Source organism: Nocardioides hungaricus, assembly GCF_054782915.1.
In genome coordinates, this window is the sequence record NZ_BAAGRO010000045.1 from 1 (window position 1) to 55934 (window position 55934).

At 72.4% G+C, this 55934-nt stretch carries 52 protein-coding genes (1 of these 52 running past the window's edge); 20 read left to right on the forward strand and 32 right to left on the reverse strand.

What is annotated here, in order from left to right:
- Positions 1 to 472 precede the first annotated feature (472 nt).
- Together ACYVKX_RS16785 and ACYVKX_RS16790 are read left to right on the forward strand one after the other, a co-directional pair.
- Positions 473 to 754 (forward strand): type II toxin-antitoxin system RelE/ParE family toxin, encoded by a 282-nt coding sequence (locus tag ACYVKX_RS16785; protein WP_460834766.1) that lies wholly within the window; start codon positions 473 to 475, stop codon positions 752 to 754.
- A 20-nt stretch (positions 755 to 774) separates the two neighbouring features.
- Positions 775 to 1080 carry a HigA family addiction module antitoxin gene (locus tag ACYVKX_RS16790; RefSeq protein ID WP_460834768.1) on the forward strand — a complete coding sequence of 102 codons (306 nt, stop codon included), beginning with the start codon at positions 775 to 777 and terminating at the stop codon, positions 1078 to 1080.
- Positions 1081 to 1320: 240 nt separating this feature from the next.
- Here ACYVKX_RS16790 and ACYVKX_RS16795 read toward each other — a convergent pair whose 3' ends face one another.
- The gene (locus tag ACYVKX_RS16795; protein WP_460834771.1) at positions 1321 to 1761 is read right to left on the reverse strand and encodes a PIN domain-containing protein; all 441 of its coding nucleotides are present in this window, start codon (positions 1759 to 1761) and stop codon (positions 1321 to 1323) included.
- The gene (locus tag ACYVKX_RS16800; protein WP_460834773.1) at positions 1758 to 2174 is read right to left on the reverse strand and encodes an AbrB/MazE/SpoVT family DNA-binding domain-containing protein; all 417 of its coding nucleotides are present in this window, start codon (positions 2172 to 2174) and stop codon (positions 1758 to 1760) included. Before ACYVKX_RS16800 ends, ACYVKX_RS16795 begins: the two co-directional genes overlap by 4 nt.
- A gap of 203 nt (positions 2175 to 2377) precedes the next feature.
- On the opposite strand from ACYVKX_RS16800, the gene ACYVKX_RS16805 reads away from it, so the two are divergent.
- On the forward strand, positions 2378 to 2974 hold the full coding sequence (locus ACYVKX_RS16805; protein WP_460834775.1) for a helicase-related protein: 597 nt from the start codon (positions 2378 to 2380) through the stop codon (positions 2972 to 2974).
- Between the two features lie 183 nt (positions 2975 to 3157).
- Positions 3158 to 3340 (forward strand): hypothetical protein, encoded by a 183-nt coding sequence (locus ACYVKX_RS16810; protein WP_460834777.1) that lies wholly within the window; start codon positions 3158 to 3160, stop codon positions 3338 to 3340.
- On the opposite strand, the gene ACYVKX_RS16815 is transcribed toward ACYVKX_RS16810, so the two are convergent.
- Positions 3307 to 4590 (reverse strand): Fic family protein, encoded by a 1284-nt coding sequence (locus ACYVKX_RS16815; protein ID WP_460834780.1) that lies wholly within the window; start codon positions 4588 to 4590, stop codon positions 3307 to 3309. The genes ACYVKX_RS16810 and ACYVKX_RS16815 overlap by 34 nt on opposite strands.
- A gap of 1372 nt (positions 4591 to 5962) precedes the next feature.
- Here ACYVKX_RS16815 and ACYVKX_RS16820 point away from each other — a divergent pair.
- Complete coding sequence (locus ACYVKX_RS16820; RefSeq protein WP_460834782.1) at positions 5963 to 6592, forward strand: class I SAM-dependent methyltransferase; 630 nt, start codon at positions 5963 to 5965, stop codon at positions 6590 to 6592.
- 11 nt (positions 6593 to 6603) lie between these two features.
- Here ACYVKX_RS16820 and ald read toward each other — a convergent pair whose 3' ends face one another.
- Positions 6604 to 7731, reverse strand: coding sequence for an alanine dehydrogenase (gene ald, locus ACYVKX_RS16825; protein WP_460834784.1), 1128 nt, complete (start codon positions 7729 to 7731; stop codon positions 6604 to 6606).
- Positions 7732 to 7822: 91 nt separating this feature from the next.
- Between ald and ACYVKX_RS16830 the strand changes: the two genes are divergently transcribed.
- Entirely contained in the window at positions 7823 to 8329 is a 507-nt protein-coding gene (locus tag ACYVKX_RS16830; RefSeq protein ID WP_460834786.1) for an Lrp/AsnC family transcriptional regulator, read from the forward strand.
- Positions 8330 to 8531: 202 nt separating this feature from the next.
- Here the strand turns inward: ACYVKX_RS16830 and ACYVKX_RS16835 are convergent, their stop codons facing one another.
- The 5 genes from ACYVKX_RS16835 to ACYVKX_RS16855 all read right to left on the reverse strand — a co-directional run bounded on the left by ACYVKX_RS16835 (position 8532) and on the right by ACYVKX_RS16855 (position 14762).
- On the reverse strand, positions 8532 to 9812 hold the full coding sequence (locus ACYVKX_RS16835) for a sugar ABC transporter permease (protein WP_460834788.1): 1281 nt from the start codon (positions 9810 to 9812) through the stop codon (positions 8532 to 8534).
- The gene (locus ACYVKX_RS16840; RefSeq protein ID WP_460834790.1) at positions 9809 to 10600 is read right to left on the reverse strand and encodes an ATP-binding cassette domain-containing protein; all 792 of its coding nucleotides are present in this window, start codon (positions 10598 to 10600) and stop codon (positions 9809 to 9811) included. Before ACYVKX_RS16840 ends, ACYVKX_RS16835 begins: the two co-directional genes overlap by 4 nt.
- A 74-nt stretch (positions 10601 to 10674) precedes the next feature.
- Complete coding sequence (locus tag ACYVKX_RS16845) at positions 10675 to 11898, reverse strand: sugar ABC transporter substrate-binding protein (RefSeq protein WP_460834792.1); 1224 nt, start codon at positions 11896 to 11898, stop codon at positions 10675 to 10677.
- Positions 11899 to 11957: 59 nt separating this feature from the next.
- Positions 11958 to 14570 (reverse strand): HAD-IC family P-type ATPase, encoded by a 2613-nt coding sequence (locus ACYVKX_RS16850; RefSeq protein WP_460834794.1) that lies wholly within the window; start codon positions 14568 to 14570, stop codon positions 11958 to 11960.
- 9 nt (positions 14571 to 14579) lie between these two features.
- On the reverse strand, positions 14580 to 14762 hold the full coding sequence (locus ACYVKX_RS16855) for a hypothetical protein (protein ID WP_460834796.1): 183 nt from the start codon (positions 14760 to 14762) through the stop codon (positions 14580 to 14582).
- A gap of 189 nt (positions 14763 to 14951) precedes the next feature.
- On the opposite strand from ACYVKX_RS16855, the gene ACYVKX_RS16860 reads away from it, so the two are divergent.
- The 8 genes from ACYVKX_RS16860 (at position 14952) to ACYVKX_RS16895 (ending at position 24177) form a co-directional block, all read left to right on the forward strand.
- Positions 14952 to 15227 (forward strand): DUF1876 domain-containing protein, encoded by a 276-nt coding sequence (locus ACYVKX_RS16860; protein WP_460834799.1) that lies wholly within the window; start codon positions 14952 to 14954, stop codon positions 15225 to 15227.
- A 10-nt stretch (positions 15228 to 15237) separates the two neighbouring features.
- Positions 15238 to 17616: a phosphoenolpyruvate synthase gene (gene ppsA, locus ACYVKX_RS16865; RefSeq protein WP_460834801.1), complete on the forward strand. Its 2379-nt coding sequence runs from the start codon at positions 15238 to 15240 to the stop codon at positions 17614 to 17616.
- Positions 17613 to 18635, forward strand: coding sequence for an alcohol dehydrogenase catalytic domain-containing protein (locus ACYVKX_RS16870; RefSeq protein WP_460834803.1), 1023 nt, complete (start codon positions 17613 to 17615; stop codon positions 18633 to 18635). Before ppsA ends, ACYVKX_RS16870 begins: the two co-directional genes overlap by 4 nt.
- 160 nt (positions 18636 to 18795) lie before the next feature.
- Positions 18796 to 19800, forward strand: a complete 1005-nt coding sequence (gap, locus tag ACYVKX_RS16875; protein ID WP_460834807.1) for a type I glyceraldehyde-3-phosphate dehydrogenase — start codon at positions 18796 to 18798, stop codon at positions 19798 to 19800.
- Positions 19801 to 19804: 4 nt separating this feature from the next.
- Positions 19805 to 20350 (forward strand): 2-oxoacid:acceptor oxidoreductase family protein, encoded by a 546-nt coding sequence (locus tag ACYVKX_RS16880; RefSeq protein ID WP_460834809.1) that lies wholly within the window; start codon positions 19805 to 19807, stop codon positions 20348 to 20350.
- Entirely contained in the window at positions 20343 to 21533 is a 1191-nt protein-coding gene (locus tag ACYVKX_RS16885) for a transketolase C-terminal domain-containing protein (protein WP_460834811.1), read from the forward strand. The genes ACYVKX_RS16880 and ACYVKX_RS16885 overlap by 8 nt, the downstream gene beginning before the upstream one ends.
- Before the next feature lie 10 nt (positions 21534 to 21543).
- The gene (locus tag ACYVKX_RS16890; protein ID WP_460834813.1) at positions 21544 to 22533 is read left to right on the forward strand and encodes a thiamine pyrophosphate-dependent enzyme; all 990 of its coding nucleotides are present in this window, start codon (positions 21544 to 21546) and stop codon (positions 22531 to 22533) included.
- A gap of 9 nt (positions 22534 to 22542) precedes the next feature.
- Positions 22543 to 24177 (forward strand): NAD(P)-binding protein, encoded by a 1635-nt coding sequence (locus ACYVKX_RS16895; RefSeq protein WP_460834815.1) that lies wholly within the window; start codon positions 22543 to 22545, stop codon positions 24175 to 24177.
- Positions 24178 to 24193: 16 nt separating this feature from the next.
- On the opposite strand, the gene ACYVKX_RS16900 is transcribed toward ACYVKX_RS16895, so the two are convergent.
- Both ACYVKX_RS16900 and ACYVKX_RS16905 read right to left on the reverse strand, forming a co-directional pair.
- Entirely contained in the window at positions 24194 to 24406 is a 213-nt protein-coding gene (locus ACYVKX_RS16900; RefSeq protein WP_460834818.1) for a DUF1918 domain-containing protein, read from the reverse strand.
- A 40-nt stretch (positions 24407 to 24446) separates the two neighbouring features.
- Positions 24447 to 25004: a hypothetical protein gene (locus tag ACYVKX_RS16905; RefSeq protein WP_460834821.1), complete on the reverse strand. Its 558-nt coding sequence runs from the start codon at positions 25002 to 25004 to the stop codon at positions 24447 to 24449.
- Between the two features lie 109 nt (positions 25005 to 25113).
- Here ACYVKX_RS16905 and ACYVKX_RS16910 point away from each other — a divergent pair, with 109 nt between their 5' ends.
- Entirely contained in the window at positions 25114 to 27765 is a 2652-nt protein-coding gene (locus tag ACYVKX_RS16910; protein ID WP_460834823.1) for a cation-translocating P-type ATPase, read from the forward strand.
- Between the two features lie 9 nt (positions 27766 to 27774).
- Here ACYVKX_RS16910 and ACYVKX_RS16915 read toward each other — a convergent pair whose 3' ends face one another.
- The 3 genes from ACYVKX_RS16915 to ACYVKX_RS16925 all read right to left on the reverse strand — a co-directional run bounded on the left by ACYVKX_RS16915 (position 27775) and on the right by ACYVKX_RS16925 (position 29662).
- A complete protein-coding gene (locus ACYVKX_RS16915) occupies positions 27775 to 27981 on the reverse strand; it encodes a DUF1918 domain-containing protein (protein ID WP_460834825.1) in 207 nt (68 codons plus the stop codon).
- An 88-nt stretch (positions 27982 to 28069) separates the two neighbouring features.
- Complete coding sequence (locus ACYVKX_RS16920; RefSeq protein WP_460834827.1) at positions 28070 to 28477, reverse strand: Hsp20/alpha crystallin family protein; 408 nt, start codon at positions 28475 to 28477, stop codon at positions 28070 to 28072.
- Between the two features lie 168 nt (positions 28478 to 28645).
- Positions 28646 to 29662, reverse strand: a complete 1017-nt coding sequence (locus tag ACYVKX_RS16925) for a zinc-dependent alcohol dehydrogenase family protein (RefSeq protein WP_460834829.1) — start codon at positions 29660 to 29662, stop codon at positions 28646 to 28648.
- Between the two features lie 164 nt (positions 29663 to 29826).
- Between ACYVKX_RS16925 and ACYVKX_RS16930 the strand changes: the two genes are divergently transcribed.
- Positions 29827 to 31203, forward strand: a complete 1377-nt coding sequence (locus ACYVKX_RS16930) for an MBL fold metallo-hydrolase RNA specificity domain-containing protein (RefSeq protein WP_460834831.1) — start codon at positions 29827 to 29829, stop codon at positions 31201 to 31203.
- A 103-nt stretch (positions 31204 to 31306) separates the two neighbouring features.
- Here ACYVKX_RS16930 and ACYVKX_RS16935 read toward each other — a convergent pair whose 3' ends face one another.
- The 3 genes from ACYVKX_RS16935 to ACYVKX_RS16945 are packed head-to-tail and all read right to left on the reverse strand — an operon-like array spanning position 31307 to position 34169.
- Positions 31307 to 32335, reverse strand: coding sequence for a class I fructose-bisphosphate aldolase (locus ACYVKX_RS16935; RefSeq protein ID WP_460834834.1), 1029 nt, complete (start codon positions 32333 to 32335; stop codon positions 31307 to 31309).
- Positions 32336 to 32344: 9 nt separating this feature from the next.
- Positions 32345 to 33214 (reverse strand): universal stress protein, encoded by an 870-nt coding sequence (locus ACYVKX_RS16940; protein ID WP_460834836.1) that lies wholly within the window; start codon positions 33212 to 33214, stop codon positions 32345 to 32347.
- Between the two features lie 16 nt (positions 33215 to 33230).
- Positions 33231 to 34169: a universal stress protein gene (locus tag ACYVKX_RS16945; protein ID WP_460834838.1), complete on the reverse strand. Its 939-nt coding sequence runs from the start codon at positions 34167 to 34169 to the stop codon at positions 33231 to 33233.
- Positions 34170 to 34399: 230 nt separating this feature from the next.
- Here ACYVKX_RS16945 and ACYVKX_RS16950 point away from each other — a divergent pair, with 230 nt between their 5' ends.
- Positions 34400 to 35122: a hypothetical protein gene (locus ACYVKX_RS16950; protein WP_460834841.1), complete on the forward strand. Its 723-nt coding sequence runs from the start codon at positions 34400 to 34402 to the stop codon at positions 35120 to 35122.
- 8 nt (positions 35123 to 35130) lie between these two features.
- Here ACYVKX_RS16950 and ACYVKX_RS16955 read toward each other — a convergent pair whose 3' ends face one another.
- The 8 genes from ACYVKX_RS16955 to ACYVKX_RS16990 form a co-directional block, all read right to left on the reverse strand.
- Complete coding sequence (locus tag ACYVKX_RS16955; protein WP_460834844.1) at positions 35131 to 36384, reverse strand: M24 family metallopeptidase; 1254 nt, start codon at positions 36382 to 36384, stop codon at positions 35131 to 35133.
- A 41-nt stretch (positions 36385 to 36425) separates the two neighbouring features.
- Positions 36426 to 37817 (reverse strand): NAD(P)/FAD-dependent oxidoreductase, encoded by a 1392-nt coding sequence (locus tag ACYVKX_RS16960; protein WP_460834847.1) that lies wholly within the window; start codon positions 37815 to 37817, stop codon positions 36426 to 36428.
- The gene (locus ACYVKX_RS16965) at positions 37814 to 39496 is read right to left on the reverse strand and encodes an amidohydrolase (RefSeq protein WP_460834961.1); all 1683 of its coding nucleotides are present in this window, start codon (positions 39494 to 39496) and stop codon (positions 37814 to 37816) included. The genes ACYVKX_RS16960 and ACYVKX_RS16965 overlap by 4 nt, the downstream gene beginning before the upstream one ends.
- Positions 39497 to 39498: 2 nt before the next feature.
- A complete protein-coding gene (locus ACYVKX_RS16970) occupies positions 39499 to 40647 on the reverse strand; it encodes an ABC transporter ATP-binding protein (RefSeq protein ID WP_460834850.1) in 1149 nt (382 codons plus the stop codon).
- A 2-nt stretch (positions 40648 to 40649) separates the two neighbouring features.
- On the reverse strand, positions 40650 to 41453 hold the full coding sequence (locus ACYVKX_RS16975) for an ABC transporter permease (protein ID WP_460834852.1): 804 nt from the start codon (positions 41451 to 41453) through the stop codon (positions 40650 to 40652).
- A complete protein-coding gene (locus ACYVKX_RS16980) occupies positions 41450 to 42355 on the reverse strand; it encodes an ABC transporter permease (RefSeq protein WP_460834854.1) in 906 nt (301 codons plus the stop codon). Before ACYVKX_RS16980 ends, ACYVKX_RS16975 begins: the two co-directional genes overlap by 4 nt.
- 9 nt (positions 42356 to 42364) lie before the next feature.
- Positions 42365 to 43447, reverse strand: a complete 1083-nt coding sequence (locus ACYVKX_RS16985) for an extracellular solute-binding protein (protein ID WP_460834857.1) — start codon at positions 43445 to 43447, stop codon at positions 42365 to 42367.
- A 76-nt stretch (positions 43448 to 43523) separates the two neighbouring features.
- A complete protein-coding gene (locus ACYVKX_RS16990; RefSeq protein ID WP_460834859.1) occupies positions 43524 to 44789 on the reverse strand; it encodes a M24 family metallopeptidase in 1266 nt (421 codons plus the stop codon).
- A 133-nt stretch (positions 44790 to 44922) separates the two neighbouring features.
- On the opposite strand from ACYVKX_RS16990, the gene ACYVKX_RS16995 reads away from it, so the two are divergent.
- Positions 44923 to 45471, forward strand: a complete 549-nt coding sequence (locus ACYVKX_RS16995) for an Lrp/AsnC family transcriptional regulator (protein WP_460834860.1) — start codon at positions 44923 to 44925, stop codon at positions 45469 to 45471.
- A 34-nt stretch (positions 45472 to 45505) separates the two neighbouring features.
- Here ACYVKX_RS16995 and ACYVKX_RS17000 read toward each other — a convergent pair whose 3' ends face one another.
- From ACYVKX_RS17000 to speB, 4 genes are all read right to left on the reverse strand, one after another.
- A complete protein-coding gene (locus ACYVKX_RS17000; protein WP_460834861.1) occupies positions 45506 to 46717 on the reverse strand; it encodes a saccharopine dehydrogenase family protein in 1212 nt (403 codons plus the stop codon).
- 1 nt (position 46718) lies between these two features.
- A complete protein-coding gene (locus tag ACYVKX_RS17005) occupies positions 46719 to 48152 on the reverse strand; it encodes a gamma-aminobutyraldehyde dehydrogenase (RefSeq protein WP_460834862.1) in 1434 nt (477 codons plus the stop codon).
- 71 nt (positions 48153 to 48223) lie between these two features.
- Positions 48224 to 49816 (reverse strand): amidohydrolase, encoded by a 1593-nt coding sequence (locus tag ACYVKX_RS17010; protein WP_460834863.1) that lies wholly within the window; start codon positions 49814 to 49816, stop codon positions 48224 to 48226.
- Positions 49813 to 50814, reverse strand: a complete 1002-nt coding sequence (speB, locus tag ACYVKX_RS17015) for an agmatinase (protein ID WP_460834864.1) — start codon at positions 50812 to 50814, stop codon at positions 49813 to 49815. Before speB ends, ACYVKX_RS17010 begins: the two co-directional genes overlap by 4 nt.
- A 104-nt stretch (positions 50815 to 50918) precedes the next feature.
- On the opposite strand from speB, the gene ACYVKX_RS17020 reads away from it, so the two are divergent.
- Both ACYVKX_RS17020 and ACYVKX_RS17025 read left to right on the forward strand, forming a co-directional pair.
- Positions 50919 to 52292: an aspartate aminotransferase family protein gene (locus ACYVKX_RS17020; RefSeq protein ID WP_460834865.1), complete on the forward strand. Its 1374-nt coding sequence runs from the start codon at positions 50919 to 50921 to the stop codon at positions 52290 to 52292.
- A 55-nt stretch (positions 52293 to 52347) separates the two neighbouring features.
- Entirely contained in the window at positions 52348 to 53361 is a 1014-nt protein-coding gene (locus tag ACYVKX_RS17025) for a type IV toxin-antitoxin system AbiEi family antitoxin domain-containing protein (protein WP_460834866.1), read from the forward strand.
- A 20-nt stretch (positions 53362 to 53381) separates the two neighbouring features.
- On the opposite strand, the gene ACYVKX_RS17030 is transcribed toward ACYVKX_RS17025, so the two are convergent.
- The 3 genes in view from ACYVKX_RS17030 to ACYVKX_RS17040 are tightly spaced (each overlapping or abutting the next) and all read right to left on the reverse strand, a layout consistent with a single transcriptional unit that may run on beyond the window.
- Positions 53382 to 54185 carry an ABC transporter permease gene (locus tag ACYVKX_RS17030; protein WP_460834867.1) on the reverse strand — a complete coding sequence of 268 codons (804 nt, stop codon included), beginning with the start codon at positions 54183 to 54185 and terminating at the stop codon, positions 53382 to 53384.
- Positions 54185 to 55090 (reverse strand): ABC transporter permease, encoded by a 906-nt coding sequence (locus ACYVKX_RS17035; protein ID WP_460834868.1) that lies wholly within the window; start codon positions 55088 to 55090, stop codon positions 54185 to 54187. The genes ACYVKX_RS17030 and ACYVKX_RS17035 overlap by 1 nt, the downstream gene beginning before the upstream one ends.
- Positions 55090 to 55934, reverse strand: partial view of an ABC transporter ATP-binding protein gene (locus ACYVKX_RS17040; protein ID WP_460834869.1) — the 3' portion only. It continues 319 nt past the right edge of the window; only the last 845 of its 1164 coding nucleotides appear in the window; its start codon lies beyond the right edge, outside the window; its stop codon occupies positions 55090 to 55092. Before ACYVKX_RS17040 ends, ACYVKX_RS17035 begins: the two co-directional genes overlap by 1 nt.

Below are 55934 nucleotides of genomic sequence, written 5' to 3' on the forward strand. Positions count from 1 at the left end.
CTCTAACTGGCCACCAGCGGGGACCTCGACCTGGCCACCAGTGGGGACTTTTTCATGGCCACGGACACCATGGCCGGAGTCTACGGAAGGAGGAGTCGGGCACCGTGTCTGCGACGCGGGCACATGGCCTGCGAGAGTCCAACACAGCTACACGATCGTGCGGAGACGGCAGCACCGCTTGGCTATGCCCCTACGACCGAGACGTGCGCCCCGACGGTGCCCGCGGCATCGACAAGAAATGGCAATAGGGTCTCCCCCGCGGCCCAGCCCGGCACCCGGTCCACATCGAGCCCTGGCTGGACAACCTGGATGCTGAACTCGGTATGGGGCGGATTGGCCCCGAGGTGTCGCACTGAGCCGAGCGCAAGCGTCATGACAGTCGATCGCACGCTCGGAGCACCGATCAGTCGGAGCAGCCCCACTCTCGCTACTACCGTCTGCCGATAGTATCGTCGCGCGTTAGGATAGTGCCGTGATCCGGTCCTTCAAGAACACCGACACAGAGAAGGTCTGGAACCGCGAACACGTCCGAGCCCTCGGACCCGAACTGCAACGGGCCGCCCAGAAGAAGCTCCGCCTCCTCAACGCGGCCTCTGAACTGAACAGCCTGCGGGTGCCACCCGGCAACCGTCTGGAGAAGCTGGTCGGCGACCGTGCCGGCCAACACTCCATCCGCATCAACGATCAATACCGGATCTGCTTCGTCTGGACCGACAACGGCGCCGATGACGTCGAGATCACCGACTACCACTGACCAAGGAGAGGAGACCGATCATGACTGCGACGTCGAAGGCACACGACCCGATCACTCCGGGCGAGATCCTGCTGACCGAGTTCCTGGAGCCGCTGGGCATCACGCAGTACCGTCTCGCCCAGGCCACCGGACTCCCCCAGACCCGGATCAGCGAGATCGTCCGCGGCAAGCGCGCCATCACCACCGACACCGCCCTGCGCCTGTCCAAGGCGCTGGGGGTCGACGACCGGTTCTGGATCAACATCCAGACCGACTACGACCTCGAGGTCGAGCGGGACCTGCACGGTGCCGAACTGGCCAAGGTGACCGCCCTGGTGGCGAGCTGAAAGTCGGCCACCGGAGGCCTCACCGCGGCCCCGGCGCCAGCGGATACCGCGTTTGCGCAGGTCAGCGCCGGTGCCGTAGTCACTATTACGACATCTAGGAGTCACTGACTTCCAGAAAAGGCCTCTGATCTGCGACGAAGGGGCGGGGGCCTTTCGTTGCTCTGAAATCGGCTCGATTCCGCAGGAGTCGGCGTGAGCGGCTAGCGATGGGTGCGACGAGGCGTCGCTGGAAGCTGTTGGCTATGGCCGAGCCAGGCGGGCGCTTCGCCCTCGTCGCCCAGCTGAGGCGGGTAGTTCTCGATGAAGCCGCGAGCGGTCAGGATGCTCGGCGTCTCGATGTCGAGCGCGTGGAAGCGCTTGTCGCCCGTGACCGATGACGTCGACGGCGGCCGCAATGGCCGCGTCCAGGATGGCCTGATCGTTCGGGTCGGAGATGACGACGGCTGCCGCGGCGTTTGCCGGCTCAACGAGCTCGTAGTCCAGCCCGGACAGCAGCTCGTCCAGTGCTGGCAAGAGGTCGGGACGCTTCTCCCCCACCACTCGGTGCAACTCGTCAAGGACCCACTGTGTGAAAACGAGCTCATGCTCGTCGATGACGAGTGACAGCGCCTGCGCAGGAATGGACGCCGGGAAAAGTAGTGCGGAGATGACGACGTTCGTATCGACGAGGATACGGGTCACGCGGAGCGCTCCCGCACATCATCGACCAGTGCCTGCGCGTCGTCCTCGTCGGTGACGCCGAAGTCTGCGGCAGCCCCCGCGAAGGCGTCCTGGGCCTGCGCGAGTGCTGCCATTTCGGCCTTGGCCACGACAACCTCGCCATTCGCCCTTTCGACGAACAGCACCTTGTCGCCCGGGACCAGGTGCAGGCGTCGGCGCACATCGGCCGGGACGGTGATCTGACCGTTGGCGGAGAGCTTGGCGAGGTTTATAGCTGACTCGATTCTTGAGAAATCAAGGATTCTTGAGATCAGTCTATTACCCCGGCTGTCGCCCGGCCACGGGCACGAACGCAGAGCTCCTCGCCGCCTGGAGGCCGCAATCGACGACCTCGCGGCGCAAGGGGCCGACGGCCTGACAATGGAGTTGCTCATAGAAGCGCTGATCAATGCGGGTGGATGCCAGCGTCGTCCAGGTGGTGGGCTGGCTAGGCGCCGGTCCGATGGCAGACCGGGCGTCTTTCGAGGGCCGGCAACGCCGCCTGGGCGGCGTCTGGCGCCGCCCAGGATTGATCAGTGCTTCCCGAGGCTCGGCGCTACACGGCCCACTCGCCTTGCGCCGTGAGCGACAGGTCGACGTGGCGATCCGCAACTTGCGCACGCCCGCCCTGCTCGTGCGTTACACCGACATCCGTCCCGATATGAGCGCCGACGACCTGTGGCGAGGGATCCAGGGGTCTAACCCGTCCAAGCGACGAACCCAGCGGGCGCAGACCTCCTCGGCCAGTGGGTCCAGTTCGCCAAGCGCCTCGCGGGGGCGACGCCCAATGATCGCCAGAACACCCTCGATGCGCTTCTGGGCGACCACGACCATGACGGCGCGAGCGGCTCGAGGCGCGGCGCTCGGCTCTCGCCCGTACGGGCAGACTCGCCGCGAGGACAGGGAGCGCCTCATCGCCGTGTTCAATACGCCGTTCGCGCCCGACATCCTCGTAGCCAGCTCGGTGATGGGCGAGGGCATCGACCTCCACCACGAGTGCCGACACGTCATCCACCACAACCCCGACTGGAACCCGAGCCGCCTCGAACAACGCACCGGGCGACTTGACCGCATCGGCGCGCTCGCGGAACGGGTCGGCAAGGACATCGAGGTCTACGAGCCCTTCCTTGCCGGCACACACACGAGAAGATGTTCCGCGTCGTCAAGGATCGCGCAGGTTGGTTTGACGTCGTGATGGGTCGCGCAGTTGGCACCGACGAGCAGGAGACGGACGCTGAAGAGGTGCGAGTGCCTCTGCGTCCGCGCATACGTGACGCGCTCTCGATGGACCTCCGTAGCCCCGAGTAGGGCCAACCTGCAACGACGACGGGCAGACACCTGAGTTGGCGAAGTACCTGACCAGCTCGCCCGCAATGGGTTGGACGCCGAGCGCCTCCTCGACCTCGCCGCCGCCCGCAAACCCCTGCCCGTCGACCCGACGTCCGCACTCGCCTACCGGGTCAAGGATCTCGCCACCCCGAAGAAGCGCCGCACCCCGCAGAGCATCGACCCGTTCCCCCGGTCCCCTCAGCGCGACAACGGACCGTCGTTGGGGCTGTGAGTGCCGTAGCCGCGACGACCAACCCGTTCGGCGAAGGCATCGAGTGCGTCGATGACATCCTGGGCGATCCAGACACGGTTGCGCTGGTTGCCGCTGGTGCGCTTGAGGATCTCGGCGTCCTCCAACTGCTCGACAGCTCGCTGTGCCGCAGACAGGGCGACTCCAGTGGCGGCCTCGACGTACGCGACGTTGACGGCGGGCTGGTTGAGCAGGTGCGGGAGTAGACGTCGTGCTGCCGACCCGCGTCGTGCGGGAAGGGTCTCGCTCCAGTTCTCGTAGACCTTCTCCAGGTCATCCACGAGCACGCGCCCGTTGCCGATCGCGCGGAATGAGGCGTTGACGAACTGGTGAATGATCGTCTCGACGTAACCCTCCCGGTAGTCGGTCAGCGCCTGGAAGTAGCCCGACGTATCAGTCAGCAAGCCTGCCGAAACCGGCACTGTCAGGGTGCGCGTGACCCCGGAGTGGCGCAGCATCGCGTGGACGAGGGTGCGCCCCGTTCGGCCATTGCCGTCGTTGAACGGGTGGATCGTCTCGAACTGCGCGTGAGCGATGGCGACCTGCACCAGCACGGGCAGATTGACGCGATGCACGAACGCGATGAGATCGTCGAGCGCCGCAGGGACTCGCGACTGGTGCGGCGGAACGAACGATGCTGTGTGCGGACTGAGCGCGTTGCTGCCGATCCAGACCTGCTGATCCCGCAGCTGCCCGGGTGCTGCATACGCATGGCGGTCCAGCAGAGCCTGGTGGGCGACGAGGATCGTGTCGACGCCGATGTCGTCAGCCAGTTCGACGGCCCGCTGCATCGCAGTGACGTTGGCTGTCACCAGTTGTGCGTTCGGGCCGGCCTTCGCGTCGATGGCAGCCATCGCCAACGCCCGGGCGCCAGCGGTCACGCCTTCGATCTCGGACGACGAGGCTGACTCGGTGCGCAGCAGCACCGACGCCAGCGGAGCGAGTTCCGTCGCGGCATCGTCACCCTCACGTACAGCACGGCGTTCGGCGATTGCGGTGACCTCAGCGTCGAAGCGGGTGATCTCGCGGACGGCGTCTTCGGCCTCGGCCTGGAGCCCCGCGTTGACCTGTAGCGTGGACTCAGCGATGGCGACCGGAACGGCTGCCTCGTAGGGTCCACGGGCCGAAAGCTGCTGGCGACGCGAGGCACCATGACCCGGTTCGCGGCGCCAGGGATGGGTTTCCCAGCCGACCACGAACTCCGGATGCAGACCGCCCCGGTCCTGGTTCACACCCTCACGTTACACCATTTTATTGAGATAAGGTGGTGTAACTGCGGCGAACACGAAGGAGACGTCAGCGAGCAACCTCGCGGATTGCCTTGACCGCTTGTGAGACGTGACTGTCGGCGGATCGAGCGCGACGACGTTCCAAGGGCCTCCTCAACCAGCTGTGTCACCGAGGGCGTCGTCGTGGATTGGTCAGGTCGCATGTCTGACGTTGCTAGTCGCGATGATTCTTGATCTTGCGAAATGATGAGGAAATGGTTCGTTTCCCCCGCCACACACTAGCCTTGGTCTCGATGGTTCTCTTCGGCGTCACGGCATGCTCGACCACGGCACCGCGAGATGAGCCGGATGCCGAGCCTTTTTCTTCCTCCCCACCTGCCGCTCCCAAGGTGTCGCTACCGCCGACGCCGGGCGCTGACTGTGACTCCGCACAAACCGCGGACGAGGAATCTCCTCCACCGGATACGCTGATGCTCGGCCCGTTATGGATCGCGAATGGGCTCGCTTGGGAGAACAGCAGCTTCAGTGAGTGGATTGGGGAGAACCCCACCCAGGAGCAGGGTTGGTACTTCCTGAAGGCCGGTGTCGGGCTTCCACCGAACCGGTCTGTTCGCGTCAGTGTTGGTCCGACGAGTGAGGTCAAGTTGGTCGTCGGCGGATCGCGATATCGTCGAGTCACCTATGTTTCCTGTGCCGATAGTCAGGGTTGGTGGGTCGGTGGGCTCGCACTCCGGAAGCAATCCGCGTGTGCCGTCTTCACCGTCCGCACGGATACTGGTGAGACGAGGCGACAGACTGTGCCAATCTTCCGTACGTGCCCGTCGTAGTCAGCAGTTCGGCGCCGTCGATGTCGTCGCCGGCCACCGGCGCGGCCGGCGTCCCCGCCTGGACAGCGCCGGTGATCGGCAGGTGGTCATGGCCGCGGCCAGCGCGGGCCTGGTTGCGAACCCGACCTCGGCGCAGCGGCCGCGGTCCTGCGTTGTGACTGTTCAGGTCTCGGCGGCGTGGCTTGGTGCGGGTGTCGACTCGGCGACACTGCTGTCCCGCTTGCCACCAAGCAGCCCGACAAATTGCGCGCAGCTCATCGGCTGACTGAGTCGCCTCGGCTCTTGCCTGCATCACCGCGTCGATGGCCGAGGACGGATCGCCCGGTTCCGCGACTCGCTCGGCGAGGCGGCGTACGAGGAGATCGTCGGCCCTGCCGCGGATCCGGTCCTGGCCCGGTGGGCGGCCCAGGCCGCGTCCGCGGCCGTCGTCGAGGCGGTGATCGCGTGGCTCGACGCCGGCCAGCCCGACCCGGGGCGCGCCTCGGACCGGGTACGCCGGGTGGCGCTGGCCGTTCTCGAGGCCGCGCTCCCTGTGGAAGGCTGACGCGATGGGTTCCGAGGCGACCGACAAGCAGCGCAGGGTCTGGGACAAGCACGCGCCCAGTTACGACCGGCAGATCGCGTTCTTCGACCGGATCTGGTTCGCCGGTGGTCGCGAGTGGATCGGCGAGCGGGCCAGCGGCCGGGTCCTCGAGGTCGCTCTCGGCACCGGCCGCAACCTGCGGCACTACTCCCCCGACGTCACGCTGACCGGCGTGGAGCTCAGCCCGGCGATGCTGGCGATCGCCCGCGAGCGAGCGGCTCGCCACGGGCGCGAGGCGGTCCTCATCGAGGGCGACGCCGAGAGCCTGCCGGTCGAGGACGCGTCGTACGACACCGTCGTCTGCGCCCTCGGACTGTGCACGATCCCCAACCCCGCGAGGGCTCTCGCCGAGATGCACCGGGCACTCGTCCCCGGCGGAGAGCTGCTCCTCGTCGACCACGTCGGCAGCACCTGGCCACCCGTGTACGCCCTGCAGTGGGTGGTCGAGCAGATCACCGGGCGGACGGCCGGCGAGTACTTCACCCGTCGCCAGCGCCCGCTGGTCGAGGCGGCCGGCTTCGAGGTCCTCGAGACCGAACGGCTCAAGGCCGGCACGGTCGAGCGGGTCAGGGCGCGGCGACCAGCGACGCGATAGCCCGCATCCGGTCAGGCGACGAGCACGCTCTCCAGCTCGACCGCGCCGATGCCGACGGCGTCGCCGACCGGTGCGTTGGTGAGCTGGCCGGCGTGGGTGTTCAGGCCGAGGGCCAGGGACCGGTCGGCCCGGCAGGCCTGCGTCCAGCCCTTGTCGGCCAGCGCGACGGCGTACGGCAGGGTGGCGTTGGTCAGCGCGTAGGTGCTGGTGTTCGGCACCGCGCCGGGCATGTTCGCCACGCAGTAGAACGTCGAGCCGTGCACCTGGAAGGTCGGGTCGGCGTGCGTGGTCGCCCGGGTGTCGGCGAAGCAGCCACCCTGGTCGACCGCGATGTCGACCAGCACCGAGCCCGGCTTCATCTGCGCCACCAGCTCGTTGCTCACCAGCTTCGGCGCCGCCGCGCCCGGGATCAGCACCGCGCCGATCACCAGGTCGGCCTCGCGCACCTGCTGCTCGAGCGCCAGCTTGGACGACGCCAGCCCGTGCACGCGGTTGTTGTACCGCCAAAACGACATCCGCAGCTTGTCCAGGTCGGTGTCCAGCAGCGTCACGTCCGCACCCATCCCGAGGGCGATGTTGGCGGCGTTCTGCCCCGAGACACCGGCGCCGATGATCACGACCTTGGCGTTCGCGACACCGCCGACCCCGCCCATCAGCACACCGCGGCCGCCCTGGGCCTTCATCAGGTTGTACGCGCCCACCTGAGGCGCCAGGCAGCCGGCCACCTCCGACATGGGATACAGCAGCGGCAGCCCACCCGAGGGCAGCTGCACCGTCTCATACGCGATCGCGGTGACCCTCCGGGCCAGCAGCTCCTCGGTCAGCGGCTTGTCCGCGGCCAGGTGCAGGTAGGTGAACAGCGTCAGCCCCTCCCGCATCCGGTGGTACTCCTCCGCGACCGGCTCCTTGACCTTGAGCACCAAGTCGATCGAGCCGTCGGCGCCCCAGGCCGCATCGGCGTCGGCCGCGATCGCGGCGCCCGCGGCGACGTACTCCTCGTCGGGGATCGACGAGCCCACACCGGCGCCCCGCTCGATGAACACCTCGTGGCCGTGCGCGACCAGCTCGTGCACCCCGATCGGCGTGATCGCCACCCGATACTCGTGGTTCTTGACTTCCTTCGGAACGCCGATCCTCATGGCGCGGATTGTGGTGGTTCGTTGTGCCGTACCGTCGGTAGGGCGAACAGCATTCGGCAAAATGTCGATGAGATGGCCCTAGGATTCGACCATGCCCGTCACCACGAGCGGCCGATCGAAGAACGTTCGCCGGCCCGTCGAGCTCGACGCGACCGACCGCGCGATCCTCCGGCTGCTGGCCGAGGACGCCCGGACGCCGAACAACACCCTGGCCGCGACCGTCGGGGTCGCCCCGTCGACCTGCCTGATGCGGGTGCGTCGGCTGCAGGAGGCAGGGGTGATCACGGCGTACCGCGCGGAGCTCGCACCCGACGCGCTCGGCCGGCCGCTCCAGGCGCTGGTGTCGGTGCGGCTCCAGGCGCACGCGCGGACCGAGCTCGGCGAGTTCACGGCCCGGTTCGCCGGCCTGCCCGGCGTACTCAACGTGTTCTTCCTGGCCGGCGTGGACGACTTCTTGATCCACGTGGCGGCCCGCTCCGCCGACGACCTGCGGGACTTCGTGGTCGAGAACCTGAGCGCGTCGCGGGAGATCGCGGCCACCGAGACGAACCTGATCTTCGAGCACGTCGCCACGGGCTCGACGCCGCTGCTGACCTGACCGCGACCTCACGCGGGCTGGTGGTAGGGGCAGTGCCTGGACTGTTCCGACTGCCATCCCGGCGCAATTGCGCTGTTATGGCGGTGCCTGCCCCGGCCCGACTGCCATCCCGGCGCAATTGTGTCGCCGGGGCAGGCACCTCGTATGACTGTCCTGGGGGATGGGGCGGCCGGCGCAGGACGCCCGGCGCGCCCGCCCCCTCCTACGTGGGGGCCCGGCCGCGGCGGGCGAGGGCGTCGATGGTGACGGCAAGCACCAGCACGATCGCGGTGACGGTGTACTTGGCCGGGGCGCTGTAGCCCTGGAGCCCCATGCCGTTGTCGATCGCGGCGATCACCAGCCCGCCGAGGATCGCGTGGATCGGCTTGCCCCGCCCGCCGAACAGGCTGGTGCCTCCGATCACCGCCGCCGCGACGGCGTAGAGCACCAGCGTGCCGCCGTCGTACGACGTGGAGACCGACCGCAGCCGGGACGCGTAGACGATGCCGCCGATGCCCGCCGTGAGCGATGCGAGGCCGAACGCCACGGTGCGGATGCCGACCAGGTTGACGCCGGCGCGACGCGCGCCCTCCGTGCCCCCGCCGATGGCGTACACGTAGCGACCGAAGCGGGTCCGCTGCAGCAGCCCGGTCCACAGCACGAGCACGCCGAGCACGATCAGGACGACCCACGGGACGCCGCGGATCGGGACCAGGACGCCGCGGTCGACGTTGCAGATCCACACCACGGCGCCCCCCGCCGCGAGCGCGGCGCCGATCTTCAGCGCGGTGACGCTCCGGGGAGGCGCCACCAGGCCGCTGCGGCGTCGGCGCTCGTCTCGCAGCCAGGACCAGACGCCGAACGTGGCGACGACGACGAGCAGGACGACCCAGCTCGCCATCGCGCTCAGGGTGCCGCTGGCGATGTCGTTGACGGCCTGGTCGTTGATCGGGACGACGCCGCCGTCGCCGAGGATCATCAGCATCACGCCGAGCCACCCGAGCTGGCCGCCCAGCGTCACCACGAAGGAGGGCAGCCGGAGCCGGGTGATGATGGTGCCCTGGAACAGCCCGATCAGGAAGCAGAGCGCGAGCGCGGCCGGGATCGCCGACCACCAGGGCCAGCCCCGCGACTCGGCGACGAGCTCGGCCATGACGACGCCGCCGATCCCGCCGACGTAGCCGATCGACAGGTCGATCTCGCCGAGCAGCAGCACGAAGATCTGGCCCATCGCGAGCAGTGTGAAGACCGAGCCCTGGATCAGGAGGTTCACGATGTTGCCGGCCGTCAGGAAGTTCGGGTTGAGCGACTGGAAGATGACGGAGATCAGGAAGAGGCCGCCGACGACCGGCAGCGCGCCGCTGTCGCCGGAGCGGATCCGCGCCCACACCGCCCGCCAGTAGTCGCCGAAGGACTCGGCGGCGACCGCCGGGTCCATGGCGGGCGGCGCGGCGGATGCGGTCGTCGAGGGGGTGGCCGTGGGGGTGGTACGCCGGCGGGTCATGACTCCTCCTGCGACAGTCGGTCCGAGGCGCCCGTGGTCATCAGGTCGATGACGGCGCGGCGGTCGAGCTCGGCGACCGGCCGTACGCCGGCCAGGCGGCCGAGCCACAGCACGGCGATGCGGTCGGCGACCTCGAACACGTCGTTCATGTTGTGGGAGATCACGATGACGGCGAGCCCGCGCTCGGCCAGCCTGCGGATGAGGTCCAGCACCACGGCGGTCTGGGCCACGCCCAGGGCCGCGGTGGGCTCGTCCATGATCACGAGCTTGGAGTTCCAGAGCACGGACTTCGCGATGGCCACGGACTGCCGCTGACCGCCCGACAGCGAGGCCACCGGCTGGCGGATCGACTGGACGGTGGTGACCGCGAGCCCGCGCAGCGTCTCCTGGGCGGCGATCTCCATGCTCTCCTCGTCGAGGAGGCGGTGCCGCAGGCGCTCCCGCCCGAGGAACATGTTCTGGACGATGTCGAGGTTGTCGCAGAGCGCCAGGTCCTGGTAGACGGTCTCGATCCCGAGGGCCGCGGCGTCCTTCGGTCCGTGCAGCTCGACCTCGCGTCCCTCCCAGAGGATCCGGCCGCGGTCGGGGCGGTGGATGCCGGCGATGCACTTGATCAGCACGGACTTGCCGGCGCCGTTGTCGCCGGCGAGGGCGGTGACGAACCCGGCCGGTACGTCGAGGGACACGTCGTCGAGCGCCTGTACCGGACCGAACGCCTTGTCGACGTGCTCGAGCCGCAGCAGCGGCACGGCCGGGTCCTGCTCGGAGTCTGTCTCGGAGGTCGTCACGGGATGCTCCCTGGTTCGCCGGGGCGGAGGAAGGTGGTCCGGGACGCGGGTCGCGTCCCGGACCACGGTGGGGACTACTTGATGCCGGCGGCGGTGCAGGCCTGCCGGAGCGAGGCGATGCACAGCTTGGCGACGTCCACGGCTCCGTCCGCGACCACGGTCTCGGCCATGTTCTCGGCCGTGACCCACAGCGGGGTCAGCAGGCTCGAGGCCACGTCGGTCCCGGCCTGGTCGTCGGCCGTGGTCCCGTTGACGAGCCCCTCGGGGACGTCCAGGCCCGCCCGCAGGTACATCGCGACCGCGACGGCGGCCTGCGCCTCGAGGTAGATCGGCTTGTACACCGTGCCGGCCTGGTAGCCCTTGAGGATGTTCTGCAGACCGGACAGGGAGGCGTCCTGCCCCGTGGTGGGGAAGGTACGCGGCGGGATCCGCTTGCCCTGCAGGTAGGAGATGACCGCGTTCGCGTTGTCGTCGTTCGGCGTCACCACGGCGTTCATCTGGGGATTCGCGGTGAACTGCTGGGCGAACGTCGTCTGCGCGACGTCGGGATCCCAGGTGCCGGCGGGCTCGCCGACCTTCTTGTACTCGCCGCTGTCGAAGTACGGCTGCAGCACGCTCTTGTACCCCTGGGCGAACAGCTTGGCGTTGTTGTCGGTCGGGTCTCCGTTCATGATCAGCACGTTCGGGTCCTTCACGCCCCAGGCCTTGATCGCGTCCACCATGCCCTGCCCGATGAGCTCGCCGACCTTGACGTTGTCGAAGCTGACGTAGACGCGGTCCGGGCTGCCGCCCTGGGTCAGCCGGTCGTAGTCGACGACGCGGACGCCGCGCTGGGCCGCCGCCGCCTCGATGGCGGCGCCGGAGCCCGAGTCCAGCGGGTCGACGAGCAGCACCGACGCGCCGTCGGTCATCGCGGCCTCGGCCTGCGTCTGCATGGTCGCGGCGCTGCCCTGGGCGTTGTCGATCTTGTACTGCGACGAGTCCAGGCCGGCGGCCTCGAAGGCGCGCTGCAGGTACGGCGCGTCGAAGGTGACGTAGCGCGCCGAGGTCGTGGTGTCGGGCAGCAGTACGGCGATCATGCCCTTCCCCATGTCCGCGAGCGGCTGCAGCTTCTCCATCGCCGAGAAGTCGGCGGTGAAGTCGTCGGCGGAGATCGAGGGGACCGCGCTCGGCGAGCTCGGTGTGCTTGGTGTGCTCGAACCCTTCGGATCACCGCCGTCGCCGCCGCAGGCGACGAGGACCGTGGTGCTGAGCGCGACTGCCGTCAGTGCCGCCGCGATGCGACGTGAGACCAACATGCGAGCCTCCTGATGTTCCCGGCTCATCGCCGGGGCGCCGCGTCGTGCGGTGCCAATTCTCAGCGTCCTCCGTGGCCGGGTCGGCCTGCAGGGCCGAAGGGCATCGCTCCCCCGGGACTGTCTGCGGCCCGGGCCCGGGACCCCCGAGCACGGGCCAGGCGCGCCCGCGCCGCGACCACCACCGCGGGCCCGGCGGCCAGGAGGGCGACGAGCGCGGCCTGCCGGAGCGTGACCGCGGAGGCGTCGAGCAGGTCGCGCAGCGGCGGCCAGGTGGTGGCGCCGACCAGGAGCACGGCCGAGACGCCGACCGCGGCCTCGAGCCCGCGCGAGCGCCACCCCGCACCCGTGCGGGGAGCCCGGAGCGCGAGGGCGAGCCAGAGTTGGGCGAGGCCGAGGCAGAGGAACACCGAGGTCTGCCGGGCCCCCTGGCCGTCGGCCGACAGCCCGGCCGCGAGCGCGACCGCCGCGATCATCGCCGCGGTCAGGCAGATCTCGCGCACCAGCCCGCCCAGGACCGAGCGCTCGGGGGACGGCGAGGGCCGGGCCATGTCCGCCGGGTCCGCGGGCTCGCCGCCGAACGCCACGCCGGGTACGCCGTGGGTCACCATGTTGATCCAGAGGATCTGGGCCGGGGTCAGCGGCAGCGGCATGCCGAGCCAGGGCCCGGCGAGCAGGACCAGGACCTCGGCGAGGCCTCCGGCGAGCCCGAAGCGGAGGAAGCGCCGCACGTTGGTGTAGATCCGCCGGCCCTCCTCCACGGCGGCGACCAGGGTCCCGAGGTCGTCGTCGCCGAGCACCAGGTCCGCCGCCTGCCGGGCGACCTCGGTGCCCCGGCCGCCCATCGCGACGCCGATGTCGGCGTTGCGCAGCGCGGGGGCGTCGTTCACGCCGTCCCCGGTCATCGCGACGACGGCGCCCAGCCGCTGCCAGGCCCCGACGATGTCGACCTTGTCGTCGGGGCGGGTGCGCGCGTAGACGCCGATGTCGCGCACGTCGGCGTCCGGCCCCCGCGCCACGTCGGCGCCGACCGCCACCTGCGGCGTGCCCGAGGTGCCCGAGGTGCCCGAGGTGATCGTGAGCTCGTCGGCGATGGCGCGCGCGGTCGCCGGATGGTCGCCGGTGATCATCACGGTCCGGATCCCGGCCTCGCGGCAGGCGGCGACGACGTCGCGGGCCGCGGGGCGCGGCGGGTCGACCAGGGCCACGAGGCCGCGGAGCCGGAGCCCGGCCGGCTCGGCCAGGTCGGGCGCCTTCTCCGACGGCGCGGCGTCGGCGACCGCGAGCACCCGGAACCCCCGCGCGGCCAGCCGGCCGGCCTCGCTCAGGGCGGCGTCCGCCGCGGCGCCGTCGGCCACGGCCGGGAGCACGGCCTCGGGCGCGCCCTTGACGACGACCAGGCGGCCGGCGGGCCCCTCGTGCAGCGTGGCCATCCGCTTGGTGAGGCTGTCGAACGGCACCTCGTCGAGGCGCCGCCACGCGGATGGCAGCTCGAGCGCGGCGCGATCGTGCTTCGCCGCCGCCACCAGGAGCGCCGCCTCCATCGGGTCCCCGACCACGTCCCACGTGGTCCGGTCCGGCGCGCCTTCGAGCCGGGCGTCGTTGCAGAGCACCAGGTCGCGGACCAGGACCGCCAGCTCCTCGTCGCCGGCCGGGGAGAACTCGCCGGCGACGGCGTACCCCACGCCCCCGACGCGCCGGACGCCGGACGGCGTCCAGACCTCCCGCACGGTCATGTGGCCCTCGGTGAGCGTGCCGGTCTTGTCCACGGCCAGGACGGTCACCGAGCCGAGCGTCTCGACGGCCGGGAGGCGGCGCACGAGGGCGTGGCGGCGCGCCATCCGGTACGCGCCGAGGGCGAGCGCGACCGTGACCACGGCCGGCAGCGACTCGGGGATGGCCGCGACGGCGAGGCTGACGCCCAGCACCAGGGTGTCGGCCACGGGTTCGCCCCGGAGGACGCCGAGCAGGAAGACCAGCCCGGCGAGCGCCAGCGTGAGGACGACGAGTTGGCCGGACAGCCGCGACAGCCGGACCTGCAGCGGCGTGGCCCGGCTCCCCGCGGCCGCGACCGACGCCGCGATCGCACCGAGCGCGCTCCCCGCCCCGGTCCGGAGGACCGTCCCGTGCGCGCGCCCGCGCGTGACGACGGTCCCGGCGAACAGCTCGGCACCGGCCCGGCGGCCGACGGGGACGGACTCGCCGGTCATCGTCGACTCGTCCACCTCGAGGCCGGCTGCAAGCTCGAGACGCAGGTCCGCGGGGACGACGTCGCCGGCGTCCAGGCGCACCACGTCCCCCGGGACGAGGTCGGTCGCGGCGATCCGGCTCTGCCGCCCCTCCCGGACGACGGTCGCGTGCGGCGCGGCGAGGCGGTCGAGCGCGTCGAGGGCGTTGGCCGCCCGGATCTCCTGGACGACGCCGATCGCGGTGTTGAGGCAGACCACGGCGAGGATGATCGCGGCGTCGGTGGGGTCGCCGACCGCGGCGACCACCGCGCCGGCGCCGAGGAGCAGCAGGATCATCGGGTCGCGCAGCTGGTCGAGGACCCGGCCTCCCGCGCTGCGGCGCGGCGCGCGGGGCGCCACGTTGGCGCCGTACTCGGCCCGCCGCGCCGCGACCTCGGCGGCGGAGAGGCCCGCGACGGCCTCCGCGTCGCTCCCGGTGTCGGTCATGGCGGGCGCTCAGTCCAGCGCGGCGAACGCCTCGTAGACCAGGAAGGCGGGCCAGGCCAGGCCCTCCAGGACGGCCAGCAGGTGCCACCAGAGGCCGTCCGCCTGCTGCCAGAACCACACCCAGGCCCCGGCGATGCCCAGGGCGTAGATCGCCCCGCCGCCGGCGACCGCGCGGGACCCGTCGTCTGCCATCGATCGGCCCTCCTTTCCGTCGACCCGTCGAGCACAGTCCTCCCAGCACAGCGCAGCACGCGCACGCGGCCCATGGCCGAACGTCCCGGTGCGGGCGGGACCCTGGGCCGTTCCCGGGCCGCCCGGCCGCGGTCACGCTCGAGGCAGCGACCGGAAGGGCCAGAGAAAGGCCAGAGAAGGGAGACGGTCATGCACACGCGGACCTGGCACATGCACATCGACCTGTCCGAGCAGGACACCAGTACCCGGGCCGAGGTCGTGCTCCGGACCGACGCCGGCACGGAGCTGCGGCACGTGGGCATCGCCCGGAGGCGTCCCGGGGACCACGACGTCCCCGAGATCGGCGACGAGCTCGCGGCCTGCCGCGCCCTCTCCGGGCTCGTGCACGAGCTGCTCGACGCGACGATCGCCGACCTCCAGCAGAACGACCCGGCCGGAGGCACTGCCTCCCTCGCGCTGGATTGAGGTGGCCGTCATGTGGAGCTCCCCACGAGTCCTCGACTTCGCCCGCATCGGGATGGCCGACGTCCCCCTGGTCGGCGGCAAGAACGCCTCCCTGGGCGAGATGTACCAGCACCTGGCCGGGGCCGGCATCCGGGTGCCCGGCGGCTTCGCGATCACCGCCGAGGCCTACCGCCACGTGCTCGACGCGAGCGGCGCCGGGCCGGCCCTCGAGGACCTCTTCGCGGGCTTCGACCCCGACGACGTGGCCGAGCTCGCGACGCGGGCCGCCCGGGCCCGGCGGCTCGTGTACGACGCCGGCCTGCCCGCCGACCTGGCGGAGGAGATCCTCGCGGCCTACCGCGATCTGCGGCAGCGGTACGGCGCGGACCTGCGCGTCGTCGTGCGCAGCAGCGCCACGGCCGAGGACCTGCCCGAGGCGAGCTTCGCCGGGCAGCACGAGAGCTACCTGGACGTCGCGGGCGAGGACCAGCTGCTCGACGCCGTACGGCGGTGCTTCGCCAGCGCCTTCACCGACCGCGGCGTCCACTACCGGCACCGGCAGGGCTTCGGCCAGCTCGAGGTGGCGCTCTCGGTGGGCGTGATGAAGATGGTGCGCTCGGACCTCGCCAGCTCCGGCGTCGTGTTCACGCTCGACACCGAGTCCGGCTTCCGCGACGTCGTCTTCCTCACCGGGTCCTACGGCCTCGGCGAGCTGGTCGTGCAGGGCGCCGTCGACCCCGACGAGTTCTACGTGCACAAGCCGACCTACGAGGCCGGCTTCCGCGCGGTGCTCCGGCGGCGGCTGGGCCAGAAGGCGGTCCGCCTGGTGGCCGCCGGCCCCTCCGGCACGCGCAGCGAGGCGACTCCCGACCCGGAGCGGCGGCGCTTCTGCGTCACCGACGACGAGGTGCTCGAGCTGGCCGGCGCCGCCATCGCGATCGAGCGCCACTACGGCCAGCCGATGGACATCGAGTGGGCCAAGGACGGCGTCGACGGGCTCACCTACATCGTGCAGGCGCGCCCGGAGACCGCGGCGGCGCAGGCCGCGCCGACCACCCTGCGCCGCTTCGTCGTCGACGAGCACCCGGCGTCGATCGTCGAGGGGCGGGCCGTGGGTGACCACGTCGCCGTCGGCCCGGCCCGGGTCGTCACCGACGTGCGCCAGCTCGCCGACTTCCGCCCGGGCGAGGTGCTGGTCTCGGAGACGACCACGCCGGACTGGGAGCCGGTCATGAAGACCGCGGCCGCCGTGGTCACCGACCGCGGCGGACGCACCTGCCACGCCGCGATCGTCGCGCGCGAGCTCGGCCTCCCCGCGGTGGTCGGGACCGAGCGGGGCACGGCCGCCGTCCGCGACGGCGACCTGGTCACCGTCTCCTGCGCCGAGGGGGACACCGGCCACGTCTACCCGGGCGCGGTGGCCTTCCACGTCGACGAGGTCGACCTCAGCGCCATGCCCCGCCCACGGACGAAGATCATGGTCAACCTGGGCAACCCCGCCCTCGCGTTCCGCACCGCGCTGCTGCCCAACGACGGGGTGGGGCTCGCGCGGATGGAGTTCATCATCGGCGAGTCGGTGCGGGCGCACCCGCTCGCGCTGCTCCATCCCGACCGGGTCGCCGACGCGGCCGAGCGCGCGGAGGTCCTCGGGCTGATCGACGGCTACGCCGACGGTGCGGCGTACTTCGTGGAGCGGCTCTCCGAGGGCGTCGGCACGATCGCGGCGGCCTTCCACCCCAAGCCGGTCGTGGTCCGCATGTCCGACTTCAAGACCAACGAGTACGCCGGCCTGCTCGGTGGCGCCGCCTTCGAGCCGCACGAGGAGAACCCGATGCTCGGCTTCCGCGGCGCCTCCCGGTACGCCCACCCGGCCTACGAGGAGGGCTTCGCCCTCGAGTGCCGGGCGATGCGCCGGGTCCGCGAGGAGATGGGGCTGACCAACGTCGTCCTGATGCTGCCGTTCGTGCGCCGCCTCGAGGAGGCCGACCACGTCCTCGCCCGGATGGCCGAACTGGGGCTCGCCCGGGGCCGCGACGGCCTCGAGGTCTACGCGATGTGCGAGATCCCGAACAACGTCGTGCTGGTCGACGAGTTCGCCACCCGCTTCGACGGCCTCTCCATCGGCTCCAACGACCTCACCCAGCTCACGCTCGGCGTAGACCGCGACAGCGCGGTCGTCGCCTTCGACTACGACGAGCGGGATCCGGGCGTGAAGCGGATGATCCAGCTCGCCGTGGAGGGCTGCCGGCGGGCCGGGATCCACTCCGGGATCTGCGGCCAGGCCCCCTCCGACCACCCCGACCTGGCCGAGTTCCTGGTGGAGATCGGCATCGACTCGATGAGCCTGACCCCCGACAGCATCCTGCGCACGACTCGGGCGGTCATCGACCTGGAGAGGAGAACGTCATGAAGGCACTGACCTTCGAGGGACCCGGACGCCGCGTCTGGCGCGAGGTCCCCGACCCGGCCGTCGTCGACCCCGAGGACGCGGTCGTCCACGTCGACGCGGTGACCATCTGCGGGACCGACCTGCACATCCTCGGCGGCGACGTCCCCGAGGTCGCCCCGGGACGGGTGCTCGGCCACGAGGCCGTGGGCACCGTCGAGCAGGTGGGCGCCGGCGTCGTCGGGTTCGCGCCCGGCGACCGGGTGCTGATCTCCTGCATCACCGGCTGCGGCCGGTGCCGCTACTGCCGCGAGAACCGCGACGGGCAGTGCCTGGCCGGCGGCGGCTGGGTCCTCGGCCACCTCATCGACGGCACCCAGGCCGAACGGGTCCGCGTGCCGTACGCCGCCCGCGCCCTGCACCACCTCCCCGAGCGCGTCTCGGACGAGCAGGCCCTCCTGCTCGCCGACATCCTGCCCACGGCGTACGAGGTCGGGGTGCTCAACGGGCGCGTGGCCCCCGGGTCCGCGGTGGCCATCGTCGGCGCCGGCCCGATCGGCCTGGCCGCGGTCATGACCGCACGGCTGCTCAGCCCCTCGCGCATCGTCGTGGTGGACCCCGCCACCGAACGCCGGGCGGCCGCGCTCCGGTTCGGCGCGGACCAGGCGGTCGCCACCGCCGCCGAGGCGCGCGAGGCCGCCGACGGCGTCGACACGGCGATCGAGGCGGTCGGCCGGCCCGAGACCTTCGAGCTGTGCACCGAGCTCGTCCGCGCCGGCGGGACGGTCGCCAACGTGGGCGTCCACGGCGCTCCCGCCACACTGCACCTGGAGTCGCTGTGGATCCGCGACGTCACGATCACGACCGGGCTCGTCGACACCTTCTCGACCCCGACCCTGCTCCGGCTCATCGCCGACGGACGGCTCGACACCGAGGGACTGATCACCCACCGGTTCGGCCTCGAGGAGATCCAGGACGCCTACGACGTGTTCTCGCGTCCCCAGGAGAGCGGCGCGCTGAAGGTCGCGCTGTTCAACCGGTGAGCCGGGACCGCCCGCGCCACGGGACCAGCCGACGCCCGGGCAGAACGGCGAGGGCCGCGGTGACCTTCGGCCCTGCCTCGCCCGAGCCCGGGTCGGGAGTCTGGGAGGCGCAGCGGCACTCCTTCGTCATCCCAAGGCTCGTCATCCCAAGGAGACCACCATGACAGTGCGCGTCGGCATCAACGGCATGGGACGCATCGGCCGGACCTTCCTCAGGCTCGCCGAGGAGACCGACGACATCGAGGTGGTGGCGGTCAACGACGTCGCGGACCCCGGCGCGATCGCCGGACTGCTCCGCCGCGACAGCACCTTCGGCCGGTTCCGCGGCGGCATCGGGATCGACGGCGGCCAGCTCTTCGTCGACGGGCGGAGGATCGCGATCGGCGCCGAGCGCGACCCCGCCGCGCTCCCCTGGGCCGAGCACGACGTCGAGGTCGTCGTCGAGTCCACGGGCAGGTTCCGCACCCGCGACACGCTCGCGGCGCACCTGGCCGCCGGCGCCGACCGGGTCATCCTCTCCGCTCCCGGCAAGGATGTCGACGCGACCATCGTGCTGGGCGTCAACGACGGGAGCTACGACCCCTCCCGGCACCGGATCCTCTCCAACGCCTCCTGCACCACGAACTGCGTGGCGCCCATGGTGCTGGTGCTGCACGAGGCGTTCGGCGTGAGCCACGGCTTCATGACCACCGTGCACGCCTACACCGGCGACCAGAACATCCTGGACGGACCACACAAGGACGCCCGTCGGGCGCGCGCGGCCGCCGTCAACATCGTGCCCACGACCACCGGCGCCGCCAGGGCCGTCGGCGAGGTCCTGCCCGCCCTCGCCGGCCGCCTCGACGGTGTCGCGCTGCGCGTGCCCGTCGTCGACGGCTCGCTGGTCGACCTCGCCGTCCTGCTCGACCGCGCGGTCACGCCCGCGGAGGTCAACGCGGCCTTCGCGACCGCCTCGGAGCGCGGCCCCCTGGCCGGCCGGCTGCGCTACGAGACCGAGCCGATCGTGTCCTCGGACGTGATCGGCGACCCGGCCTCGTGCGTCTTCGACGCCGCCCTCACCCAGGCCAGCGGGAGCTTCGCCAAGGTCTTCGGCTGGTACGACAACGAGTGGGGCTACACCTGCCGCCTGGTCGACCTGGTCCGGATGGTCGGGACCGGGCGGTGAGACCGTGTTCAACGTCCGGTTCCACGGCAGGGGCGGCCAGGGCGTGGTGACGGCGGCCGAGATGCTCTCGGTCGCCGCCTTCGACAGCGGACACCACGCCCAGGCGTTCCCGACGTTCGGCTCGGAGCGCACCGGCGCCCCGGTCACGTCGTACTGCCGCATCGACGACCGGCCGATCCGCTTCCACGAGCCGATCGACGAGCCGCACGCCGTCGTGGTCCAGGACCCGACACTGCTGCCCGTGGTGCCCGTGCTCGACGGCGTGACGCCAGCGACGTACGTGCTCGTGAACACCGCGCGCTCCCCCGCGGAGCTTGGGCTCGACCACCTCGGCCGGGTCATGACGCTGCCCGCCACCGCCCTCGCCCGTGAGGTGCTGGGCCGCCCGCTGCCCAACACCGCCCTCCTCGGAGCGCTCGCCGGCGTGACGGGGGTCGTGTCGCTGGAGGCGGTGGTCGACGCCGTCCGCCGGCGGTTCACCGGCCCCCTCGCCGAGGCGAACGTCGAGGCCGCCGTCCGCGCCCACGCGAGGGTGGTCGTCCATGCGTGAGCAGTTGGAGGGATCGCAGGCGGTGGCCCGCACGGTGGCCCGGTGCCGCCCCCAGGTCGTCGCGGCGTACCCGATCTCACCGCAGACCCACATCGTCGAGGCGCTCTCCGACCTGGTGCGCACCGGCGAGCTCGCGCCGTGCGAGTACCTGACGGTGGAGTCGGAGTTCGGCGCCATGTCCGCCTGCATCGGCGCCTCCGCGGTCGGCGCCCGCGCCTACACCGCCACCAACAGCCAGGGCCTGCTCTACATGACCGAGGCGGTGTTCAACGCCGCCGGCCTCGGCCTCCCCGTCGTGATGACGGTGACGAACCGGGCCGTCGGGGCGCCGATCAACATCTGGAACGACCACTCCGACTCGATGGCGCTGCGCGACGCCGGCTGGATCCAGCTGCACGCGGCGTCGGTCCAGGAGGCGGCCGACCTGCACGTCCAGGCCTTCGTGCTGGCCGAGCGGCTCTCGGTCCCGGTGATGGTGTGCCTGGACGGCTTCGTGCTCACCCACGCCACCGAGGAGGTCGACGTGCCCGGCCGGGCGCAGGTCGACACGTTCGTCCCGCCGTACCGGCCGCGGCAGGTGCTGGACCCGGCCGATCCGGTGACGATCGGCGCGATGGTCGGGCCGGAGGCGTTCACCGAGGTGCGCTACCTGGCCGAACAGCGGCTGCAGCGGGCTCTGGTCGAGGTGCCCGCGATCGCCGCCGACTTCGCCCGCGACTTCGGCCGCCCGTCCGGCGGGCTGCTGCACTCCTACCGCACCGAGGACGCCGAGACCGTACTGGTCACCCTCGGCTCGGCCGCCGGCGTCGCCGAGGAGGTCGTCGACGAGCTCCGCGCCGAGGGCGTCGCCGTCGGCTGCGTCGCGCTCACCTGCTTCCGCCCCTGGCCGGCCGCGGCGGTCCGGGACGCACTCGCCGCCGCCCGGCGGGTGGTGGTGCTGGAGCGCGCGTTCAGCCCCGGCGCGGGCAGCATCGTCGGCCGCGACGTACGGCGCTCGCTGCCCGACCCGTCCGTGCCGGTGGTCGAGACCGTGGCCGGCCTGGGCGGCCGCCCGGTGCGGCGGGCGGGGGTCCGCCGCCTCCTCCTCGACGCCATCGCGGGGCGGATGGAGCCGGGGACCCTGCACTTCCCCGATCTCGACCACGCGCTGCTGGCGCGGGCAGCGGCCGCCGAGGCCGGCTGAGGAGGACCCCGTGCACGAGACCAGGCTCTACCAGATCGGCACCTTCGCCGCCGGCAACCGGCTGCTCGACCCCGACGACAACTCGGTGCAGTCGCACCCCGACCGCGCCAACGCGATCACCTGCGGCCACCGGGCCTGCCGGGGCTGCGGCGAGGCGCTCGGCGCCCGGTTCGTCCTCGACGCCGCGGTCCGCGCCGCCGGTGGGGACGTCGTCACCGTCAACGCCACCGGCTGCCTGGAGGTGTTCTCCACGCCGTACCCCGAGTCGTCGTGGCAGGTCGCCTGGCTGCACTCGCTCTTCGGCAACGCGCCGGCGGTCGCCGCCGGGGCCGCGGCCGGGCTCAGGGCGCTCGGGCGCGGCACCCGGGTCGTCGGCCAGGCCGGCGACGGCGGCACCGTCGACATCGGGTTCGCCTGCCTGTCGGGCATGTTCGAGCGCGACGACGACGTGCTCTTCGTCTGCTACGACAACCAGGGCTACATGAACACCGGCGTCCAGCGCTCCGGCGCGACGCCCCCGGCCGCGCGCACCGCGACGACGGCGGCGCTCGGCGAGCCGCCCGGCGCCCGGTTCGGCCAGGGCAAGTCCGCGCCGCTGATCGCGATGGCGCACGAGATCCCGTACGTCGCGACCGCGACCGTGGCGGACCTGCGCGACCTCGAGCGCAAGGTCGCCCGGGCGATGGGCCTGCACGGCGCGCGCTACCTGCACGTGCTCGTCCCGTGTCCCCTGGGGTGGGCCGCGGCGGCGCACGACACCGTCCGGCTCGCCCGGCTCGCGACCGAGTCGGGGCTCTTCCCGCTGTTCGAGGCCGAGCACGGCGAGGTCACCGCGGCCACGCCGATCCGCCACCGGGTGCCGGTCGAGGAGTACCTGCGGCTCCAGGGCCGCTACGCCCACCTCTTCGGCGACTGCCCCCGCCCCGACCTGGTCGCCCGCATCCAGGCGGGCGCGGACCGCAACATCGACCGGTTCGGGCTGCTGCCCGACGAGGCCTGAGGAGCAGCCATGAAGCACCCGTTCGCCATCACCCTGGACGTCGGCAGCAGCCGCGCCAACCACACCGGCAGCTGGCGCACCGAGCGGCCGGTCTACGTGACCCTGCAGCCGCCGTGTGCGAGCGGGTGCCCGGCCGGCGAGGACGTGCGCGAGTGGCTGCGCGACGCCGAGGACGGCGGCGCGGGCTACGAGCGCGCCTGGCGGCGGATCATGGAGACGAACCCGTTCCCGGCCGTGATGGGCCGGATCTGCTACCACCCGTGCGAGACCGCCTGCAACCGGGCGACGCTCGACGAGGCCGTCGGCATCAACTCGGTGGAGCGGTTCCTCGGCGACGAGGCGATCCGCAACGGCTGGACGGCGACCGTCGACGCCGCGCCGACCGGGCGGCGGGTGCTCGTGGTCGGGTCCGGGCCGGCCGGCCTCTCGGCCGCCTACCACCTGGTCCGGCTCGGCCACGGCGTCACCGTGCTCGAGGCGGCCGCGCAGCCCGGCGGCATGATGCGCTACGGCATCCCCGCCTACCGGCTCCCCCGCGACGTGCTCGACGCCGAGGTCGACCGACTCCTGGCCCTCGGCGTGGACCTGCGGCTCGACACGCCGGTGACCGACCTCGAGGCGGTCTGGCGCGAGGGCCGGTACGACGCCGTCTTCCTCGCCGTCGGCGCCCAGCTCGGCCGGCGGGCCTACCTGCCCGCCGGCTCCGCGGCGCGGGTGGTCGACGCGGTGCGGATGCTGCACGACGTCGCGGAGGGCGAGCCGCCCCGGCTCGGCCGCCGGGTGGCGGTGTACGGCGGCGGCAACACCGCCCTGGACGCCGCGCGCACCGCCCGCCGGCTCGGCGCCGAGGACGCCGTCGTCGTCTACCGCCGGACCCGCGACCGGATGCCCGCACACCCCAGCGAGGTCGGCGAGGCCGAGGCCGAGGGCATCCGGTTCACCTGGCTCTCCACCGTCGCCGGCGTCGACGCGGACGGCCTCACGCTCGAGTGCATGGAGCTCGACGACGCCGGGTTCCCGCAGCCCACCGGCCGCTTCGAGCGGCTCGAGGCCGACGCGCTGGTGCTGGCGCTCGGCCAGGACGCCGACCTGGCGTTCCTCGACGGCGTGCCCGGCCTGGAGTACCGCGACGGCGTCCTCGCCGTCGACGACCGCCTGATGACCGGCCGGCCGGGCCTGTTCGCCGGCGGCGACGTGGTGCCGGACCAGCGGTCGGCGACGGTCGCGATCGGCCACGGGCGCCGCGCGGCCGCAGGCATCGACGCCTGGCTGCGCGGCGACGACCAGCCGGCCGCACCCGGGCCCGCGCCGGCGACGTACGACCGCCTGCACACCTGGTACTACACCGACGCGCCGCGCGCCCACCGCCCGGTGCTCGAGGCCGCGCGGCGGTCCTCGACCTTCGACGAGGTGGTCCGCGGGCTCGACGTCGACACCGCGCTCTACGAGGCGCGCCGGTGCCTGTCCTGCGGCACCTGCTTCTCCTGCGACAACTGCTTCGGGATGTGCCCGGACAACGCGGTGCTCAAGACCGGCGAGGCCGGCACGCCGTACGTCATCGACCTGGACTACTGCAAGGGGTGCGGCATCTGCGCCGCCGAGTGCCCCGCGGGCGCGATCTCGATGGTGCCCGAGGAGATCTGACCGTGACGAGGCAGGACTACTCCGCGTCGTACTCCGGCGGGTAGCTCGGGCCGGCGTGCTCGATGTCGGCGTCGACCGGCGGGAACATGAGCGTCTCGTGTCCCGAGTCCTGCCAGCGGACCCAGTACGGCGGGTGGCCATCGCGGTGGTCGCCGGCGATCACCTCCGCCACGCGCACCGTCGCGGGAAGCTCCCGCACGATGATCCGGTCGCCCTTGAACGCGTACATGCTCCGACTCTCCTTAGCCTCGATTTGCCTCGATCGATGTCTACCGGTCCTGCGGCTCGCGCCAGCCGGCGCGCACGAGCAGCGCCTCGAAGCCCTGCGGGTCCCGGCGCTCGATCTCGTCCAGCAGGAGGGCGCGCTCCTGCACGAGGACGAGCGCGGCCGCCGCGTCGCCGCCCTCGCGCAGCTCCCGGCCGGTCCGGTGCCACCGCCGCTCGAGCTCGCGGGCCGGCAGCCGCTGGACCTGGACGGCGGTGCGCACCGGTCGGGGCCCGGGCAGGCGGCCGGCCAGCCACTCGAGCAGGAGCGGGCACAGGGCGCCGAGCACGGCCAGCACCAGCAGCGACCACGGCCCCATCAGCCGGGGCAGTCCCAGGAGCATCGTGGCCCCGACCGCGGACCAGAGCGCGGCCTGGCCGACCACTCGCCACCGCCGCTGCGGGTCCTCGACCCACGAGAAGGCGGTCACGGCGACCGCCACGGAGATCGCGGCGACCGCACCGAGCATCGCGGGCCAGCCGATGCCGACACCTCCGGCGACCAGGGCGACCGTCGCCAGGATCGCGACCACCGCCTGCCACGCGCTCCGGTACGTTCTCATGCCCCCCACGGTCCTCGGGCCCCGGCCCGCCACGTAGGGCCGATGGACTCACGCTCGACGGGACCTCCGGCCGCGGTGCGGCCGGGCCCGCGGTGTGACCGTGGGGCCCATGGGACCCGAGCTGCTGCTGCGGCCGCTCCCGGCCGTGCTCGCCGAGCTCACGACCACGTCCGAGGGGCTCGGTGCCGCCGAGGCGGCCGCGCGGCTGGAGCGGTACGGCGCCAACGAGCTGGTCGCGCACGGCGGGCCGTCGTTCCTCGGCGCCCTGGTCCGCCAGCTCGTCCACCCGCTCGCGCTGCTGCTCTGGCTCGCCGCCGCCCTGGCGCTCGGCACCCAGGCCGTCGTCCTGGGCGTCGCGATCCTGCTCGTGATCGCCCTCAACGCCGCCTTCGCGCTGGTCCAGGAGCGCCACGCCGAGCACGCCGTCGCGGCGCTCGGCGCCTACCTGCCGCCGCGCGCGGTGGTGCTCCGGGACGGGCGGCGTACTGCCGTCGAGGCACGCGCCATCGTCCCGGGCGACGTCGTCGTGGTCGAGGAGGGCGACGCGATCTGCGCGGACGCCAAGCTGATCGCCGGCACGGTCGAGGTCGACCTCTCCGCCGTCACCGGGGAGTCGGTGCCGGTCGTGCGCTCGGCCGACTCGCCCGTGGACGCACACCGCCTGGTCGACGCCCCCGACGTCCTGCTCTCCGGCACGACCTGCACGTCCGGGGAGGGAGCCGCCGTCGTCGTGGCGACCGGCATGGCCACCGAGCTCGGCCGGATCGCCGGGCTGAGCGGACGCACGACCCAGGAGCCCAGCCCCCTCGAGCGCCAGGTGCGCCGGGTGGCCTGGCTGATCGCCGCCGTCGCGGTCGGCGTCGGGCTCGCCTTCCTGCCCCTGGGCACGCTCTCGGGTCTCGGCCTCGCGGACGCCGCCGTGTTCGCGATCGGGCTGCTCGTCGCCAACGTCCCCGAGGGCCTGCTGCCGACCATCACCCTGGCGCTGGCCGTCGGGGTCGCCGACCTCGCGCGCCGGGGCGGGCTCGTCAAGCGGCTGAGCGCGGTCGAGACCCTCGGCTCGACCGACGTGATCTGCACGGACAAGACCGGCACGCTGACCCAGAACCGGATGCAGCTGCACAGCACCTGGGACGCGACCGCACGCCACTCGCCCGAGCCCCTCGTGCGCGCGGCCCTGGCGCGGGTGCTGGGCTCGTGCACCACGGCGGACGTCGCCTCGGGGATCGGGGACCCCACCGAGCTCGCCCTGCTGCGCGCCGCCGAGCAACTGGGCGGCGCGGCGCCGCCGCCGGAGCGCCGCGACGCGACGTACCACTTCGACCCGCGGCTGCGGCTGATGTCGGTCATCGTGCCGGCCGAGCCGGGCGACGACCTGATCCTCACCAAGGGCGCGCCCGAGGCGGTGCTCGACCGGTCCGCCTCGGTGCTGCTGCCCGACGGCACCACCGACCCGCTGACGACCTCGGGCCGGCAGGCGCTCGACGCGCGCCTGCGCGAGCTGGCCGGACGCGGGCTGCGGCTGATCGCGTGCGCGTGGCGCGACATCGCGCCGCCCGGCGGGCCGCCCGAGCGCGCCGAGGTGGAGCGCGACCTGGTGCTGCTCGGTTTCGTCGCCCTCTCCGACCCGATCCGCGACGCGGTGCCGGACGCCGTGGCGCGGGCCCACGACGCCGGGATCACCGTCCACGTCATCACCGGCGACAACGGGGCCACCGCGGCCGCGATCGCCGCCTCGGCCGGCATCTGCCGGGGCGGCCGGCCCGAGGTGGTCTCGGGCGCGGACCTCGAGACCTACGACGACGAGCGGCTCGACGCGCTGCTCGCCGGGGGCCGGGAGATCGTGTTCGCCCGCAGCTCGCCCGAGGACAAGCTGCGGATCGCGAGCCGGCTCCAGGCGGCCGGGCACGTCGTGGCGATGACCGGCGACGGGGTCAACGACGCGCCCGCGCTGCGGAAGGCCGACATCGGCGTCGCGATGGGCCGCGGCGGCACCGACGTCGCCCGCGAGGCGGCCACCATGGTGCTGACCGACGACGACTTCGCGACGATCATCAGCGCGGTCGAGTCGGGGCGGCGGGTCTACGACAACGTCCGCAAGTTCATCCTCTACATCTTCGCCCACGCCGTACCGGAGATCCTGCCGTTCCTGCTGTTCGCGCTCTCGGGCGGCGCGATCCCCCTCGGCCTGACCGTCGTGCAGATCCTGATGATCGACCTCGGCACCGAGACGCTCCCGGCACTGGCGCTCGGGCGCGAGGCCCCGGAGCCCGGGCTGATGTCCCGTCCGCCGCGGGAGCGCCGCGAGGGCATCATCACCAGACAGATGCTCCTCCGCGCGTGGGCCGTGCTCGGCGTGACCTCGGCCGTCCTCGTCGTGCTCGGCTTCCTCGGCGTGCTGTGGTCGGCCGGCTGGCGGCCCGGCGACCCGACCGGTCCCGGGAGCGCGCTGCACGAGACCTACCTGCGCGCGACCACGATGACCTTCGCGGGCATCGTGGCCTGCCAGGTCGGCACGGCGCTGGCGGCCCGGACCGACCGGGTGTCCCTGCTCGCCGTCGGGCCGCTGTCGAACCGGCTGCTGCTGGCCGGCATCGCGTTCGAGGTCGCCGTGACGGCCGTGGCGATCTACCTGCCGGCCGCCCAGGCCGTCCTCGGGACGCGGCCCCTGCGCCTCCCCGAGCTGGCGATCCTCGCCTGCTTCCCCGTGGTCGTCTGGGGCGTCGACGAGCTCTACCGGCTCGGCCGGCGGCGCCGCTGACCGGCGCCCTCAGCCGCCGGCGCGCGGACCGTCGAAGTGGTGCACCTCGGCGTCCGGCCCGGGGAAGAACAGGCTCTCGTGGTCGGAGTCCGACCAGCGCACGACGTACGGCGGCGCGCCGTCTGGCCGGCGCACCCCGACCACCTCGCCGTCCCTGACCGGGCCGCCGGTCCGGGCGCTGCGGACGATGATCCGGTCACCCACTGCTGCGAACATCTCCTCCACCTCCACTTCTCGTCGTGGCTGCGGCGACGGCCCCCGCGGCGTGTCGCGGGGGCCGACTCCTCACCCGGACGCCGGGGACTCACTCCACGGGGAGCTCCCGGTGCGTGACCGGGATCCGCGTCGGCGCCGGGCGAGTCCGCGCCGGCAGCGACACCGTGAGGACGCCGTCCGCGTAGCTGGCGCGGACGTCCTCGGGTGTCGTTCCGGGCGGAAGGGCGATGAGCCGCTCGAAGCTGCCGTACCGGAGCTCGGTGTGGTACTCGTCGTGCTCCTCCTCGCGGCGCTGACCGCGCAGGTGCAGCGTGCTCCCGTCCACCGTGAGCTCGATGTCCTCCTGCGGATCCACGCCCGGGATGTCCGCGCGGATGATCCGGCGGCCGTCCTCGATCCACTCCTCGACCCGCACCTCCGGCTCGGTCTCGGCGCCGAGCCATGTCATGACCTCACCGAGGACCGACTGGCCGGTGCGGCGTTCCACGCTCTGCATGTCGTGCTCCTCTCCAGGTCTCCTCCAGGTCTCCTCCAGGTCTCCTCCAGCACACTCCCGGCACGGTCCCGGGCACAGGGGCCAAGGTCATCGCCGGCCTGCGCCGGAGGTCACCGCCGAGGGCGCGGACACCGCAGCGTTCGTCCCGGGCCCGGGACGGACCTTCGGTCAGCCGGCCACGAGCACCGCCGAGCCGCCGAACCGGCCCGCGGCCAGGTCGGCCAGGGCGCGGTCCGCCTCGTCGAACGGGTAGGCGACGACGTGCGCCCGGACGCCCAGCCGGCCGGCCAGGCCGAGCAGTTCCTCGCCGTCGCGGCGGGTGTTCGAGGTGACCGTCCGCAGGTCGCGCTCGTAGAAGAGGTGGCGCTGGTAGTCCAGGCGCGGCACGTCCGACATGTGGATCCCGGCCAGCGCGAGGGTGCCGCCGCGGCCGAGGGCCTCGAGGGCGACCGGCACGAGGTCGCCGGCCGGCGCGAAGACGATGGCGGAGTCCAGCGGCTCGGGCGGCCGGGCGTCCGACGTACCGACCCACGCCGCGCCGAGCTCCCAGGCCAGGGCCCGGGCCTCCTCCCCGCGGGTCATCACGAAGAGCTCCGCGCCCTGGGCGAGCGCCACCTGCGCGGTGATGTGCGCGCTCGACCCGAAGCCGTAGAGGCCCAGCCTCCCGCCCGGCGGCAGGCTCGCCCGCACCAGCGACCGGTAGCCGATGATGCCGGCGCACAGGAGGGGCGCGATCTCGGCCGCGGGCACGGTCGCGGGCAGGCGGTAGGCGAACGCCTCGGGCACCACGGCCTGCTCCGCGAACCCGCCGTCGGCGTCCCAGCCCGTGTACGCCGAGGCCGGGCAGAGGTTCTCGCGGCCGCTGCGGCACCACCGGCAGGACCCGCAGGTCCCGCGCAGCCAGGCCACGCCGGCCCGGTCGCCCACCCGGAACCGGTGCGCGTCCACGCCGCACTCGCGCACCCGGCCGACCACCTGGTGGCCGGGGACGACGCCGGCACGACGCGGCGCCAGGTCGCCCTCGGCGAGGTGGAGGTCGGTCCGGCAGACACCGCAGGCCTCGACGTCGAGGAGCACCTCGCCGGGCCCGGGCTCGGGGATCGGGCGCACGGCCGGCCGGAGCGGGCCGGTCGCGATCGGGCCGGGCCGCTCGACGACCCAGCACCGCATCGACCCCGCAGCCATCGTCGGCCTCCCGTCATCATGCCGAGTGTCGGGCGCGCGACCCGGACGAGCAACCTCCCCTCCACGCTGTCGTCGTGGACGGGCCGGGAGCAGGGCCGAAGGTCATCGCGTCCGCCGGACCAACCGCCCTGTCCGCGCGGGGCCTCGGCGGCGAGGGTGGGGCCATGACCAGCCCGATGCTCTCCTTCCTCGGCGCCGCCGGCACGGTGACCGGCAGCAGGTTCGCGGTCTCGGCCCTCGACGGCGACGTCCTCGTCGACGCCGGCCTCTACCAGGGTCTCGCGGAGCTTCGGCGCCGCAACTGGGAGCCGATCGGCCTGGCCGCCGCGGACCTCGACGCGGTCGTCGTCACCCACGCCCACCTCGACCACTGCGGCTACCTCCCGCGCCTGGTGCGCGACGGGTTCCGGGGGCCCATCCGGTGCACGCCGGAGACCGCCGAGCTCGTGGCGATCGTGCTCCGCGACAGCGCCCACCTGCAGGAGGAGGATGCGCGGCTCGCCAACGAGGGCGGCTACTCCAAGCACCGCCCGGCTCTGCCGCTCTACGACCTCGGCGACGTCGAGCACACCCTCCCGCTGCTCGCCCCGGTGGAGCACGACACCGGGCTGGACCTGGCGCCCGGCGTCACCGCGCTGCTCACCCCCGCCGGGCACATCCTCGGGTCGTCGTGCGCGCTGCTCGACGTCGACGGCCGTCGGGTCGTGTTCAGCGGCGACCTCGGCCGCGGCACCCACCCCCTGCTGCGTCCGCCCGGCCCGCGCCCGGTCGCGGGCACGGTCGTGGTCGAGTCGACCTACGGCGACCGGCGGCACCCGCCCGCCGACCCCGATCTCCTGGCCGACGCCGTGCGCCGCACCATCGGGCGCGGCGGCTCGGTGCTGATCCCCGCCTTCGCGGTCGACCGCACCGAGCTCGTGATCATCGAGCTGCACCGGCTGATGGCGAGCGGGCGGATCCCGCGGGTCCCGGTCCACCTGGACAGCCCGATGGCCCTGGCCGCCCTCGCCGTCTACCGTCGGGCCTTCGACGCCGGCCCGCCCCAACCGCCGGGCTCCCCGGACCTCCGGGTCGCGATCGACGGGCTCGGGCTGCACGCGGTCCCCGACGCGGCCGGCTCGATCCGGCTCAACCGGCCCTCGGCGCCCTGCATCGTCATCTCCGCCTCCGGCATGGCCACCGGCGGCCGGGTGGTGCACCACCTCGCCCACCAGCTGCCCGATCCGCGCAATTGCGTCGTTCTCACCGGCTACCAGGCCGTCGGCACCCGTGGTCGACAGCTCCTGGACGGCGTACGCCAGCTCAAGATGCACGGGCGGTACGTCCCCGTGCGGGCCGAGGTCGTGGACGTCCCGGCGTTCTCCGTGCACGCCGACGCCGACGAGCTGATCGGCTGGCTGGCCTCGGCGAGCCCGCCGGAGGTCGTGTACGTCGTGCACGGCGAGCCCCGCGCGTCGGCCGCCCTGGCCCGGCGGATCGGCGACGAGCTGGGCTGGTGCGCGGTCGTCCCGCGGCCCGACGAGCGGGTCCGCCTCGACTGAGTCGTCGACCGGTCCGGCCCGGGACCGGGACGTCGGCCCTCCCCCGGCCGGCCCGGGACCCTACCGCGGTGGGCGGGGCCGCCCGCCGTCGTGCCGGACGAGGTCAGCGGGCGCCGGCCAGGAGCTCCATCGCGGGCTCGTAGGAGCCGTACCGCGCCGCGCCGTTCAGCGCCGCCCGCTCCAGCAGCACCCGCTGCGCGGCCTCCCGGTTGGCGTCGTCCCCCTGCCAGGCCCGCAGCACGGGAGCCTGCAGCGCCCGGCCGAAGGAGAAGCTCAGCTCCCAGGGCTGGGGCAGGTGCCGGTTCAGCGCGTCGAGCCGTGCGGTGGCCTGCTGCTCGGTCTGCCCGCCCGAGAGGAACACGATGCCGGGCACGGCCGCTGGCACGCAGTCGCGCAGCACGTCGAGGGTGCGCCGCGCGATCGCCTCGTCACTCACCGGCTCGGCGGACTCCGATCCCGGCAGCACCAGGTTGGGCTTGAGCAGGGTGCCCTCCAGGTCCACCCGGTGCCGGGCGAGCTGGTCGTAGACGGCGCGCAGCACGGTCGCGGTCACCCGGGCGCACCGCTCGATCGAGTGCGGCCCGTCCATGAGGACCTCCGGCTCGACGATCGGGGTGAGGCCGGCCTCCTGGGCGAGCGCGGCGTACCGCGCCAGGCCGTGGGCGTTCGTCTGGATGCACGTCGCGGACGGCCGACCGGGGCCGATGCGGACGACGGCGCGCCACTTGGCGAAGCGGGCCCCGAGGTCGACGTACTCCGCGAACCGCTCGCGCAGCCCGTCGAGGCCCTGCGTGACCACCTCGTCGGGGAAGCCCGCGAGCGGCGTGGTGCCGGCGTCCACCTTGATCCCCGGCAGGATGCCGGCGTCCAGCAGGACCCGCGCGAACGACGTGCCGTCGCCCGCGCGCTGCCGGATCGTCTCGTCGAAGAGGATGACCCCGCTGATGTGCTCCGCGAGGCCCGGTGTCGTGAGCAGCAGCTCCCGGTAGTCGCGACGCACGGGCTCGGTCGACTCCAGGCCGACGGCCGCCAGCCGCCTGGCCATGGTCGGGGTGCTCTCGTCGGCGGCGAGGATCCCCTTGCCCGGTGCCACCAGCGCTCGGGCGGTGCGAACGATCGACGTCGGTCTCATGGGTCCTCCTCAGGTCCGGTCGACGACCATCACGGGGCACTCCGCGTGCCGCAGGACGGCGCGGGTGACGGGTCCGAGATGGACGCCGTGACGGCGGTGCTCGGGGCGCCGGCTCAGCACGACGACCACCGAGCGGCGGCTGGCGGCGACCAGCGCGTCCGCGGGTCGCGCCCACCGCACGGCACGGGTGATCCCGGTGCCCGGATCGAGCCTGGCCAGGCCCGCGCGCAGCTCCGCGTCGGCCTCGAGCGTCCACTGCCTGCGGGTGCGGTCGACGAGCAGCGTGTCCTGGTAGGGCTCCGCGAGCCACATCGCGAACAGGACCGCGAGCTCCCGGCCGCTCGCCGCGGCGTACGCCGCCGCGGCCTCGACCTGGCCCACCGGGTCCGCGGGGCGGTCGACGCCCACCGTCACCGGGAGCTCCCCGGCGGCCGGCGTCCAGCCGGCCGGCACGACGACCACCGGCGCGGCCGCGTGCGCGGCCACCCGGGTGGAGGTCGACATGGTCAGCAGCCGCTCGAGCCGATCGCGCGCCCGCCGCTCGAGGACGACCAGGTCGCGCCCGCCGGCCCGGTCCGCGATGGTCGCGGCGACCGGCCCGGTCAGCAGCCCGGTGCCCACCGGCACCTCGCCGTCCAGCCGCGGCCGGATCCGGTCGGCCGCGTCGGTCAGGACGGACCGGCCGACCTGCTGCAGCGCCAGGTCGAGCGACTGGACCTCGCCGGGGAACGACGGCAGGGCGACCATCGAGTGCACGACGTGCAGCAGCTCGACCCCGGTGCCGCGGCGCAACGCCTCCCCGGCCGCGAAGTCCAAGGCGCCGTCCCGCACCCCCTCGGGCCCGACGGCGACGACGACTCCGAGCTCGTTCGACCTCACGACGACTCCTCCCGGGTCACTTCAGGAGCTGACCCTCGGCCTCCACGACCAGCGCGGGCAGCTCCGGGACCTCTGTCGGCGAGACGACCAGGATGGGGCACTCCGCCGTGCGGAGCACCGCACGCGCCGTGCTCCCCAGATGCATGGCCGACGGAACCCCGTGGCATCGGCGCACGATGACCAGCAGGTCAGCCGATCCCGACGCCTCGACCAGGGCGTGGCCCGGGCGGTCGTGGACGATGCGGACCTCGATCTCGACGCCCGGGTACGCCGCGCGCCACGGCCGCAGCAGCCCCTCCATCTCGGCGGTGCCCTCGCGTTCGAGCCGCTCCTGGGCGACGCGCGCCTCGATGATGTCGTCGTACGCGCTCGGGAGGCGCCAGGCGTGCAGGACGACGAGCTTGGCGGCCCGTGCCGCGGCCACCTCGACCGCGTGGCCGAGCAGCTCGTCGGCGTGCGCCGGCGACTTCACCCCGACGAGCACCACGCCGTGCTCCTGCGCGGCGTCCTCGTCCCCGTCCTCGTGCCACCGCGGCGGCACCTCGACGACGGGCACGGGCGCGCGGGCCGCAGTGCGGGTCGCGGTGTCCCCGCCCACCACCCGGTGCAGGAGGGGCCGGTCGTCCCGGCCGAGGACCAGGACGCGCGCGCGCTCGGCCGCCCGGATGAGCTCGGTCGACCGCAGACCGTGGCGCAGCCAGGCGTCGACCCGCAGGTCCGGCGCCCGCCGGCGCACCTCGTCCTCGACCCGGGCGAGGACGGCGGTGCCGGCCTCGGTCAGCTCGCCCGGTGTCAGTGGCACCAGCGGCGAGATGGGGACGTAGTCGGGCACGACGTGGACGAGCCTCAGCGGTCCGCCGGAGCGCCGGCACTCCTCGACCGCGTAGCGCAGGGCGCCGCCGTTCGCGGCGGTGCCGTCGACGCCGACGACCACCGTGCCGGTGCTGGCGTTCATGGCCTCCTCCTCAGCCGACGGCCACTCCTGGCCTCCCTCTCATCCTCGGCCGAGCGGCGCGGGCGGCGTAGGGACCAAGGGCCCGTCCGGCCGGGGTCGATGGGCGCTCGCGAACGGACGCGGACATCCGCGGGAGCGAGTCAGCGGGCGGGGACCCACCAGTCGACGGTCGTCCCCTCTCCGGGCTCCAGCACGACGGGGTCACCAACTCCCCCGCGAGCCTCGCGGCGGTGCCCGGTGTGGTCACGACACTGCGGCGGCGCGGGTACTGCTTCGCCTCGCTCGGCACCGACGGCGCACCGGTGCCGCCGGTCCCGCTCGCGACGATCGGCGCCGAGCGCTCGCGCATCCGCGAGGGCGAGCGGGTGCGGCTGACCGTCCGGCTCGACCGGCCGACCAGCCGTGCGGTCCGCGTGCGCACCACCGCCGGCGCGGTGACGATCCCGCGCGGACAGCGGTCCGCCGGGCTCTGGTTCCGTGCGAGGCAGGACCGCGTCGACGAGGCGGTCGAGGAGCGGGGCTTCGAGGTGACCGGCGGCCGTGGCGTCCGTCCGGGCCGGAGCACACAGGCGCAGGTGCGCGTGCGCGACGACGACCCGCCGCCCGTCGTCTCGATCGGCGACACGACCGTCACCGCGTCACCGCTGCTCGCGGTGCCGGCGCGCATCGGCGTGCGCCTCGACCGACCGAGTGACCGGCCCACCCGCGTCGTCGTCCGCAGCGACCTCGGCCGGATGCTCGTCACCGTGCCCCCGCGTTCGACGCGGGCGACCGGCACGCTCACCGTGCCGGTCGGCCGGCCCGCCCAGGACGTCCGCGAGGTCGCCCTGCGCGCCGGCGGCGCCACCGCCGCCCTGACGATCCGTCCGCCCGACCAGACCTGGCTCCAGGCCGCCCGCGCGGCGGTGGCGCAGGTGCGCTGGCCGGACGCGCGGTTGCCCCGGCTCTTCTGAGTACGGGGTCAGACCGGCACGGCGAGGATCTCGTAGGGGATCCTCGACAGGGTGCGCGTGCCGGAGGTCTGGTAGACGACCGTGTCGAGCAGCGCGAGGCCGATGATGCTCTCGTAGTTGGTGACCAGCCCGTCCTCGATCACGCCCTCGGCGTCCTCGGAGTTGACGGTGAACAGCCACTCCCCGACCCAGTCCGGCGGGAAGCTGATGCCGAGCTCGTAGCCGCCGACCCAGTACTGACTGTTCAGGTCCCAGACCCCGACCTCCTGGTAGTACTCGCGCAGGGCCCGGTTGACGTCGGCGACCGGGGTGCCGACCGTCGCGGTCGAGGTGAGTACGTCGTAGGCGTCGGCGAGGACGCTCATCAGATCCACCCCGACCTGCGGAGGCTCTCCGAGGTAGAAGACCGCGTTGCGGTTGGCGTGGTAGTGGTTGAAGACGCCGCACGGGTCGACCTCGATCCAGTCGCCCGCCTCGATGACCCGGCGTCCGGCGATGTGGTGGCCCAGGCCGCCCGCAGGTGTCGTCACGACGGCGAGCTCGTGCAGCGCGGCGGGCTCGCCGCCGGCCTCGGCCATCGCCTTGACCATCTCGGCCCATGCCTCGAGCTCGGTCATGCCCGGCGCCAGCACTCGCTGGAGATGCAGGATGCCGGCGTCGCAGATCTCGGCAGCCCTCTCGATGTAGGCGATCTCGGCGGCCGACTTGAGCCGCCGCACCCGGCGTACGGCGTCGGTGGCGTCGACGACGGTCGAGCCCCTCGCCGTCAGAGCGGCGTCGATCTGGGCGGCGACGGCCGGGTTCGGCACGTAGCTGTACTTCTCGACGCCGACCGTGGAGTCCAGCCAGCCCTCCGCGTCGAGCTCGCGCACGATGAAGTCGAGCATGCCGGCGCGCTCATAGCGCGGGAGCAGCCGGATGTCCTCGGCGATCGAGGTGCGCCGGATCATCTCCTCGTGCTCGTAGCCCTCGAACTGGATGAAGCGGTCGCTGTCGGCGCGCACCGCGATGCAGGTCAGCGGCCGCCACTGGCGCGGAGCGTGCGACTTGTACCAGCGCAGCGACAGGCCGCTGAGCCAGCACATCGCCTCCGGGGAGGACAGGATCACCGTGTCGATGCCGTCCTCGGTCATCGCCGCGCGGAGCTTGTCCAGCCGCGCGGCGTACTCCTCGCGGGTGAAGGGGATGTCGGGCTCGACGAGCCCCCGGTCGTGCTCGCCGGCGGTGATGAACGCGCGGATGGCGTCGAGGTCGACGGCCATGGGGTGCCTCCTGGCTGGTCGGGATCGGATGGTGGGGAGGGTCAGGAGTCGAAGCCGACGCCGAACCGGTCGAGCAGCCGCAGCCATGCGTTGCGACGACCGGTGACGTCCGCGCGGGCGAGCGACGAGCGGGTGAGCTGGATCGCCAGCCAGCGCAGCGGCTCCGGCGGGAACGGGACGGGGCGGCGCCGCACCATCGAGAGTTGGGTGCGTTCGGTGGCCCGTCCCTCGAGCAGATCCAGGCAGGTCTCGGCGGCGAAGCGGGTCGCCGCCACACCGAGGCCGGTGTGCCCGAGGGCATAGACGACCCGCCCGCCCATCGCCCTGCCGTAGAAGGCGAAGAAGCGGGTGCAGGTGTCGATGACGCCGCCCCACGCGTGGCTGAACCGGACGCCGTCGAGCGTCGGGAACGTGTCCGCGAACTGCCCGGCGAGCCGCTCGAAGGTCTCCTCGCGCCGCTCGAGCTCGGGGGCGATCCGGCTCCTGTAGTGGTAGATCGCGTCGTAGCCACCCCACAACACCCGGTCGTCGGCGGTCAGCCGGAAGTAGTGGAACCGGTTGCCGGTGTCGGTGACGCCCTCGCGACCCCGCCACCCGATCGCCTCCTTCTGGACCGCGTCGAGCGGCTCGGTGACCAGGGCGTAGTCGTACACGGGCACCGTGCGCCAGCGCAGCCTGCGCAGCGGCGAGGGGAATCCGTTGGTCGCCAGGGCCACCCGATCGGCGCGCACCTCGCCGTACGGCGTCCCGGCCCGGACCCTCCGCCCGCTCCGCCTCAGGCTCGTGCAGGGCGTGCCCTCATGGATGCGCACGCCGAGCCGCAGGCAGGCGTCGCGCAGCCCCCAGGCGAGCTTCGCCGGGTGCACCAGCGCGTTGGCGTCGGGCGCGAAGGTCCCTCCGACGAACCTCGGCGAGGCGATCCGCTTGGCGACCTCGTCGGCATCGAGCAGCGTCACGTCCACCCCGTGGCCGGCCGCCAGCCGCTGGACCTCCTCGAGCTCGGCGAGAGCGCGCGCGCTGGTGGCGACCGTGAGCTTGCCGGTGCTCTCGAACTCGCACTCGATCCCGTGACGCGTGAGATCCTCCTCGAGGCCGCGGAGGTTCTCGGCACCGAGGCGCTCCAACTCGACGCTCTCGCGGGGCCAACGGGAGTGGCCGTTCGCGAAGCCGTGGGTCAGGCTCGCCGACACGAACCCGCCGTTGCGACCACTGGCGGCACCGCCGACGCGGTCCGACTCGAGCAGGACGACGTCGCGATCCGGCCAGCGCTCCTTGGCCTTGAGCGCGGTCCAGAGCCCCTGGTAGCCACCACCGACCACCAGCAGGTCGGCCGTCGTGGCGCCCTCCAGGGACGGCAGCGGCGCGGGCCGGTCGACGGAGTCGAGCCAGTACGGCGTGCGGTGCGTTAGCGCCAGGGCTGCACGTGCCGTCATGGAGCGTCCGGCCCGTGCACCGGCCGGCCCGCGATCCAGGTCTGCTCGACCCCGGTCGTCCAGATCTCCTCGGTGGGGCCCGAGAAGGGGTCCCGGTCGAGGATCGCGAAGTCGGCGTACTTGCCGGGCTCCAGACTGCCGCGCTCGTGGTCGGTGCCGTTCACCCAGGCGCTGCCCATCGTGAAGGCGCGCAGCGCCCGCGACAGGCTGAGCCGCTCCTCGGGGAGGAACACGCCGTCCCCCGGCCGCCAGGTCGGGCTGTCGCCGGCCGGCGTCCGGTTCACCGCGACGTGCAGCTCGCGGAACGGCTCGGGGGTGGACACCGGCCAGTCGCTGCCGAAGGCGAGCACGGCTCCCGTGCGGTCGAGCGTCCCCCAGGGGTACTGCCATCCCGCCCGGCGCTCGCCGAGGAAGGGCATCGTCAGCTCGGTCATCTGCGGCTCCAGCCGAGCCCACAGCGGCTGCGCGTTCACCGCGACGCCGAGGCGGGCGAAGCGCCCGGCGTCGTCGGGGTGCATCACCTGGATGTGGGCGATGTGGTGCCGCAGCCGGCGCCCCGGGCTGGTCGACTGGATCAGCTCGACCATGTCCAGGCCCTCCCGCACCGCGGCGTCGCCGACCGCGTGGAAGTGGATCTGCTGTCCCGCCGCGTCGAGTGCGAGCACGATCTCGCGGAGCTCGTCGGCGTCGAAGAAGTGCAGTCCGTGGTCATGGGCGAGGCACTGGTGCACGTAGGCCTCGAGCATCGCGGCGGTGAAGTTCTCCGCCACCCCGTCGAGCATCATCTTGGTCGTCGTGAACCGCAGTCCCGGGCGGCTCAGCGTCTGCCGGGTGTCGACCATGGAGCCGACCTGGTCCACCACCGATCCCGCCCCGCGATCCCACCAGAGCGCTCCGGTGACGTCGCCGGTGAGCAGCCCCTCGTCGGACGCGCGGGCGTAGGTGCGCGCGATCTCGGGGAAGACCTTGGCGTCCTGCCAGCCGGTGATGCCGATGCTGTGCAGATAGGCCTGCGCGGTGAGCAGCGCCTCGAGCAGCTCGTCCTCCGTCGGTGCCGGCACCACCGCGTCGACCAGCCGCATGGCGCCCTCCTGGAGCGCACCGACGGCGTCGCCGGCCGCGTCCCGCTCGATCCGCCCGTCGGCGGGGTCGGGCGTGTCCCGGTCGATACCGGCCAGCTCGAGCGCCCGGGTGCTCACCCAGTAGGTGTGGCCGTCCCGGTTGGGCAGCACGGCCGGCCGGCCGCCGACGAGCGGGTCCAGCTCCGCTGCGGTCGGTACGCCGCCCGGGAAGGCGTCGAAGGACCAGTTGCCGCCGCGCACCCAGGCGTCGGCAGGCAGCGTGGCGGCGTAGGAGGCGATCGCCTCCGCGTACTGAGTCCGGTCCGTGAGCCGGCCGAGGTCGACCGACAGCATCTTCTGGCCGGCCGGGACGGGGTGGACGTGGGCGTCGATGAGGCCCGGGATGACGGTGCGCCCCTCGACGGAGACAATCCGGGTGCCGGGGCCGGCGAGGTCGCGGACGTCGTCGCCGCCGACCGCGACCAGGCGACCGCCGGCCACGGCGAGGGTGGTGGCCCAGGAGCCGGCGGCGTCGCCGGTCCAGATCCGGGCATCGGCGAGGACCACGTCGACCGGGCCGATCTCGGCGACGGTGCGGGTGATGGAGGGGGTCTGCATGCTCACGCGGTCGGCTCCTCGTCGACGGTGGGTGCGGTCAGATGGCAGGCGGCGGGGTCGATCCCGAGTCGGACCACGGCGCCGACCGCGAGGTCGCCGGCCGCGGCCTGGGGCACGAGCGCGGTGATCGGCCCGGTGTCGAGGCCGGTGTCGAGGCCGGTGGGCCGCGCGGTGACGCGCAGGTCGTCGCCGAGGAAGACGGTGTCCTCGACGACGGCCTCCAGCGACCAGCCGTGCGACACCGGGTCGAGTCGCACGTCGCGGGGTCGGATCGCCAGGGCGGCGCGTCCACCCGGATCGGCACCCGGCACCGTGTGCTCGACGCCCCCGAGCCGGACCCGCGTCCCGGATCCGTCCCGGGCGACGACGTCGACCGGCAGCACGTTCGCCCCCGCGAAGAAGGTCGCGGCGAAGGCGGTGCTCGGCCGCAGGTACATGTCCCGGACGGGTGCGCAGTCGACCAGCTCCGAGTCCGCCATCAAGGCGACCCGGTCCGCGAGCGACAGGGCCTCCTCACGGTCGTGGGTGACGTAGAAGATGGTGGTCGCGAACTCGCGGTGCACGCGGCGTACCTCGGCCAGCAGCTCCTGCTTGAGCGCCTTGTCGAGCGCACCCATCGGCTCGTCCATCAACAGCACCTTCGGCGAGTACGCCAACGCACGGGCGATGGCGACCCGCTGCTGCTGACCGCCCGAGAGCTGACGCGGGAGACGGTCGCCGTACGCCTCGAGGCGCATCCGGCCGAGCATCTCGTCGACCCGGGCGGCGCGGTCCGCTCTGGACCAGCGACGCATGCGCAGGCCGTACTCGATGTTCCTGCGCACCGTCAGGTGCGGCATCAGCGCGTAGTTCTGGAACACCATGCCGATCTCACGGTCCGCCGGGCTCAGCTGCGAGACGTCGCGGCCGAAGAGCGAGATCGAGCCCTCGGTGACGGTCTCGAAGCCGGCGATCATGCGCAGCAGCGTCGTCTTGCCGGAGCCACTCGCGCCGAGCACGGCGATCAGCTCACCCTGGCGCACGCTCAGGTCGACCGCGCTCACCGCCGTGACCTGGCCGTAGCGTTTCGTCAGCCCCCGCAACTCGACGGCGGGCCGCGACTCGGCGGCGGCTCCGGCGGCCGGGGTGAGCATCGGGTGTTCGTCGGTCATGGTCACGACCTTCTCCCTCGGGACGTGGCGAGCGGGACGGCGATCGCGGCCGTGGAGACCAGGATGATCAGGCTCGAGATCGCCGTGATGATGGGGTCGCTGCCGAACTGGACGGAGTCGAAGATGGCCTTCGGCAGCGTCTTCAGGCCGGGGCCACCCAGGAAGTTGATGAAGACCGACTCCTCGAACGCCTGCTGGAAGGACATCAGCAGCGCGCCGAGGAAGGCCGGCAGGAGCATGCGCAGCGTGACCCCGAGCCACACCCGCCAGCGGTCGGCGCCGAGGGTGAAGGCGACGAGCTCGAGGTCGAGCGACGCCGCGCGCAGGCCGGTCCCGCCGACCAGGACGACGAACGGCAGCGACAGCACGATGTTGACGATCACCAGGCCGTGGAAGGTGCCGAGCAGGCCGTACTGCGCAAACGCCGCGTACATCGCGACGGCGTACGCCGAGGACGGGATCGCCAGGCTCACCAGGCTGGCCTGCTCCAGCACCCCGCGCAGCGGCAGCCGCGTGCGGTGGACGGCCACGAGCAGGGCCGCGCCGACCGCGACCGTCGCGACCGCGCTCACCGCGGCGAGCCGGACCGACAGCCAGAGCGGCTGCAGCCACTCCTCGCTCCCAGCGAGCCGCGTGTAGCGCTCGACGCCCCAGCTCTGCGGCGGGAAGGAGATGGCCGGGTCGTCGGAGAACGACAGGACCACCGTCAGCACGACCGGGCTCAGCACGAGTACGACGGCCGCCGCGACCACGATGCCGCCGGTCAGCGACAGGGCCCGCTCGGACATCCGCTGCGGGCTGCTCACGAGATCACCCGCCGGAAGGCTCGGCCGCCCGCGACCATGAGCGCGAGCGCGAGCACCAGCAGCGCGATGACGAGCACCACGGCCGAGGTGGCGGCGGCCGCGGGGTAGTCGAAGAGGGTGAAGATCTGCTGGCTGATGACGGTCGCGATGAACGGGGTCTGCAGTCCGCCGAGGAGGATCGGCGTGACGTAGAAGCCGATGGAGAGGACGAACACCAGAGCCGCGGCGACCAGGACCCCGCCCCGCACCAGGGGCCACACCACGGTGACCAGCGCCCGGCCCCGACTCGCTCCCAGCACCGAGGCCGACGCGAGGAGATCGCGGTCGACGCCGCGGAAGACGGAGTAGAGCGTCAGCACGGCGTACGGCAGGAGCGAGTAGGCGATGCCGTACACCACCGCGAACTTGGAGTAGAGCAGCGACAGCGGCTGGTCGATCACGCCGAGGTCCAGCAGGACCGTGTTCACCGGGCCGTTGGCGACCAGGAGCAGCAGCACGGAGTAGTTCTTGACGACCATGCCCATGGTGAACGGGATCAGTGCGGTGAGCCAGACGAGGAACCGCAGCCAGCCGCGGGTGCTGGTGTGGAGCGTCCAGGCGAGCACCGAGCCGACGCCGATGGTGGCCGCGGTGACGATGAGGCTGTCGGTCAGCGTCGTGACCAGCGCGCGCCGGCTGACGTCGTCGCGGAAGACGTCGGCGTAGCGGCTCATGCCGGCACCGCCGGAGCTGGCGTCGATGAAGACCTGCGCGACGGGCATCACGACGAACAGCGCCACGAGCGCGACCGCCGGCAGGGCGAGGAGGAGCCCCAGCAGCCGGCCGCCGTACGGCGACCAGGGCCGTCCCCCGGTGCCGGGTCCGCGCTCGGCGGTCCCGGCACCGGTGCTGCTGGTGGTCACGGCAGCCACTCAGCCGCCCTGGATGATCTGGTTGAGCCCGGAGTCGATCGCCTTCTGGTTCTCGACGTACCACGGGAAGTCCTGCTGACCGAGCTTCTCGAAGTTGGCCGGGTAGTCCGCGAGCCGCTGGGCGACGTCGGCCGGCATCAGGTCGAGCGCGTCGGGGCTCGGCACGCTGTACTGCATCTCCTCGGCCCACTTGGCCTGGGCCTCGGGGTTGGCGACCACCCAGTCGAGGAACCTGGCGGCTGCCTCGGGGTTCGGGGCGTCGGCCACCTGGGCGGTGTAGCCGGGGTCGTAGGTGCCGGCCCAGTTGATGGTCAGCGGCGTACCGGAGTCCTGCACGCTGTAGGCGCGGCCGCTGTACATGATGATCATGTCGACCTCGCCCTGGCGCAGCAGCTGCTCCTGCTGGTCACCGGAGGTGTAGAACACCTTGATGTCGGGCTTGAGGTCGCGCAGCGGCTGCAGCAGGGTGTCGACGTCCTGCGGCAGGTCGACGCCGGCCGCCTCGGCCAGGATCGACGTCGTCTGGCTGGGCGAGGCGCCCGGGAAGGCACGGGTGCCGGGGAACGCCTGGGGGTCGAAGAACTCCGGGACCGTCGTCGGGCACTCGACATCCTCGCGACAGGCGATGATGTAGCCGAGGTTGGCGTAGGTGAAGCCGAAGTCGCTGACCTTGTCCTTGCCCAGCGCGTCGGAGTACGTCGCCTTCTGCTGGTCGGTCAGCGGCTCGAGCAGGTTCATGCTGTCGAGGACGAACGCGTCCGCCGCGCCGAGGCTGTCCATGACGTCCCACTGCATGGTGCCGGCGTCGCGCTGCGCCTGCAGCTGGGTCACCTGGGTGCCCGGCACGTCGACGATCTGGACCTTGATCCCCGTCTCCTCGGAGAACGGGTCCGCGAGGTACTTCTGGGTCGTCTGGGTGAACCGGCCGCCCCAGCTCGCGATGACGAGGGTGCCGTCGCCACTCCCCGAGTCATCGGAGCTGTCGGTGCCCGATCCGGGCTCGGTGGCCGGCGAGCTGCAGGCGGCGAGCAGGGCGAGCGCGGCCAAGCCCGCGGGCACGGCCGGGATCAATCGTCGGGTCATGAGTGCTCCTGGTGATGTGGTGGGGCGGGGTGTCGGGTCGGGTGGTGCGGTCTCGAGACGATCGAGGAGTGGCCGGTCACGGGTCGACCACGATCAGCTCGTGCGGGAGGCTCGACAGGGTGCGCGCCCCGTCCTCCTCGTAGACGAGCGTGTCGATGAGGGAGAAGTGCACGATGCTCTCGAAGTTCGTGACCATGCCGGCCTCGAAGACCTCGTCGGTCTCCTCGTCGGCGACGGTGAAGATCCAGTCGCCGACCCAGTCCGGAGGGAAGCTGAGGCCCAGCTCGTAGCCACCGATCCAGGTGTCGCCCCTGAGGTCCCAGAGGCCGACCTCCCGGTAATACTCCCGCAGCGCGGCGTTGACCTCGCGGACCGGCGTGCCGGCCGAGGCGCGGGCACGCAGCACGTCGTACGCCCCGGCCAGCCGGGCCATCAGGTCGAGGTACTGGGCGGGGGGATCGCCGATGAAGATGGTCCCGGTCCGGTTGGAGTGGTAGCGGTTGACCACGCCGCACGGATCGACGTTGAGCACCAGTCCGGGCTCGATCCGGCGGTGGCCGGCCCACGCGTGGCCTGCTCGCTGACCGAGGGAGGCGAACTCGTGCAGCGCGGCGGGCTCGCCACCGGCCGCGACCATCGCCGACATCATCGCCGCCCAGGCCTCCAGTTCGGTCATGCCCACGTGGAGCTGGGCGACCAGGCCGCGGATGCCCGCATCGGCGATCTCGGCGGCGCGCTCGATGCAGGCGAGCTCGGCGGGCGACTTGACCCGGCGCACGCGCCGGACGGCGTCGGTGCCGTCGACCACGGTGCAGCCGGCCGAGGCGAGGCCCGCGACCACCTCGGCATGCACGGCCGGGCTCGGCACGTAGCTGTAGCGCTCGAGACCGACCCGTCCGGCGAGCCAGCCCTCCGCACGCAGCTCGTCGAGGATGAAGCCGAGCATCCGGTCGCGCTCGTAGCGCGGCAGCAGCCGCACGTCGGGTGCCATCGACGTCCGCCGGATCACCTCGGCGTGCTCGGCACCGTCGAAGAGGATGAATCGGTCGTGGTCGACGTGGACGGCGGTAGTGATCAGCGGCCGCCACTGACGTGGTGCGTGCGCCTTGTACCACCGCAGCGAGAGGCCGTGGATCCAGCACTGGGCCTCGGGCGAGGAGAGCAGCAGCAGGTCGATGCCGTCGGCGGCCATCGCGGCCCGCAGCCGATCCAGGCGGGCGGCGTACTCCTCGTCGCCGAAGGGGATCACGGGCTCCGGCGCCATCCGCTCGGAGATCTCGGCGAGGAACGCCGCCAACTGGCGATCGGCCTGGCCGATCGCCGGGGCGGTGGTGGTGGCCATCGGCCCTCCTTCGCCGGATCCGCTAGATCCGTGTCCGTTGCTTACCGATTTCGCGATAGGATCACTCGTGCTTACCGATTCCCGCAAGTCTCTGGGCAAAATTTGTTGATTCCGCGTTACGGAGGTGTGAAATATGCGCGTGGCGCAGCAGTGGCTCGGTCAGGCCACGCCCCAGCTCGACGATGTGGACCGTCAGGTGATCGCCGCGCTCCAGGTCGAGGGGCGCCGCTCGTATGCGCGGATCGCCAGCGACATCGGAGTCAGCGAGAGCGTGATCCGCTATCGCGTCCAGCGGCTGGAGCGCTCGGGAATCCTCCAGGTGGTCGGCATCGCCAACCCCCTCCGGCTCGGATTCGACCTGATGGCGCTGATCCAGGTCAGCGTCGAGCCGGGCACGCTCGACGAGGTCGCCGCCCGCATCCGGGACTACCCGGAGGTGAGCTACCTGGCCGCGACCGCGGGCGGCTACGACCTGATCGTCGAGGTCGTCTGCCTCGACACCGCGCACTTCAAGGACCTGCTGAGCGGCCGCCTGCAGCAGGTGCCGGGGGTGCGGTCGACGTCGTCCTCGCTGGTGCTCGAGATCCACAAGATGGCCTACGGCTGGGGGGTCGGCGGCGAGCGGGCACCGATGGCCGACGACCCGACGGGCGCTCCTGCCGACCGGGCCTCCTCCGGGTAGAGGGCGGGTAGAGGGAGAGCGACCCGTCGGCAGGCTAGGAGAGCTCCTGCATCCCCCAGGGGCTGCCGTACTCGGTGAGCAGGTCGAGGAACGGCACCGCGTCGAACGCCTCGGGGCCGAGCACGCCGGCGCCGGTCCAGGTGCCGCGGGAGAGCAGCTCGAGCGCGACCACGGGGTTGATCGCGGTCTGCCAGACGACGCACTGGTGGCCGTACTCGCGCATGGTCCACTCGTTGTCGACCACGTGGTAGAGGTACGTCGACCGCTCGGCGCCGTCCTTGCCGCGGCCGGTCACCCAGAGGCCGGCGCAGGTCTTGCCCCGCATCCGCGGGCCGACCGTGGCCGGGTCCGGGAGCACCGCCGCGACCACGTCGCGCGGCGCGACCTCGACGCCCTTCACGCGCACCTTCTCGGTGCTGTCGAGGCCGAGGGTGTGCAGGACCTTGAGGATGTTGATGAACTCATCGCCCAGGCCGTACTTGAACGTCGCGCGCCTGCAGTCGACCCAGCGCGGCATGAGGAGCACCTCCTCGTGCTCGACGTTGACGCACTCGACCGGCCCGATGCCCTCGGGGAAGTCGAAGACCTCGGGCTCGGAGAACGGCGCCGTCGTGTGCCACCCCCCGTCCTGCCAGATCACCGGCGGGTTGAGGCACTCCTCGATCGTCGTCCACATCGAGAACGACGGCGCGAAGATCTCGTTGCCGGCGTCGTCGGTGACGACCAGGTTGGCGCCGTCGCGGGTGCCGAGCTCGTCGATCTCGCCGAACAGGTGGTCGGCGGCGTACCGCGCGAACACGTCGGAGAGCCCGGGCTCGACGCCGATGCCGACGAGCGCCAGCCGGCCGGCTCCCTCCCACTCCGACGCGGCCGCGAACTGCTCGTCCCCGAGCTTCACCCCGGTCCTCTCGTACGGCGCCGTCGGATGCGGCCGCGACAGGGACATCGCCATGTCGAGGTAGTCCGCGCCCGCGGCGAAGGCGCCGTCGAAGATCGGCATGTTGAACACCGGGTCGACCGCGTTCATGACGTGCGTGATGCGGTGCTCGCGGCACAGCGCCGCGACGGCCTCGGCCGACGATGCGTCGATCTGCGCGGCGACGTACCGCTCGTCGGTGGCGGCGGCCCGCTCCGCGCGCTCGAGGGAGTAGTCCGACACCACGATCGCCTCGAAGAAGTCTCGGCGGGCCGCGATGGCGGCGAACGCCGACCCGACGCCCCCGGTCCCGACCAGGAGGATCCTCACGTCACTCGCCGATGTAGGACATGACGTGCTTGATGCGCGTGTAGTCCTCGAGGCCGTACATGGACAGGTCCTTGCCGTAGCCGGAGTGCTTGAAGCCGCCGTGCGGCATCTCGCTGACGAACGGGATGTGGGTGTTGATCCACACCACGCCGAAGTCGAGCCCGCGCGACATCCGCATCGCGCGGCCGTGGTCCCTGGTCCAGACGCTGGAGGCGAGGCCGTACTGCACGCCGTTGGCCCAGCGCAGCGCCTCGGCCTCGTCGGTGAACCGCTGCACGGTCATCACCGGGCCGAAGATCTCGCTCTGGATCTGCTCGTCGTCCTGCCGCAGGCCGGAGAGCACGGTCGGCTCGTAGAAGTAGCCGACGCTGCCGTGGCGGGCGCCGCCGGTCTCGAGGTTCGCGTGGTCGGGCAGCCGGTCGACCATGCCGGCGACGCGGTCGAACTGGCCCTGGTTGTTGAGCGGACCGTAGTAGGTGTCCGCGCTGGCCGGGTCGCCGGTCGGCATGCCCTTCGCGGCCTCGGTGAGCGCGGCGACGAACTCGTCGTGGACGCCCGGCGCGGCGAGCACCCGGGTCGCGGCGGTGCAGTCCTGGCCGGCGTTGAAGAGCCCCGCGCCGGCGATGCCCTCGGCGGCCTTCTCGATGTCGGCGTCGTCGAAGACGATGACCGGCGCCTTGCCGCCCAGCTCGAGGTGCACGCGCTTGAGGTCGTGGGACGCCGACTCCGCGACCTCCATGCCGGCGCGGACCGAGCCGGTGATCGCGACCATCTGCGGGGTCTTGTGCGCGACCAGCGCGCGGCCGGTGTCGCGGTCGCCCGTCACGACGTTGAGTACGCCGGGCGGCAGGAACTCCTGGGCCAGCTCGGCCAGCAGCGTGGAGCTGGCGGGCGTGGTGTCGCTGGGCTTGAGCACGATCGTGTTGCCGCCCGCGAGCGCCGGGGCGATCTTCCAGATCATCATCAGCAGCGGGTAGTTCCACGGGGTCACCTGGCCGACCACGCCGACCGGCTCGCGGCGGATCCACGAGGTGTGGTCGGCCAGGTACTCGCCCGACGAGCGGCCCTCGAGCACCCGCGAGGCGCCGGCGAAGAAGCGGAAGTGGTCCGCGGCGTACGGCATCTCCTCGTCCATGGTCAGGCCGAGCGGCTTGCCGGTGTCCTTGCACTCGACGGCGTTGATCTCCTCGACCCGCGCCTCGATCGCGTCGGCGATCTTGAGCAGCGCCTCGGAGCGCTCCCGGGGCGTGGTGCTCCCCCACGACTCGAACGCCGCGGCGGCCGCGGCGTACGCGCGGTCCACGTCCTCGGCGTCCGACCTCGGCGCCTGGGCGTACACCTCCCCGGTCGTCGGGTCGAGGATGTCGTAGGTCTCCCCCGACACGCTGTCGACGAGCTCACCGTTGATGACGTTCTGGAATCTCTGGTCGGCCATGCAGGCGAGCCTAGTGACCCCGCAACGGAATCTGTAGGGGGTACCCGGGTTGTCACGCGGATTTCGTTGATTCAGCCCGCGAAGACGGGCTTTCCGTCGATCCAGGTGGACACGACCCGGGCCTCGTGGATCTCCTCCGGCGGCCCCGCGAACGGGTCGCGGTCGAGCACGACCAGGTCGGCGACCGCGCCGGGCCGGAGCACACCGGCGTCGTCGCGGTGGTTGGCCCACGCCGAGCCCGAGGTGTACGCCGCCCAGGCGGTCTCCAGCGACAGCGCCTGCTCGGGGAGGAACGCCTCCCGGTCGCTGTCGGGGTCGCCCCCTGGGTCGCGCCGGGTCACGCCGACATGGATCGCCTGGAGCGGATCCGGGGTGCTGACCGGCCAGTCGCTGCCGCCGACCAGCCGGGCGCCGGCGCGGTGCAGGTCGCCGAAGGGGTACTGCCAGCGGCAGCGCTCCTCCCCCAGGAACGGGATCGTCAGGTTGGCCATCTGGTCGTCGAGGCAGGCCCAGAGCATCTGCAGGTTCGCGGCGACGCCCAGCCGCGCGAACCGCGGCAGGTCGTCGGGGTGGATCAGCTGGAGGTGCGCGACGTGGTGGCGCCGGACCGGGTCGGTGCCCTCGAGCGCGTCGAGCGCCTCGCGGACGCCGCGGTCGCCGATCGCGTGCACATGCACCTGGAAGCCGGCGGCGTCCAGCGCCCGCACCGCGTCCCGGACCGCCTCGGCGGTGAGGAACGAGTGGCCGCGGTTGTCGGTCGCGTGCCCGCACCGGTCCAGGTAGGGCGCGAGCATCGCGGCCGTGCCGTTCTCGGCAACGCCGTCCTGCATGATCTTCACGGTCGTCGCGCGGAACCGCCCCGCGGTCATGGTCTCCCGCCGCCCGACCAGGTCGGCCACCTGCTCGACGCCGAGCTGCCGCTCCCACCACAGCGCGCCGACGACGTGCGAGACCAGGTCGCCGGCGGCGGCCGCCGCCTGGTAGGTCGCCGCGGGGTCGTCCATGCCGGAGTAGGCGCCGACGATCGCGTCCTGCCACGACGTCACGCCGACCGAGTGCAGGTAGGACTGCCCGGCCAGCAGCGCCGCGTAGTAGTCCTCGCCGGTCGCGCTCGGGACGAACCGCGACACCAGCGAGGTCGCGCCCTCCTGCAGCGTGCCGCTCGGCCGGCCGTCGGCGTCGCGCTCGATCCGCCCGTCCGGCGGGTCCGGTGTGTGCTCGTCGACGCCGGCGATCTCGAGCGCGCGGGTGTTGACCCACGCGCCGTGGTGGTCCCGGTTCGGGAGGTACGCCGGACGGCCGCCCGTCACCGAGTCCAGGTCGGCCGCGGTCGGCGTGCCGCCCGGGAACGCCGGCATCGCCCAGCCGCCGCCGAGGATCCACTCCGCGTCCGGGTTCGCATCGGCGTACGCCTCGATCGTGGCGAGGTAGCCCTCGCGGGTGCTCTCCTCGGACAGGTCGCAGCGCAGCCGCTCGAGGCCGCCCTGGATCGGGTGCACGTGGGCGTCGGTGAACCCGGGCGAGAGGAACGGGACCTCGACGACCTCGTCCCCCTCGAGCCCGTCGCCGACCGCGACGATCCGGCCGGCCTCGACCAGGACGTCCACGCGGCCGGCGTACCGCTGCCCGTCGAAGGCGGCTCCGGCGCGGAGCAGGACGCTCATCGGCCCTCCAGCAGGGGGCCTGCGGGGTCGTGGCCGATGCCGTGCTTGCGGGCGGCGAGCCCGGAGAGCGCCTCGAGGCAGACCCGGTTGGCGAGGTAGGCGGTGATCTCCGCGTGATCGTACGGCGGCGACACCTCGACCACGTCGATGCCCGCGACCGGGAGCTCGCGGCAGATCCGGCGCACCGCGTCGAGCAGCTGGCGCGAGGAGAGCCCGCCGGGCTCCGGGGTGCCGGTGCCGGGTGCGTGGCCGGGGTCGCAGACGTCGATGTCGACGGAGAGGAAGACCGCGTCGCAGTCGTCGAGCGCGATCTCGAACGCCTCGTCGAGGCACTCCTCGAGTCCGCGCCTGCCGATCTCGGTCATCTCGTAGGAGCGCATGCTCTGCTCGGCCATCCAGTCCAGTGTCTCGGGGCCGGGCCAGTAGCCGCGCAGCCCCAGCTGGAGGAACCGGTCCCCGCGCAGCGCCCCCGACTCGATCAGCCGGCGCATCGGCTGGCCGTGGCCGTAGAGCGAGCCGAACTCGATGTCGCCGGTGTCGGCGTGGGCGTCGAAGTGGATCATCGAGACTCGGCCGTTGCCGTGGTGCCTCGCGACGCCGGTCGCGTCGGGCAGGGCGATCGAGTGGTCGCCGCCCAGCACCAGGGGGATGGCGCCGGAGGCCGCGACCCGGTAGACCGCCTCCTCGAGGGCGCCGAGCGCCCGCTCGATCTCGCCGGGCGGCATCTCGACGTCGCCGGCGTCCACGACGCGCAGGTCCCGCAGCGCGTCCACGCGCAGGGCGAGGTGCGGGCGCGAGCCGTCCTGCGGCAGGTAGTCGGTCTGCCGGATCGCCATCGGGCCGAAGCGGGTGCCCGGCCGGTGCGACGTACCGCCGTCGAACGGCGCGCCGAGGACGACCACGTCCGCGCCCGCGAGCGCGGCGGCGTCGTCGAGGTCGACCGGGGCGACGCCGAGGAAGGTGATGTCGGGACCGAACTGCGCGCCGTACCTCGTCATGCGCACATCCTGTCACGGTGACCTGCTTCGGATTCCGCCGAAATCACAGGTGATCACGACGGATTCACTTGCCTTTGCCCCTCTCGGCCACGCACCATGGGGGCATGCAGCAGCCCGACTACGACCACCTCCAGCGTGCCGCCAAGGACCACCTCTGGATGCACTTCACCCGCCACTCGTCCTACGACGAGGCGGACGTCCCCATCATCACGAGGGGCGAGGGCGCCTACCTCTACGACGCCCAGGGCAAGCGGTACCTCGACGGCCTGGGCGGGCTGTTCGTCTCGCAGCTCGGCCACGGCCGCACCGAGCTCGCCGAGGCCGCGGCCGCGCAGGCCAGGGAGCTGGCCTTCCACCCGCTGTGGTCCTACGCGCACCCGAGCGCGATCCTGCTCGCCGAGCGGCTGGCGTCGTACGCCCCGGGATCGCTGAACCGCGTCTTCTTCTCCAGCGGCGGCGGCGAGTCCGTCGAGACCGCCTGGAAGCTGGCGAAGAACTACTTCAAGCTCACCGGCAAGCCGATGAAGCACAAGGTGCTGAGCCGGTCGATCGCCTACCACGGCACCACCCAGGGCGCGCTGTCGATCACCGGCCTGCCGCCGCTGAAGCAGCAGTTCGAGCCGCTCGTGCCGTCGACGTTCCGGGTGCCGAACACCAACATCTACCGGGCTCCCCTCCACCGCGACGACCCCGAGGCGTTCGGCCGCTGGGCCGCCGACCAGATCGCGGTCGCGATCGAGAACGAGGGCCCCGACACCGTCGCGGCGGTCTTCCTCGAGCCGGTGCAGAACGCCGGCGGCTGCTTCCCGCCGCCGCCGGGCTACTTCCAGCGGGTCCGCGAGATCTGCGACGAGTACGACGTGCTGCTCGTCTCCGACGAGGTCATCTGCGCCTTCGGCCGGCTGGGCCACATGTTCGGCGCCGAGCGCTACGGCTACGAGCCCGACATGATCACCTGCGCCAAGGGCATCACCTCCGGCTACGCCCCGCTCGGCGCGATGATCGCCAGCGACAAGCTGATGGCGCCGTTCCTCGAGGACGGCGCGATGTTCGCCCACGGCTACACCTTCGGCGGCCACCCGGTCTCCACCGCGGTCGCGCTGAAAAACCTGGACATCTTCGAGTCCGAGAAGGTGCTCGAGCACGTCCGGGACAGCGAGGGCGCGTTCCGGGCCACGCTGGAGAAGCTGCTCGACCTGCCGATCGTCGGCGACGTCCGCGGCGACGGGTACTTCTACGGCATCGAACTGGTCAAGGACAAGGCCACCCGGGAGTCGTTCACCGACGACGAGTGCGAGCGGATCCTCTTCGGCTTCGTCTCCAAGCAGCTCTTCGCCGAGGGCCTCTACTGCCGCGCCGACGACCGCGGCGACCCGGTCATCCAGCTCTCGCCCCCGCTCATCTGCGACCAGCAGCACTTCGACGAGATGGAGCAGATCCTCCGCGTCGTCCTCGACAAGGCCTGGTCGCTCCTCTGACCCCCTGAGTTGGGCCGAGTCGGCGCAGTCTCAGCCTGGTTGTCCACAGGACGCGATGTCGGTGGTGCAGGCGATGCCCCTCGCGGGCATCGCCTGCACCATGACGACGAACTGGCTGGATCGCCTGGCCGAGCTGCCGCCGGGCGTCCCGTTCACCACCGGCACCGCGAGGCGCGTCGGGCTCGGCTACCAGGCGCTCTCCTACCTGACCCGCGCCGGCGCGCTCCGACGACCCATCGAGGGGGTGTACGTCGACGCCGGACGCCCCGACTCGCTGCCGCTGCGATGCGCGGTGCTCCGCCTGGTCTTGCCCGCGGACTGCTTCGCCTGTGACCACACGGCGGCATGGCTGCACGCCGGCGACCGGGCCCTCGCTCCGAACGACCACCTCGCCGTACCCCGCGTGTCCTGCTTCCGGCCAAGCGACGCCGGCCGTCTGCGCAACGCGCTGACCGACAGCGGCGAGCGCGAGATCCGGCTGCGTGACCTGACAGAGCTGCACGGGATCCCGGTCACCACACCGCTCCGCACGGCGCTCGACCTCGGCCGGCTGCAGCGGACGCGCGACCTGAGGCTCCACGGGATGGACACCATGCTCGGCCTCGGCGCCTTCACTCACGAGGAGATGCTCAGCGAGGTGCCCCGCTTCAACCGGCGACGCGGCGTCGTACTCCTCCGCGTGCTCGCACCCCTCGCGGACGGCGGCGCCGAGTCGTTCGGCGAGTCGGCCCTCCGCCTACGGTGGTACGACGCCGGGCTGCCCCGACCACGGACGCAGATCCCTGTGGCGACGCAGGGCCGCGTCCTCTACTACCTGGACATGGGCCTCGAGGAGCACGGGATCGCGGCCGAGTACGACGGCGATGCCTGGCACTCGACGCCCGTCCAACGCGAGCGCGACGCCGCCCGGCGGGCCTACCTGACCGATGTCGAAGGCTGGCTCCTCGAGGCATTCCGTCGCGAGAACGTCTTCGGACACCACCAGGACGCCGACCGCCGGCTCAAGGTCCTCGCCGAGTCGGCGCAGTCTCGCTTGAGATCGCGCCGACTCGGCATGCCGTCGGACTGAGACTGCGCCGGGTCGGCGTCCTACCGGGTGGCGAGCTTGGCGTTGCGGCGCCGGTTGTTGACCTCGCCGCCGACGACGATCAGTACGGCGATCAGGAACATCAGCGTGCCGACCACGTTGACCTGCATCGGGATGCCGCGCTGGGCGACGCCCCAGACGTACATGGGGAAGGTCGTGGTGTTGCCGGCGTTGAGGTTGGTGATGATGAAGTCGTCGAAGGACAGCGAGAAGCTCAGCAGGGCCGCGCCGAGGATGCCGGGGAAGACCAGCGGGAAGGTGACCCGCCAGAAGGTCTGCCGGGGCGTGGCGTAGAGATCCATCGCCGCCTGTTCGAGGTTGTCGTCCATGCCCGCCAGCCGGGCTCTGACGGTGACGACCACGAACGAGATGCAGAACATGATGTGGGCGATCAGGATCGTCCAGAAGCCCAACTGGCCGGCGAAGCCCGCCGCCACGAAGAGCGCCAGCAGCGAGGAGCCCATGACGATCTCGGGCGTGGCCATCGGCAGGAAGATCAGCAGGTTCATCGACGAGCGGCCGACGAAGTCGTGCCGCACCAGCGCGAACGCCATCAGCGTGCCGAGGATGGTCGAGCCGGCGGTCGCCAGCAGGCTGATCTGGACGCTGGTGCCGAGGGCGCTGCACATCCCCTCCGGCTCGCACGGGTTGAGCCAGTTGTTCAGCGTGAACCCGTCGAAGCGGTAGATCAGCCGGCTCGACGGATCGTTGAAGCTCATCAGCACCACGACGAAGATCGGGATGAAGGTGTAGACGAGGACGGCGATCCCGAGGATCAGCACCAGGTTGCTGCGCAGCCACCGCATCAGAGCAGCTCCTCCGTCCCGGCCCGGCGCACGTAGAGCAGCACCATCACGATGATCAGGATCATCAGGATCATCGAGAGCGCGCCCGCGGCGGGGTAGTCGTTGGCGTTGGTGAAGAGGTTCTGGATGACGTTGCCCACCATCCGCTGGTTCGGGCTGCCGAGCAGTTGGGCGTTGATGTAGTCGCCGGCCGCCGGGATGAAGGTGAGCAGCGTGCCCGACACGACGCCCGGCAGCGACAGCGGCCAGGTCACCTTCCAGAAGCCCACGAACGGGTTGGCGTAGAGGTCGCCGGACGCCTCGATCAGCCGGTGGTCGATCTTGTCGATGCTGGCGTAGAGCGGCAGCACCATGAACGGCAGGAAGTTGTAGACGATGCCGGCGATGACCGCGACCGGCGTGGCCAGCAGGCGGCCGTCCTCGCCCAGGATCTGCAGCGCCTGCAGCGTGTTCACCACGACGCCGTCGTCGGCGAGGATCAGCTTCCACGACAGCGTGCGCACCAGGAAGCTGGTGAAGAACGGCGCGATCACCAGCACCAGCATCAGGTTCTTCCAGCGGCCCGCCTTGAACGCGATCGCGTAGGCCAGCACGTAGCCGAGCACCAGGCAGATCACGGTGGCCAGCGCGCCGTACCAGAGCGAGCGCAGCAGCGGCTCCCAGTAGTCCTGGATCGCCTCCCAGTAGTTCCGGACGCGGAAAGTCATCTCGTAGCCGTTGACGACCGACCCGCTCGGGTCGAAGAGGCTGGCGGCGACGAGGGAGTAGAACGGGATGACGAAGAACAGCGCGAGCCAGACGATGCCGGGGACCAGCAGCAGGTAGCCGGTCGGGCCGCGGCGGCGTCCCGACTCCTCGGGGGCCGGGGCGGGGTCGACCGGAGCGATGCCCGCGGTGCTCGCCATCAGTCGTCGTCCTCCTGCCCGGCGCGTGCGTCCTGGCTGGCGTCGAGCAAGAAGGCGTACTCCGGCCGCCAGGACAGCTCGACGGGCTCACCGGTGCGGTACAGGCGGCGGTGGCCGGTGTTCTGCTGGAAGATCTGCAGCTCCTGGCCCCAGGGCATCCGCACGAGGTACTGGGTGCTGACACCGACGAAGCTGACGTCGGTCACCACGCCGCCCGGGATCGAGTTGCCGGGGGCGTCGAGCTCCTCGCCCGGGTCCCCGATCAGCACCTTCTCGGGCCGGATCCCGATCCAGCCCTTGCTCCCGCTCGCGTGCGCTCGGCCGGCGGGGATCGAGACGTCGACGCCGTTCATGTCGACGGTGACCATGTCGGCACTGCGGCCCTTGATCGTGCCCTCGATCAGGTTGGACTGGCCCAGGAAGTTCGCCACGAACGTCGTCCGCGGGTTCTCGTAGAGCTCCTCCGGCGCGCCCATCTGCTCGATCACGCCGGCGTTCATCACCGCGACCGTGTCGGCCATGGTCATGGCCTCCTCCTGGTCGTGCGTGACGTGGATGAAGGTCAGCCCGACCTCGGTCTGGATCCGCTTGAGCTCGATCTGCATCGCCCGCCGCAGCTTGAGGTCGAGCGCGCCCAGCGGCTCGTCGAGCAGCAGCACCTCGGGCTGGTTGATCAGCGCCCGGGCCAGCGCGACCCGCTGCTGCTGACCGCCGGAGAGCTGGGTCGGCTTCTTCCGCGCCTGGCTCTCGAGCTCGACGAGGTCGAGCATGTCGCGCACCTTGGCGTCGACGTCGCCGACCTTGCGGCGCTTGAGCCCGAAGGCGACGTTCTCGTGGATGTCGA

Bases quoted from the DNA above. Each gene is read 5' to 3' on its own strand.
- ACYVKX_RS16860 (WP_460834799.1), top strand. From the start codon at position 14,952: ATGCACACGCGGACCTGGCACATGCACATCGACCTGTCCGAGCAGGAC.
- ACYVKX_RS17030 (WP_460834867.1), bottom strand. From the start codon at position 54,185: ATGCGGTGGCTGCGCAGCAACCTGGTGCTGATCCTCGGGATCGCCGTC.
- ACYVKX_RS16870 (WP_460834803.1), top strand. From the start codon at position 17,613: ATGAAGGCACTGACCTTCGAGGGACCCGGACGCCGCGTCTGGCGCGAG.
- ACYVKX_RS16985 (WP_460834857.1), bottom strand. From the start codon at position 43,447: ATGACCCGACGATTGATCCCGGCCGTGCCCGCGGGCTTGGCCGCGCTC.
- ACYVKX_RS16920 (WP_460834827.1), bottom strand. From the start codon at position 28,477: ATGCAGAGCGTGGAACGCCGCACCGGCCAGTCGGTCCTCGGTGAGGTC.
- ACYVKX_RS16995 (WP_460834860.1), top strand. From the start codon at position 44,923: ATGCGCGTGGCGCAGCAGTGGCTCGGTCAGGCCACGCCCCAGCTCGAC.
- ACYVKX_RS16915 (WP_460834825.1), bottom strand. From the start codon at position 27,981: ATGTTCGCAGCAGTGGGTGACCGGATCATCGTCCGCAGCGCCCGGACC.
- ACYVKX_RS17005 (WP_460834862.1), bottom strand. From the start codon at position 48,152: ATGGCCGACCAGAGATTCCAGAACGTCATCAACGGTGAGCTCGTCGAC.
- speB (WP_460834864.1), bottom strand. From the start codon at position 50,814: ATGACGAGGTACGGCGCGCAGTTCGGTCCCGACATCACCTTCCTCGGC.
- ACYVKX_RS17035 (WP_460834868.1), bottom strand. From the start codon at position 55,090: ATGGCGAGCACCGCGGGCATCGCTCCGGTCGACCCCGCCCCGGCCCCC.
- ACYVKX_RS17025 (WP_460834866.1), top strand. From the start codon at position 52,348: ATGTCGGTGGTGCAGGCGATGCCCCTCGCGGGCATCGCCTGCACCATG.
- ACYVKX_RS16905 (WP_460834821.1), bottom strand. From the start codon at position 25,004: ATGAGAACGTACCGGAGCGCGTGGCAGGCGGTGGTCGCGATCCTGGCG.
- ppsA (WP_460834801.1), top strand. From the start codon at position 15,238: ATGTGGAGCTCCCCACGAGTCCTCGACTTCGCCCGCATCGGGATGGCC.
- ACYVKX_RS17020 (WP_460834865.1), top strand. From the start codon at position 50,919: ATGCAGCAGCCCGACTACGACCACCTCCAGCGTGCCGCCAAGGACCAC.
- ACYVKX_RS16820 (WP_460834782.1), top strand. From the start codon at position 5,963: ATGGGTTCCGAGGCGACCGACAAGCAGCGCAGGGTCTGGGACAAGCAC.
- ACYVKX_RS16900 (WP_460834818.1), bottom strand. From the start codon at position 24,406: ATGTACGCGTTCAAGGGCGACCGGATCATCGTGCGGGAGCTTCCCGCG.
- ACYVKX_RS16790 (WP_460834768.1), top strand. From the start codon at position 775: ATGACTGCGACGTCGAAGGCACACGACCCGATCACTCCGGGCGAGATC.
- ACYVKX_RS16960 (WP_460834847.1), bottom strand. From the start codon at position 37,817: ATGACGGCACGTGCAGCCCTGGCGCTAACGCACCGCACGCCGTACTGG.
- ACYVKX_RS16910 (WP_460834823.1), top strand. From the start codon at position 25,114: ATGGGACCCGAGCTGCTGCTGCGGCCGCTCCCGGCCGTGCTCGCCGAG.
- ACYVKX_RS16895 (WP_460834815.1), top strand. From the start codon at position 22,543: ATGAAGCACCCGTTCGCCATCACCCTGGACGTCGGCAGCAGCCGCGCC.
- ACYVKX_RS16955 (WP_460834844.1), bottom strand. From the start codon at position 36,384: ATGGCCGTCGACCTCGACGCCATCCGCGCGTTCATCACCGCCGGCGAG.
- gap (WP_460834807.1), top strand. From the start codon at position 18,796: ATGACAGTGCGCGTCGGCATCAACGGCATGGGACGCATCGGCCGGACC.
- ACYVKX_RS16800 (WP_460834773.1), bottom strand. From the start codon at position 2,174: ATGAGCAACTCCATTGTCAGGCCGTCGGCCCCTTGCGCCGCGAGGTCG.
- ACYVKX_RS16855 (WP_460834796.1), bottom strand. From the start codon at position 14,762: ATGGCAGACGACGGGTCCCGCGCGGTCGCCGGCGGCGGGGCGATCTAC.
- ACYVKX_RS16990 (WP_460834859.1), bottom strand. From the start codon at position 44,789: ATGGCCACCACCACCGCCCCGGCGATCGGCCAGGCCGATCGCCAGTTG.
- ACYVKX_RS16845 (WP_460834792.1), bottom strand. From the start codon at position 11,898: ATGTTGGTCTCACGTCGCATCGCGGCGGCACTGACGGCAGTCGCGCTC.
- ACYVKX_RS16935 (WP_460834834.1), bottom strand. From the start codon at position 32,335: ATGAGACCGACGTCGATCGTTCGCACCGCCCGAGCGCTGGTGGCACCG.
- ald (WP_460834784.1), bottom strand. From the start codon at position 7,731: ATGAGGATCGGCGTTCCGAAGGAAGTCAAGAACCACGAGTATCGGGTG.
- ACYVKX_RS17010 (WP_460834863.1), bottom strand. From the start codon at position 49,816: ATGAGCGTCCTGCTCCGCGCCGGAGCCGCCTTCGACGGGCAGCGGTAC.
- ACYVKX_RS16830 (WP_460834786.1), top strand. From the start codon at position 7,823: ATGCCCGTCACCACGAGCGGCCGATCGAAGAACGTTCGCCGGCCCGTC.
- ACYVKX_RS16850 (WP_460834794.1), bottom strand. From the start codon at position 14,570: ATGACCGACACCGGGAGCGACGCGGAGGCCGTCGCGGGCCTCTCCGCC.
- ACYVKX_RS16965 (WP_460834961.1), bottom strand. From the start codon at position 39,496: ATGCAGACCCCCTCCATCACCCGCACCGTCGCCGAGATCGGCCCGGTC.
- ACYVKX_RS16945 (WP_460834838.1), bottom strand. From the start codon at position 34,169: ATGAACGCCAGCACCGGCACGGTGGTCGTCGGCGTCGACGGCACCGCC.
- ACYVKX_RS16930 (WP_460834831.1), top strand. From the start codon at position 29,827: ATGACCAGCCCGATGCTCTCCTTCCTCGGCGCCGCCGGCACGGTGACC.
- ACYVKX_RS16970 (WP_460834850.1), bottom strand. From the start codon at position 40,647: ATGACCGACGAACACCCGATGCTCACCCCGGCCGCCGGAGCCGCCGCC.
- ACYVKX_RS16885 (WP_460834811.1), top strand. From the start codon at position 20,343: ATGCGTGAGCAGTTGGAGGGATCGCAGGCGGTGGCCCGCACGGTGGCC.
- ACYVKX_RS16925 (WP_460834829.1), bottom strand. From the start codon at position 29,662: ATGGCTGCGGGGTCGATGCGGTGCTGGGTCGTCGAGCGGCCCGGCCCG.
- ACYVKX_RS16835 (WP_460834788.1), bottom strand. From the start codon at position 9,812: ATGACCCGCCGGCGTACCACCCCCACGGCCACCCCCTCGACGACCGCA.